Consider the following 55,219-nt stretch of genomic DNA (forward strand, 5'->3'; position numbering starts at 1 on the left):
GATGGTAGTGTGGGGCTTCCCCATGTGAGAGTAGGTCATCGTCAAGATTCATTTCGCAAAACCCCTATCTGCGCGAGCAGGTAGGGGTTTTGTCTTTTCCGCGTTCCAGGCGCGAACGCCGCGCTCCCGGTAGGAGCGGCCTTGCCGAGGCGTCGGACCGGTCAGAAAGGGGCCGCACAGGTCTTTACGCGAGTTGTGTCGCCAGTTCGTTGAAAGATGGACGGGCCAGTACATCGGGTTGCTGGCAGCGTTCAGCCAGTTCCCCTAACACTGTATCGGGCTTGTCGCAGCGCACCAACAGTTCCTCGACAAGAATGCCGAAAGCCCTTGTTTCCAGGCGTTCGAGCGCGCGTGCGGGGAGACTGTCGTCCTGTGGATGGAACGAGGCGGCGCCGAAGTCGCCCAGCCGGCACTGGCCATTCGCATCGAACAGGATGTTGTGGGCATACAGGTCGCCGTGATTCAAGCCTCGACTGTGCAGGTGGGCGCAGACCGAGGCAATACCGGCAACGAGGTGTCGCAATGCTGGCAAGGTCAGTTCTCGTGTGCCGGGGTAACGGTCACGGGTGCAGCTGTCTAGGCTGGGTGGGCCGGCCAGGTTCGACCAGTGCGAATCGATCAATTGCATCACCAGCGCCGGAAGCTGCTGCGGGTGGTCGTCGATGCGCCCGGCCAGGCGTACCAACTGGGGGTGGTCACCGGCGGCGATACAGGCGCTCATCTCCGCCAGCGGCGAACCATCGCTGGTAATCGCGCCTTTGTACAGCTTGACCGCCACCGGTGCCGCCTGGCCGTTCCAGTGCGCACGGTGGATCACTCCAGAGGCACCACGGCCAAGCTCTTCTTCCAGGCGGATATCCTTCCAGTGAAGGGAGGGGCAGTTCTCCTGCGTTACAGGGGCGACAAAACCTGGCGGCAGGGGATTGTCGGCGTAGGCCAACCAAGCCAGGCGCGGCATGCGCAGCAGCCAGTCGGGCAGGGTGTCCAGCCGGTTGCTGGCCACGCGCAGTAACTCCAGCCGTACGCAATTGGCCAGGCCCTCAGGCAGGGTGGTGAGCCGGTTGCCGGCGAGCATCAGCTTCTGCAGCTGTGGGCAATTGCCCAAGGCCTCGGGCAATTGCTCCAGTGCGTTTTCTGTCAGCACCAATGAGCGCAGCGAGCGCGGCAGCGCCTGGGCGTCGACCCGGGTGATGCGGTTGTTCCTGAAACCCACTGTCTGCAGGGCTTGGCAACGGCCAATGGCGTGAGGCAGGTGGGTGAATCGGTTGTTGGAGCAGAACAACACCTTGAGGCGAGTCAGGCGGTGCAGGTCTTCGGGCAGTTCGCTCAGCCTGTTGCCGGAGAGGTCCAGTACCTCGAGGCTGTCGGCCAGGTCAAAGATCTCCCGAGGGAAATCGATCAAGTCCTGGCAGAGATTGAGGCGGGTGATGCCGCGCAGGCGGCCGGCGCGTAGGTCGTCGAGGGTATGCATAGGCTGTTCTGTCTTGATGAGTGGCCATTGTAAGCAGACAGGTGCGGCAAATCTGCATATGGGTTGCGACTTAAGTCCGATGGCGGGCGGGCCGCGCCGGTCCATACTCAGGGTTCGCCCTTCAATAACAACAAGTACCGGGTTGCGAACAAATGACTTATCAGCACAGCTACGCCCATTCCATCACCGATCCCGCCACCTTCTGGCAGGCCCAGGCCGAACAGCTGGCCTGGCAGCGCAAGCCTACCCTGACCCTGCAGCAGAACGCCGACGGCACCCACAGCTGGTTCGCTGATGGGCGCCTCAACAGCTGTCACCTGGCCCTCGATCATCAGATCGAGCAGGGCCGCGGCGAACAGATGGCGTTGATCTACGATTCGCCCGTGACCGGCGTGCAGCAGACCTTCACCTACCACCAGCTGCGCGACGAGGTGGCGCGCCTGGCCGGGCTACTGCGCTCGCTGGGCGTGGGCAAGGGGGACGGGGTGATCATCTACATGCCAATGGTGCCCCAGGCGGCGATGGCCATGCTCGCCTGCGCCCGCATCGGCGCGGTGCACTCGGTGGTGTTCGGCGGTTTTGCCGCCAACGAGCTCGCCCTGCGCATCGACGATGCTCGACCGACGCTGCTGCTGACGGCATCCTGCGGCCTGGAATTCGACCGGGTGATTGAATACAAGCCCCTGGTCGATCGCGCCCTGCAGTTGGCCCGTCATCAGCCGCGGCATGTACTGGTGCTGCAGCGTCCGCAGGCGCGCGCCGAGCTGCAGGCCGGGCGCGACCTGGACTGGCAGCAAGCGCTGGTTGGCGTCGAGCCGGTAGCGCCGGTGGCGCTCGACGCGGGTGACCCGCTGTACATCATGTACACCTCCGGCACCACCGGCAAACCCAAGGGCATCGTGCGCGAGAATGGCGGCAACGCAGTCGCCCTGTGCTACGCCATGCGTCATGTCTACGGCATGCAGGCGGGTGATGTGTGGTGGGGTATTTCCGATGTGGGTTGGGTGGTGGGTCATTCACTGATTGTCTACGGGCCGCTGATGAGCGGCTGCACCACGGTGTTTTATGAGGGCAAGCCGATTCGTACTCCGGATGCCTCGGCCTACTGGCGGGTGGTCGAGCAGTACAAGGTCAACGGCTTGTTCTGTGCGCCCACCGCCATGCGCGCGATTCGCAAAGAAGACCCGGAAGGCGAGTTGATCCGTCGCCATGACCTGGGCTCGTTGCGCCAACTGTTCCTGGCCGGGGAAAAGCTTGATTCGAGTACCCATGAATGGCTCGAGCGGGTCAGCGGCAAGCCGGTGCACGACCATTGGTGGCAGACCGAGACCGGTTGGCCGGTGACCGCGCCTTGCGTTGGCCTTGAAGGCAGCGCGGCGCGGCCTGGGTCGAGCAACCGCGCGGTACCGGGATATCACGTGCAGGTGCTGGACGACGACGGCAAGCCGCTGGGGCCCAACCAGCAGGGCGCGATCGTCATCGCCCTGCCGCTGCCGCCGGGGTGCAGCCAGACGCTTTGGGGCGATCACGAGCGCTACCTGCAGGCGTACCTGCACAGCTACCCGGGCTATTACCACACTGGCGACGGCGGTTATCTGGACGAGGACGGCTTCGTTTACATCATGGGACGCACCGATGACGTGATCAACGTCTCCGGGCATCGGCTGTCGACTGGCGAAATGGAGGACCTGGTGGCGCGTCATCCGGCGGTGGCCGAGTGCGCGGTGATCGGTGTGCACGACGAGATCAAGGGCCAGGTGCCGTTGGCGCTGGTGGTGCTCAAGGACGGCCAGGGCATTGGCGAGACGCAGTTGCAGGGTGAGCTGGTGGCCAGCGTGCGCGAGCAGATCGGCGCGCTGGCTTGCTTCAACCGAGTGCGCTTGGTGAAACGCCTGCCCAAGACCCGCTCGGGCAAGATCCTGCGGGCGGTACTGCGCAAGATCGCCGATGGGCAGGACTACGTGCCGCCCTCGACCTTGGACGATCCGGCGGTGCTGGCGGAGATCGAGGGGGTGCTGTCTGATCTGCCCAGGGCGAGTTGAAGTCATCGCGGCGCAAGCCCGCTCTCACGCAATCCTCAGGGGCAGAACATGACGTGGGAGTGGGTTTGTCGGAGCGCAGGGTCAGGTCGGACCGGCCTGGTGCAACTGCCCCAGCCGGCTGCGGGTGCGCATGAGGTCGGCCAGCGCCCCACCCAGGCTTTGTTCCAGTGACCGCTTGGCGATCACCGTCACTTGGCGATCTTGGTCGTACAGCACGTCCACCAGGTTGACGAAGCGCTGCTGCGCCGCCAGCGAGCACTCGGCCAGATCGTCCAGGCCCTCGATGATCCAGTGGTCGTAGCGCTCGGCCAGGGCTAGGTAGTCGATCACCGCGGTAGGCTGTTCGCACAGGTCGTGGAAGCTGAACACGACCTGGCGTCCGTTGCTGGCCAGGACGCGCAATGGGCGCTGGTTGACCTCCAGTTGCAGCGGCTGCGGCATGGGTAGCCGCAAGCGCTCGCGCTGCTGCGAATTGCCCGGCCAGACATAATGCCCTTGGGTAAATCGCTGATGCGCGCGGTTGGCCGGCAGGCTGCGAAAATCCGTGTCCCCGTCCACCTCCAGCACCTGCATGCGGCTGTTGATCAGGCGGATCACCGGCAGGAAGCGCTGGTGGTACAGCGGGTTGGGCAGCAGTCCCTCAGGGGCGTAGTTGGAGGTGACCAGCAGGAGCACGCCACGGGCGAACAGGGCATCGAACAGCCGGGTGAGCAGCATGGCGTCGCCGATGTCGTGGACGTGGAACTCGTCGAAGCACAACACCTGGCAATCCCCCAGCAGCTCGTCGAGGGTTGCCCCTAGGGCGTTGTCCAGCGCTCGATAGCGATGCATTCCCTGGTGCAGGCGGGCGAAAAAGTCGTGAAAGTGCAGGCGACGCTTGGCTGCAGTCGGCACGGCCTGGAAGAAACCATCGAGCAGCCAGCTCTTGCCGCGCCCGACCGCGCCGTACAGGTACAGGCTGCGTGCCTGGCCTGTCGCGAATGCGGCCAGCTGCGCGGCCATCGCCGTGATCACCCGGCGTTGCCCGTCACTCAGGGTGTAGCCGCGTTCGGTCGCGCGGTCCTGGAAATTGTCCGCAAGGGTGGTATCCGCAGGCGGTTCGTGGCGCAAACGCTGGCCGAGCAGGCGCAAGGGTGCGGGAATCCAGGTGGGCAAGTGGCAGGCTCCTCGGAGCGGAACTGGGGCAGGGCATAGCTTGCGCGACGCCGTGCATTTTGACCAATCGAGAATCCACCGGGCAATGATCGTGAAATGCGATAGGTCATGCCTTGTGCTCCAGCTGGCGTTCGATCATGTACTTGATCGCCAGGCGACGCTCCTTGAGATGGCGCAAGTCGTCGTCCTGGAAGTTGCCCGCCGAGATCGACTCGGCGGCCAGGACCTGGTTGTCGATGTCCATGTACTCGTCGAGCAGGCGGTCGAGCTGCGGGTCGCGTTGGCGTCGCTGCTGGACGATCTCGCGAGGGTAGTGCAAGTCCTGGTAGAGGTCGTGGGAAACGGGCATGGCGTCCTCCTTGTGATGCGCCGACGGGGTCTATCTGATTGGAAGGGAGGAACGTCATTGTGTTGAAGCGAGGCGGGGGAATTACGACGAATGGTCGTCCTGGTCGCTCACGGGCAGAAACCCCGCGAAAAGGTTCGCTACAAGTAACCTGCTGTTTTTCTGCGATTTTTTTAAAAAAAAGCTTTCCACTTCGAAAAAAGGTTGTTAAAGTGCCGGCCATTCCCAAGCAGCAACTCACGGTGCTGCAAGGAGTTGTCAGTGAGGCGGTGATTGATTCACTTGCCAGATCCGATACAGGGGCGTCGCCAAGCGGTAAGGCAGCAGGTTTTGATCCTGCCATGCGTTGGTTCGAATCCAGCCGCCCCTGCCATTTTCAAGCTGTACACTCTCCCCAAATCGCCTTTCGGCGATTTTTTCGTTTCTGCCTATCTATTTTCCAGAAGCTCGGCCAGTGCCTGGGCAAGAGCCTGCTCGCTTACCGGTTTCTGAATCACCAGGCTGCCGGGCAGTTCCAGCCCCTGCAACTCGGCATACCCCGTCAGGAATACCACGGGCAGGTCAGGGAAGCGCTGACGCGCAGCCAGCGCCAGTTGCGCACCATTGAATTCCGGCATGGCAAAATCGGTGAGTAGCACCTCTATTTCATCGTTCAGCAGTGCCAATGCCTGCTCGCTGCTGTGCGCCTGACGCACCTGATAGCCATGGCGCAGCAGAACGTCGCTCATCATCTCGCGTACCAGATGGTCGTCATCCACCAGCAGCACACTGCGCCTGCCGGCAGGCCGCGCCGGCAAAGCCTGCGTACTTTGTTCCTGGGTTGCCGGCGCCTCCGGTTGATGCACCGCGGGCAGGTAGACACTGACCTGTGTGCCGCGCCCCAGCGCGGTATCGATGCGCACGCCACCGCCTGACTGCTTGGCGAAGCCGAACACCTGGGCCAGCCCCAGGCCTGAGCCCTTGCCGATGTCCTTGGTGGTGAAGAAGGGCTCGAACACCTTGGCCAGCACTTCTTCACTCATGCCGCAGCCGGTATCGCGAATCGACAGTACAACGTATTCGCCCGGATCCGGGTCTTCCGGGCGCAGAGGGCGGGCACTGATCCGGCCGTTGCGGGTGGCCAGCGTCAGTTGACCGCCGTCGGGCATCGCGTCACGGGCATTGATGGCAAGGTTGAGGATGATCATTTCGGTCTGGGTAATATCGGTCAACGCCTGCCAAAGGCGGGTATCCAGGTCCAGCCGCACCGAAATGTTGCCGCCCAGTGTGCGTCGCAACAGCTCCTCCAACCCGGACAGGGTGCGGTTGAGGTTCACTGGCACCGGTTCGAGTCGCTGTTTGCGGGAGAATGCCAGCAATTGCGCAGTCAGCTTGGCTCCGCGCTCACCGGCTTCGCGGATGTGCTGAAGGCGGGTGAGGGCCTTGTCCAGTGAGCCTTTGTCCAGATCGCGTTGGAGAAAGCTGGCGCCGGTGAGAATGACCGTCAGCAGATTGTTGAAGTCGTGCGCCACGCCTGCGGTGAGCTGGCCGACAGCTTCCAGGCGCTGCATCTGTTGCAGTGTTGCCTCTATGCGTTCGCGTTCGGCAATTTGTTCGCGCAGGTTCTCGTTGGCCTTGGCCAGTTCCAGTGTAGCTTCGCGTTCGCTGGTTATGTCCCGGGCGACCACGTACAGCAGGCTGTCATCAGGAACCACCACCCAGGACAGCCAGCGTGGTTGGCCATTGGCATGCAGGATACGCCCGACGAAGCGGGCGCTGGTGTTACCCGAGGACAACGCGGCCAGTTCTGCGAGTAGTGCCTGCTGGTCGCTTTCGAGCACCAGTTGCAGAAGCGAAGTCTGGCCCAGGCGTTCGCGGGTGAAGCCCAGGCTGGCTTCCCAGGCCGGGTTCAGGGTGACCGGCGTCAGGTCCTTGTTCAGTACTGCCAGCAGGTCCTGGGACAACTCCCATGCGCGGTCGCGTTCCCGGGTACGCTGCTCGACCCGCTCACCCAGCATTTCGTTGAGCTGTTCCAAGGCGCGCGTGGCCTGGCGTTGCTGGTGAATATCCTGCAATACCCCGGAGAAGCGAACGCATCGGTTGTCGACGAACTGGCTCTGGCCGCTGGAAAGCAGCCAGCGAGGCTCCAGGCCATTGGGCTGGGCGATACGGAACTCTGCGCGGTACAGGCCGTCACTGTCCGGGCGCATGGCCTGCTCAACGGCTGCGCGGACCCTTGCCAGGTCTTCGTGGAAGATACCGTCGTAGAACACCTCGAGGGTCATTTGCGTCTCGGTGGGAAGGCCGAACAGCGTCTTGCAGCGGTCATCCCACAGCAGCAGGTTCTCCTGCGGGCGGAAATCCCAGCTGCCCATGCCTGCCGCGTCGATGGCGATGCGCGCCCGGGCCTCGACGTCGGCCAGTGCCTCCTCGGCACGGCGCCGACGCTGGCGCTCGTGTACCTCTGTCAATGCCCGGTGCACTGCCTTGGGCAGCAGGGGCAGGTTCTTCTTCAGCACGTAGTCGGTGGCGCCCAGGCGGATCATCTCGACCGCATGCTCTTCGCCATAGATGCCGGAAAGGAAGATGAACGGTATGTCCGGTGCCAGGCGCTGGACAATGGCCAGTACATCAGTGCCCGATGAGCCCGGTAGCACACAGTCGCACAGGATCAGGTCGTAGCTGTCTTCGCGCAGGGCATGCTCGACGCCGACATGGTCGAACACCAGCCGTGACTGGACCTGCAGCCCGCTGCGTTCCAGGCACAAAAGAGTCAGCTCGGCGTCCATCGAGCTGTCTTCGACCAGCAGCAGGCTGAGTGGTGCGCCTTGCATTGCCAGCTGACTCAATTGCTGCCGCGCCTGTTCAGGCGCAGCGAGCCGGGCGGTGGTTCGTTGAGTACCGCCCAGAACACGCCCAGATCGGAGATCGCTGCCACGAACTCCTTGAACTCCACGGGCTTGACCACGTAGGCATTGACGCCCAGTTCGTAGGCGCGCAATAGGTCGGGTTCTTCTCGCGAGGAGGTCAGCATGACCGTCGGGATGCTGCGCAACTCGGCGGTATCGCGCACTTGCTTGAGTACCTCAAGGCCATCAACCTTGGGCAGCTTCAGATCAAGCAGCAGCACCGCCGGGTTGCCATCGTCACGCTCGGCGTAGGTGTTGCGTCGCAACAGGTAGTCCAGGGCTTCGGCGCCATCGCGCAGCACGATGACCTCATTGGCCAGTTGGCTGCGCTCCAGTGCCAGGAGGGTCAACTCCAGGTCCCTGGGGTTATCTTCGACCAGCAGAATGGGTTTGAGCATGATAGGTGCAGACGCCTCAGGAATGCGGTTGATGGCGAGGAAGGGTGAAATGGAAGCTGGCGCCCTGGCCGACCTGGCCTTCAGCCCAGACCCGGCCGTCGTGGCGCTCGATGATGCGACGCACGCTGGCCAGGCCGATGCCGGTCCCTTCGAATTCTTCCATGCGATGCAGGCGCTGGAACACACCGAAAAGCTTGTTGGCATAGGCCATGTCGAAGCCCACGCCGTTGTCGCGCACGTACACCTCGGTCTCCAGTTCGTGCTGCACGGCGCCGATTTCGATACGCGCGGGGCGGCGTCCACGGCTGTATTTGATGGCATTGGCGATGAGATTGTACAGGGCCATGTTGATGAACGCCGGATCCGCGATGACTTTGGGCATGGAGGCGACCATCCAGATGATTTCGCGCCCCTGGTAATCGGGCTCGAACTCCTGGCGGATGGTATCGACCAGGGTGTTGAGGTCGACGTCCGCCAAGCGCAGCGCCGAGCGTCCCATTTGCGAGAAGTTTAGAAGGTTGTCCACCAGTGAACCGGCAAAATGTGCGGCCTCATCGATGTGGGACAGGAAGCGTCGACCGCGTTCGCTCAAGTGTTCGCCCTCGATTTCGCTCAGCAGCTCGGTATAGCCGGCGATATGCCGCAACGGTGCGCGCAGGTCGTGGGAGACGCTATAGGAGAAGGCTTCGAGTTCCTTGTTGGAGCGTTTGAGCTCTCCGGCCAGTTGCGCCAGTTCCTCGGCCTTGCGCAGGACGATGCCCAATACGGCCATGCGCAGTTCGAGCACGCCATCGACGATGAGGGGACTCCAGGGGGCGCTGAAACCACGCACTTCCTCCTCCCAGCGTTCGAAGCTGTGGCGTGGATTGAGGTGTCCTTGGGGGCTGATCGCTTTGTCCGGCCGTCCGGCCCAGTTGACCAGGCGGGTTTGCTCAGGGCGAAACCACACCAGGTAATGCGAGTGCAACTGCGAGATCGCAACGGCCAGTACTCCGCCGACACAGCTGGCGAGCTCCGGCAGAGCTTCGATGTCACGGCTCACGTTATCGGTATGGAACACCTCCTCTTCGCCGCGCTCGCCCAGCCAGTGCACCAGGGCATTGACCTGCGCCGCAGAAGGTGTGTCTCCGATCAGGTCGCAGCGCTCGGCGCTGATGATGGCTGCGCCACTGGCTCCGGCGAAGGCCAGCAGCACTTCGGGCTGGTCGAGCAGGCCTTCGCTCACGCTGTCACGATCGGCCATCGCCGCCAGCATGCGTACGATGCGTTCACGCAGCTCGAGCAGGGTACGGGTGCGGTCGTGGGATTCGCGTGACTCGATCTGCAGCGACAGGACACTGGCAAGCAATTCGCACGCGGTGCGCGTCTGGAAGTCCACCGGTCGGGGGCGCTCGTGGTGGCAGGACACCAGCCCCCATAGTCGACCGTCGACCACGATGGACAGCGACATGGAGGCCAGGGTGCCCATGTTTCGCATGTATTGCAGATGCACGGGCGACACGCTGCGCAGGGCCGCAAAGCTCATGTCCAGCGGCTTGCCGGTCATCGGGTTCAACGGCGGCAGCAAGGGAGAGGGCTGATAGTTGGCATCTTCGATCAGGCGGATGCGATTGACCCGGTACAACTCCCGGGCCTGGCGAGGAATGTCAGACGCAGGGAAGCTCAGCCCCAGATAGCTTGGATAGCCAGGGTCGGCCTCTTCGGCCAATACCGTGCCGTTGCCCTCGGGATCGAAACTGTAGGCCTTGACCCGTCCGAAGGCGGTGAGGCGTTTGATCTGCCGCACCGAATGCTGCAGCAGTTCCTCGACGCTGGTGGCTTTGTGCAAGGTGCTGACGAAAGCGCGCACCAACGGATAGTAGTCCCCCTGATAAACGCCCTCGGACTTATGGCTCGATTCGAATTCGAGAATCAGCACCTGATCATGCCGATGGGCGAGCACGCGCAGCAATGACTGGCTGGGTGCGTCCTGGCGCAAGTGCACGTCGCCAATGTGAAAAGGGAAGACGTCTCCTTGCGGCAAATAGCCCAGCTGGCCGCTCAGGTCGAAGTCAGCGCTGACCAGATCCGGGAAGGCCTGGCCGAGCAGTTCGCCTGCGGGTATGCCGAACCATCGCTCGGCGTTCTCGCTCGCCTGCAGGACGCGCAACGTGCTCTCGTCAACAGCCAGCAGGAAACCCTGGGGCTGAATGCTGCCCGGAACCTGGATCGGCTCCTGGGCGCAGCGCTCGATCGCCTGGTCGAGCGGGGTCTGGTCGGTCGTCACGGGACTCTCCTGTAGGTTCCGTCCATGCATGAGTCATGCGCTAGCACAAAATATTGCGGATGAACGGTACCAGAATGGTGGCCGCCATGCCGGAGTCTGGTCATTGGAAAGTGGGCGGGCGCCGAGGTTTCGTTCCAGACCGGAAAATTTCCTTCTGAGCCCTGCCGGTGATGGGCTGCGCGGCAGCCCCGGTGACACAAACCGGCAAGCACAGGTCCAGCCCTGCCATTTTCATTAATGCCAAAGAGGGGTAGGCCTTCCCCGGCTCGGATCCAATCGCGCTGCTACGCTCAAGCTCAATCCATACGCACAAGGATCGACCGGTGACGGAGCGCTTTGTGGCCCTGCTGTTGGGCCTGTGGTTGAGTGGCAACGCCATGGCAGCGGATTTCCTCGTCGAAGTGCAGGTGCGCGTGCAGCGTGGTTGCATGCTGGTCAACCAGCAACGCGACGCCGGTTCGCAGGCGTTGGGGCGCATCGACCTGGGCAGCGCGGCGCGCCTGGATGGCCCGGCTGCGCCGGTCAGTGGCGTGCTGCTCGCACAGCGTCCGCCGCGGTTGGAGTGCAACCCGGACACCCCGTACCAAGTGCGTGTCGATGGCGGCCAGCACGGCGGCGTCGGCGAAGTGCGCTACCTCGTAAGCCCCGATGCCCTGGCCCGGCCGATACCTTACCGGCTGTACCGTGATGCCGCCTGGCATCAGCCGCTGGCGGTGGACGTGGCGCAATCGGCGCGGGTACCGGACAGCGGCTCGGTGGAGCTGCCCCTCTACGCACGGATCGACAAGCTGGCCTGGGCCCCCCGCGCCGGGCTGTACGCCGACCTGCTCAAAGTTACGGTCACCTGGTAGGGAGGCTGCATGCTCATGGACGTGTTGCACCGTGGTTCGATCCTGCTACTGACCCTCGGCCCGCTGCTGCTGCCCAGCGGCGCGGCCCACGGCACCACCACCGGCTTTATCCAGGCACGGCTGGTGATCAGCGCCGCCTGCCAGATCAGCAGCGACCCGCAACCGGCTACCCTGGGCAACCCGGGCCTGATGGACTTCGGTGCCCGCGGGCCGACCTGGGACCAGCCGCTGACCAGCCGGGTCGACGAGGCCGGCGGCGAGGGCAGCCTGCAGATCAGTTGCTCGCCGCAGGTGCGTGCCTTCAGCGTGCGCATCAACGGCGGGCAGAACGGTGGCGACGGCGTGCGCCGCCTGCGCAACGGCCGCGAGCTCATTCCCTACCAACTGGCCATCGATCCGGGCGGCAACAGCCGTTATGGCATCGGCCAGGCCCGTACCTTCACCATCAGCGGCACCCAGCAGGTGCCCGTGCCCATCTATGGCGTGGTGGTCGCGCAACCGCGCGCGCTGCCCGCCGGGCTGTATCGCGACACCCTCAGGGTGACTCTGGACTGGTAACACGCAAGGAGACTCCGATGCCCAAGCACCTCACCCGCTACATCTTCGCCGGTCTTGGTCTGGCCCTGGCCGCCCAGGCCCAGGCGGCCACCGTGACCGGCACCATCAGCTCGACCCTGACGCTGACCGCCGCCTGCCAGGTCAACGGCAGTGGCGGCAGCTCGGGGCTGAACTTCGGCAGCCTCAACTTCGGCACCCAGGATTCGCTGTTCACCACCGCCAATGGCCAGGTGCTCGGTGGCGGCGGCGGGGCCATGAGCATTCTCTGCTCGGCAGGCACGGTGCCGACGATCAAGGTGCGTGCCGGCGCCCATGACTCGCAGTCCGCCGGGGGCACCCGGGCACTGGCCGATGGCGCGGGCAATTTCGTGCCTTACGACTTCTACACCGACGCCGGGCACACTCAATTACTGGCGATCGACGGCACCATCACCCTGCCGACCAGCACGGGCGTGGCGCAGACTGTCAACCTCTACGGGCAGGCCCGTGGCAAGGCCGGCCTGCCGGCCGGGGTGTACACCGACACGGTGGCGGTCGAGCTGAGTTTCTGAGCCATGCCGGGCGCGGTGCGGCTGCTGGCCGTCGGGCTGTGCCTGGCGCTGACCCAGGGTGCCCACGCGGTGACCACCAGCACCTTCCAGGTGACGGCACAGATCGTCGCCGGCTGCCTGGTGGTCGGCGGCGTGACCGCCTATGGCGTGCTCGACTACGGCACCAGCTCGGCGCTGTCCACCGCCACCCTGAGCACTTCGCTCGGCGGCAGCACGGTGACCTTCCAGTGCACCCCCGGCGTGGCCCTGAGCATGAGCCTGGACGGCGGCCAGAACAGCGCCAGCGGCACGCGCAATCTCAAGCGTTCGGGGGGGGCGCAACTGTTGGCCTACCAGCTGTACCGCGACGCCGCGTTCAGCCAGAGCCTGGGCATCGGCAGCAGCGTGGCGGTGAGCTACAGCGACCCGACGGCGATCAAGCTGCCGGTCTATGGCCGTACCACCCTGACCGGCACCTTGCCGGCGGGGACCTACACCGATGTCGTACAAGTGACGGTGACCTGGTGAAAGGCCACTGCGGATAACAGAGAAGGAGAGGGGCATGGGGGCAGGCGCTAACTGGGCGCGTGGGGTCATCGGGCTGCTGCTGTTGGCCAGTGCACCGGCCTTCGCGGCCACTTCGGTGCTGATCTGGCCGATCGACCCGGTACTGGAGGCCGACCAGAAGGCCGGCGCGCTGTGGCTGGAAAACCGTGGTTCTGCGCCGACCAGCCTGCAGGTGCGGGTGTTCGCCTGGCGCCAGGGCGAGTACCAGGAGCAGTTCCAGGCCCAGCGGGAGATCATCGGCAGCCCGCCGGTGGCCAATATCCCGCCGGGGCAGAAGCAACTGATCCGCCTGACCCGCACCGGCAGCTCGCCCGCGGGCCAGGAGCAGGCCTACCGCATCATCATCGACGAGATCCCTTCGCCGCTGCCGACCGATGCCGCCAGCGAGGGGCCGAAAGCGGCAATCCGCCTGCAGATGCGCTACTCGGTGCCGCTGTTCGTCTACGGCGAGGGGCTGTGGGGCAAGCCCGACCCAGAGGGCAGGCGCAGCGCAGAGGGCGTGGGCAAGCCGCAGTTGAGCTGGCGCGCGGTGACGGTGCAGGGCAAGCCCTATGTCGAGCTGCGCAACACGGGGCCGGTGCATGCGCGGCTGACCGACGTGGTGTTGCAGCAGGCCGGCCAGGACCGGCCGCTGGTAGAGGGGCTGCTCGGCTACGTGCTGCCCGGCGCCAGCATGCGCTGGCCGGCACCGGCCACGCCGGGCGCGGCCAGCGTGCTCAAGGGACGGGTCAACGGCCAGGAGGTGGCCCAGGCCATCAAACAGGGGCAATAAGCCGCGCTTGAACGGATCACAGGGGCCAGGGAGGACCCGGTAATGGTTGGAAGTCGTGTGTGAGCTGGGTGTGGGTGGCAACGCACCGGTTGTGCCTGGGCCTGGCGGTACTGGGGCCCGGCCTGGGCGTGGCAGACGAGCTGCCGCCGCCACCCTCGGAACAGGCCGCCATCGCCGACGCCACGCTGTACCTCGACCTGCAGGTGAACCAGGTGGCCAAGGCTGAGCTGGTGCCGGTGCAGCAGCGCGCCGGGCGCCTGTACCTGGCCAGCGAGGTCTTGCGCGAGGCGGGCATCAGGCTGCCGGGCGAACCCCAGGGCGAAGTGGCCCTGGACGAGATCCCCGGCTTGCACGGCGACTACGACAGCCAGAACCAGCGCCTGCTGCTGCAGGTGCCGCCGGCTTGGCTACCCGACCAGCAGGTCGGCGAGCGCAACCGGTACCCGGCCAGCGACGCCCGCAGCAGCTTCGGCGCCTTGCTCAACTACGACGCCTACCTCAACGACACCGACGAGGGCGGCAGCTACCTGGCCGCCTGGAACGAGCTGCGCCTGTTCGACGACTGGGGCACCTTCTCCACCACCGGGCAGTGGCGCCAGTCGTTCAATGGCGCCCAGGCCCAGGGTCGGCAGGGTTTCCTGCGCTACGACACCACCTTCCGCTACACCGACGAGCAGCGCCTGCTCACCTATGAGGCCGGCGACCTGGTGACCGGTGCGCTGCCCTGGACTACCTCGGTGCGGGTGGGCGGCCTGCAACTGTCCCGCGACTTCGGCGCCCGTCCCGACCTGGTCACCTATCCGCTGCCGGCCTTTGCCGGCGAAGCTGCCGTGCCGACCTCGCTGGACCTGTTCATCAACGGCTACAAGAGCAGCAGCACTGAACTGCAGCCGGGTCCCTATACCCTGACCAACGTGCCGTTCATCAACGGCGCCGGCGAAGCGGTGGTGGTGACCACCGACGCCCTCGGCCGGCAGGTGTCGACCACCTTGCCGTTTTATGTCACCAGTAGCCTGCTGACCAAGGGGCTGTCGGACTTTTCGGTGGCCGCCGGCAGCCTGCGCCGCGACTACGCCGTGCGTGATTTCGCCTATGGCCCGGGGGTCGCCTCGGCGACCTTGCGTCACGGGGTGTCCGACTATTTCACCCTGGAAACCCATGCCGAGAGCGCCGAGTCGCTGATGCTCGGCGGCTTGGGTGGCAACCTGCGCCTGGGTACCTTCGGCGTGCTCAACGCGGCGCTGACCCAGAGCCGTTTCGAAGGCGATACGGGCCAGCAGGTGGCGCTGGGCTACCAGTACAACAGCCGGCGCATCGGCTTCAACTACCAGCGCGTGCAGCGCCACGGCGACTACGCCGACCTGTCGCTGGTCGACAGCCCCTTCACCCGCCTGAGCCAGCGCAGCGAGCAGGCCACCCTGAGCCTCAACCTGGACCGCTACGGCAGCCTTGGTGCCGGCTATTTCGACGTGCGCGCCGGCGACGGCACGCGCACGCGGCTGATCAACCTGAGCTGGAGCAAGCCGCTGTGGCGCAACAGCAGCCTGTACCTGTCGGCCAACCGCGAGGTCGGTGACAGCCAGTGGGCGGTGCAGGCGCAGCTGGTGATCCCCTTCGACCTGCGCGGCACCCTGGCCTTCAGCGCCGAGCGCAGCAAGGACGGCCAGGACCTGCAGCGAGTCAACTACAGCCAGGCGGTGCCGGTGGGCGGCGGGGTGGGCTACAACCTGGGCTATGCCACCGGCGGCAACCGCGACGACTACCGCCAGGCCGACCTGACCTGGCGTCTGCAGTCGGTGCAGTTGCAGGTGGGCGCCTACGGCAGCAGCGGCGAAATGACCCGTTGGGCCGACGCCAGTGGCTCGCTGGTGCTGATGGATGCAGGCCTGTTCGCCGCCAATCGTATTGACGACGCCTTCGTGGTGGTCAGCACCAGCGGTTACGCCGACGTGCCGGTGCGTTACGAGAACCAGCAGATCGGTCGCACCGACCGCAACGGCCACCTGTTGGTGCCGTACAGCAGCGGCTACTACCGCGGCAAGTACGAGATCGACCCGATGGACCTGCCTGCCGATGTGCTGGCGCCGCAGGTGGAGCAACGCGTGGCGGTGCGCCGTGGCAGCGGCTACCTGCTGGAGTTCCCGCTCAAGCGTGTGCTGGCGGCGAGCCTGGTGCTGGTCGATGCTGACCAGCAGGAACTCAAGCTGGGCAGCCGGGTACGCCATCAGGAAAGCGGCGGCGAGGCGGTGGTGGGGTGGGATGGGTTGGTCTACCTGGAGAACCTGGCACCGCACAATCGCTTGCAGGTGGACAAGGCCGATGGCGGGCAGTGCCAGGTAGCCTTCGACCTGCCTGAAGGGCAGGGGCCGATTCCGCTGATCGGCCCGTTGGAGTGCCGATGAACTGGCTGATCCGCGGATGCCTGGCGGGTCTGCTGTCGCTGCCGGGAGCGGCCTGGGCGTTGTGCGCGTCGGTGGCCACCGCGCCGGCGGCCTTCGGCTCGGTCAACTCGACGCTGGTGCGCACCACCGTGCAGAGTGCCTCGACCACCAATGCCGGCCTGCAGTGCACCGGTTCGCTGTTGTCGCTGTTGACCAGCAATGATCATTTCTATGCCACCTTCACCTCGTCCAGCAGTGGGCTGGTGGGCCCGACCGGCGATGTGATCCCCTATACGCTCTACGCCGACAATACCACCAGTTATCCGATCAGCCGTGGCGTGCAGTTCGACTTCGCCCGCAATGGCATCATCGATGCCCTGGGCCTGCTCAACGGCACCACGCCCAAAGCCGTGCCGCTGTACCTGAAGACCGTGGTCGGTGCCAATGTCGCCGCCGGCCTGTACCAGGAAACCCTGAACATCGCCTGGAGCTGGAACTACTGCTCGGGGATTGGTATCGGTGCCATCTGCCTGGGGCGCGACATCGGCAGCGGCAACCAGACCCTGCTGGTCAGCCTCACTGTGACCAACGACTGCCAGATCACCACGCCCAACATCAGCTTCGCCAGCGCGCCGGTGGTGGCCGGATTCGGCACGGTGAACCAGAGCGTGAGCGTGTCGTGCACCAAAGGCAGCAACTACACGGTGGGGCTGGATGACGGGCAGAATGTCTCGGGCGGGCGGCGGCGTATGAAGTCCAGCGCCAACAACTACCTGGCCTACGATATCTTCAAGAGCGCCGGCGCGGTGCGCTGGGGCTCGGTGGGCGCGGCGCGGCGCTCAAGCAGCGATGCCGAGGTGAACCCCGGGGCGGGGACCGGGACCGGGAGCCAGGTGTTCAACTACAACGCCAAGGTGTACACCGACCAGGCCACGCCGCCGGCGGCGACCTATACCGACAGTGTGATTCTGGATGTGCAGTTCTGAGTAACACCACACCTGTGGGAGCGGCCTTGTTTCGCGAAAGGGCCGCTCTCACAATGGGACCGGGTTGCTCAGCGCAGATCGCCGACCATCTTCAGCAACGTCTCCAGCACCGCCCCGGCCAGCGCCTTGGAGCGCTCGCCCGACCAGCCGGTGCGCGGGTTCGGCGCATCGTCGTGGTCCTTGAACGGCATCTCCAGGGTCAGCGACAGGCAGTCATGGGCCTGGCCCACGGCATTGCAGGCCAGGGTCATGTTGGCCTGGCCCGGCTCGTCGCGGGTGTAGCCGTATTTCGTCTGGAAGTCCGGGGTCAGGCTGCACAGGGTGCTGCGGAACTGCTCTTCCAGTTTGGCGAGGCGCGGCGTGTAGCCGGGGTTGCCTTCGCAGGCCGCGGTGAACACATGGGGGATCTCCTCGTCGCCATGGGCGTCGATGAACGCATCCACGCCATGCAGCTTCATCTGGCTCTGGGCGAAGAACACTTCGGGGCTCAGTTCGACGCTGGCGTCCTGCCAGGCGCGGTTGAGGTCCTTGCCCTTGAAGTTGGTGCGCAGGTGGCCGAGGAAGGCGCCGTCCGGGTTCATGTTGGGGATCAGGTACAGGTCGGCCTTGGCCAGCAGTTGCTGGATGACCGGGCCGTTGGCTTCGAGGGCGTCGATCACGCCTTCCATGAACCACTCGGCCATGTGCTCGCCCGGGTGCTGCTGGGCGATGATCCATAGCTTGCGCTTGCCGGTCGCACCACTGCCCGCACGCAGCAGGGGAATGTCGCGCCCTTGCACGCTGCGCCCGCTGGCCAGCAGCTCGACGCCGGGAATCTGCTTGGCGCGTTCGATCAGCTGGTTGTGCCGGGCGCGCGGGTAGGGCTCGAAGTAGGCGAACCAGGCCTGCGCCTGTTCAGCCTTGAAGTCGAAGCTCAGGGCCTTGCCGTCGAACTGGCTGGGCACGCGGAACCAGGTCTGCTGGTCGTACGAGGCCACGGCATGGTAGCCGGTCCAGGCGTTCTTGTAGGAGGACTGGTGGGCGTTGTCCAGGCTGAAGCGATGGACCTGGCCCGGGGTCAGGCCGCTGGCCTTGAAGTGGAACCACTGGAAGTGGTCGCTGTGGCTGTCTTTGCGGATGTTCAGGTGGACGTGCGCAGGATTGCTGGCGTCCAGGACCAGGATATTGCCGGAGTCGAAATCGCAGTCGATGTGCAGCGGGGAGAGCGTCACGGTCATTGCCAGCCTCCTGTTGGCGTTGTTGTGACCGTACTCTACACCGCTTGGCGGCGGGGGTGCGCAGGTAAATTGACTCGGAGCAGCGTGGCTGAGGCGTGGGTGCGGGCTACCGGGTTCAGGTCAACAGCCCCAGCGCCACGAGGGCGGCAACACCAAGCCCGACGGCAATCGAGCAGCCCCCCAGCGACAGCGCCGCACGCCCTTGCCGGTACCAGCCGTCGTGGCCCAATTGCCGGGCAGGGGCGAGCAGGCCGCGCCAGCGCAGTTCGGTTTCGTGGAAGGCACGCAGGTGGTCGGGGGCGGCATCCAGCCAGCGGCGGAAGTCGATGCGTTCGCTGGCGGTCACCTGCGGGCTCTGCAGGCGCACGTACCACTGGCCGGCGATGCTGGCCAGCGCGTCGCCTGGGGCGCGGGCGGTCTGCAGGGCCTGGTTCATATGGCGTTCGATGCTGATCAGCGGCAGGTCCAGGCGTTCGGCGATGGCGGCGAAGCCCAGCTGGTCTAGGCGGTTGAGCAGGAACACTTGCTGGACCCGGCGCGGCAGACGCTTGAGCGCATGCAGCAGCGCGTCATCGCCATGCTGTTCGGCGGTGTGCGGGTCGTGCTCGAGGGGCAGCAGCAGGCGGGTCATGGACAGCTCCTTGCTCATTAAGGAAAGGGGTGGGGGCGTCTTCCTTGACGCGAAATCAGCTTAGGCTTTGTACGAAAAGGGCCTGCGCGACGATCATGCTGCGTTGAAAACAGGCTCGGAATGCTCATTTACAACCCGTAAACTCCGCTTCCTCGCCTGTTTTCGCCTTGCCTGATCGCCGCTCGGCTCCTTTTCGTACAAAGCCTAGGCTAAACGAGATTGATTCTCAAGTGCTGATTCCGCAAAGATTTGTAATGAGCATTCACGTGCTGACACACTTTTGCTATCATCCCGGCCATTAAACGATCTTCATTAGCCTGAAGAGCCAAAAAAAATGACCCGGCAAAAAGCCGGGTCAAAAACCGTGATTAGCCTGATGAGGAGATAATCTGAGCGTCCGACCTGAGGACGTTGCAGGTTATCCAGCGGGTCTCGCGACCTGCTGAGTGCAATAATAATCGTTATCATTTGCCAGTCAAATGATTTTTCAGCGATTGACTAAAAAATTCTTCCTGACACACGCCTCATCGCCGGCAATCGGGGCTTTTGCCGTTCGTCGGCTATCACGTGCTCCCTTCAGATCGATGCCTTTTCCGTGGCGTGGCACTGCTCCAGCAGGGCGCGGGCCATGTTGACCATGTGCATCAGCGCAAATACCACTTCCCGCGTCGTGCCCTGCAGATGGTTGCCGGTTTCCTGTGCCGTGGCCGACGCGCAGCGCAGCAGTGCCATGGCATGGTCGCAGGCCTGGGCGTTGCTGACGCCTTCACGCAGGGTCCATAGCGAACGCTCCAGGTCGCGAGGCGTGGGGGTGGGGTTGAGGTAGAAATCGAGGGCGCGGCGGGCTGCTTCTTCGTCGAGATCTGTTTCCGTTTCTTTCGAGATGCTCATCCTGATTACCTGCGAATACCAATAGGGGAAAGGTGAAGCTCGATTCTAATACCTAAAGTATTGAAATGTGTTTGGACAAATACTACTTGATGTGTATTGAACGCAGGGAGGCAGTCCGTATCGTGCCTGCGATGAATATGGACAAATGGATAGCCCTGGTCCGGGAACGGATCGAGGAACTCGATATCTCCCAGGAGCAGCTTGCCGAACGCGTTGGGGTCTCCCAGGGCAGCATCGGCCATTGGCTGAAGAAACGCCGTCAGCCTCGGGTCGACTCGATGAACCGTACGTTCATCGAGTTGGGCATGCCGCATTACCAGGTCAGCATGCAACTGCGTGTGCTGGGACAGGTGGGTGAGGAGCGGGCGCGTTATGGCCTCGAGGACGAGGATGATGATGACGGGCTGGCAAAATACTTCGTGTGTTTCCGCTATCCGGTACGTGACTGGAGCACCTTGGGTCAGCAGGAGCAGGAAGCGCCGGAGGTCTTCGAGCAGACCGACTACCTGGCCCAGGGCAAGGCGTTCTGGCTGACGGTCGAGAACGACACCATGAGTGCTGCCAGCGGCAGGAGCGTGCCCGAGGGGGTTCGAATCCTGGTTGATGACGGCGTGGCCGCCGAGCCGGGGCGCCTGGTGATTGCCCGACTGCCTGGCAAGTCCGCGATCTTTCGGCAGTTGACCGAGGAGGGTGGGCAGCGGTATCTGAAGGCGCTCAACAATGCCTATCCGACCCTGGTCTGCGAGGAGGGCTGCGAGTTCCTTGGTGTTGTGGTGCGGATGCACGGGGTGCTCTAGGTTCCCACGCAGGTCGTGTTGGGGCTGCGAGGTGCCAGGCGGGGGGCCTTCAGCGCTCTTGAGATCGAGCGCTGCCCGCGCGGCGCATCGCGACGCAAGGCCGCTCCCACATCTGTTTCGGGCCAGTCAATCCTGTGCCATTACCAGGTCCGCCTCGTTGGTCCGACGCGGTCCCAGCATAGACACTGCTGCCGCCCCGCCTGTCTCAAGACATGCGCCAGGGCGGGCAACCATGGCCTGACAGGTTCGGCACGTTGCAACAAATGTGGGAGCGGCCTTGCGTCGCGATGCGCCGCGCGGGCGGCGCTCGATCTCATAGGCGAAACAACCCTTTCGGCGAACACATTGCCGCCGTTACTCCGCCTCCAGCTCGACCAGCACTGTCCCCTCGCTGACCATATCCCCCTCCTGGCAAAACAGCGCCTTCACCGTCCCGGAGTGGGGCGCCCGAATGCTGTGCTCCATTTTCATCGCCTCCAGCACCACCAGCGCGGTACCGGCCTCGACCACCTGCCCCGGCTCGACCAGCACCCGCACGATGCTGCCGTTCATGGGCGCGCCCAGCCCGCCCTGATGGCTGTGGCTGGCTTCTGCCGCCGCAATCGGGTCATGGGCGCTGATGGCGTGCAACTCGCCGGCCCATTGCAGGTACAAGGTGCCGCCCCGACGCACCGCCAGGTGACGACGGCGCAGGCCGTCCTGGTCATGACACAGCTGCTCCCCCTCCAGCCGATAAGTCGAAGGCGCGCTGCGCTCCAGTGCCACCGCCTGTTCATGCCCGTCGCACTGCAAATGCAGGCTGCTGCGCGCCGGCAAGCCCAGGCGCAGGCCATCGCGGGCCGCCCACGGTGAAGCGCGGTCGTCCTGGCGCTGCAGCGCTGGCTCGCCTTGCAGCCACGCCTCGGCGGCCGCCTCCCAGAACTGCGCCGGCAGCGCCTGGGGCGCAGGCAGCAGCACATCCTGGTGACGCGGGATGAACCCGGTATCCAGCTCCGCCTCGGCAAACGCCGGGTGTGCAAGGATGCGGCGCAGGAAGGCGATATTGGTCTTCAGCCCGCCAATGGCGAACTCATCGAGCATCGCCAGCAAGCGCAGGCGCGCCTGCTCGCGGTCCTGGCCCCAGGCAATCAGCTTGCCCAGCATCGGGTCGTAGAACGGCGACACCACGTCGCCCTCGCTGACGCCGCTGTCCACCCGGCGGCCTTCGCCCGGCGCCGACTCGCGGTACAGCGCCAGGGTGCCGGTGGCCGGCAGGAACTCGTTGGCCGGATCCTCCGCATACAGCCGCACCTCGATGGCATGGCCGATCAGCGGCACCTGCTCCTGGGTGAGCGGCAGCGGTTCGCCGCAGGCCACGCGGATCTGCCAGGCCACCAGGTCGAGCCCGGTGATGGCTTCGGTGACCGGATGCTCCACCTGCAGGCGGGTGTTCATCTCCATGAAGAAGAACTCGCCGCGGGCATCGAGCAGGAACTCGACGGTGCCGGCGCCCACGTAGCCGATGGCCTTGGCGGCGCGCACCGCGGCCTCGCCCATGGCCTTGCGCAGCTCGGGGGACAGGCCCGGCGCCGGGGCTTCCTCGACCACCTTCTGGTGGCGACGCTGGATCGAGCAGTCACGCTCGTTGAGGTACAGGCAGTTGCCGTGCTGGTCGGCGAACACCTGGATCTCCACATGACGCGGTTTGAGCACGTACTTCTCGACCAGCATCCGCGCATCGCCGAACGACGACTGCGCCTCGCGCTGCGCCGAGGCCAGGGCGTCGGCCAGCTGGCTCTCGTCCTCGACCACCTTCATGCCCTTGCCACCGCCCCCGGCACTGGCCTTGAGCAGTACCGGGTAGCCGATACGCTCGGCGGCGGCGCGGAAAGTCTCCAGGTCCTGGGCCTCGCCGTGGTAGCCCGGCACCAGCGGCACCCCGGCTTGCTCCATCAGTGCCTTGGCCGCCGACTTGCTGCCCATGGCATCGATGGCGCTGGCCGGTGGGCCGAGGAAGATCAGCCCGGCCTGCTCGATGGCGCGGGCAAAACCGGCGTTCTCCGACAGGAAGCCATAGCCCGGGTGGATCGCCTGGGCGCCGCTGGCCTTGGCCGCGGCGAGCAGCTTGTCGATCACCAGGTAGCTTTCGGCGGCCTTGGTGCCACCGAGGTCGACACGGATATCGGCCTCGCGACTGTGGCGCGCATCGCGGTCGGTGGCGCTGTGCACGGCCACGGTGGTCAGGCCCATGGCCTTGGCGGTGCGCATCACCCGGCAGGCGATCTCGCCGCGGTTGGCGACCAGCAGGGTGGTCAGCGTGGGTCGGCTCATGGGCGCGGCTCCTTGTTGTCTTGCCAGGCGGGGCGGCGTTTTTCCAGGAAAGCGCGCAGGCCTTCCTGGCCTTCGGCGCTGACGCGGATGCGGGCGATGGTGTTCTCGCAGTAGCGGCGCAGGGCCGGGCTCAGCTCGCCAGCGTCCACCTCGCGCAGCAGGTCCTTGGTGGCGCGCAGCGCCTGCGGGCTGTTGTGCAGCAGGTTGTCGACCCAGGCCTCGACCTGGGCGTCCAGCTCGCTGGCAGGGTACACCTCGGCCAGCAGGCCCAGCTCACGGGCGCGCACGCCGCTGAAGCGCTCGGCGGTTAGGGCGTAGCGGCGGGCGGCGCGCTCGCCGATGGCCTTGACCACGAACGGGCTGATCACCGCCGGGGCCAGGCCGATGCGCACTTCCGACAGGCACAGCTGCGCATCCTCGGCGCCGATGGCCATGTCGCAGCAGCTGATCAGCCCCAGCGCACCGCCGAAGGCCGCGCCTTGCACCACGGCCAGGGTCGGCGCCTTGAGCCGGTGCAGGGCATACATCAGCTCGCCCAGCTCGTGGGCGTCGTCCAGGTTGGTGTTGAAGTCCAGTTGCGCCGACTGCTGCATCCAGGCAAGGTCCGCGCCGGCACTGAAATGCCGGCCGCGGCCGCGCAGCACCACGAAACGCAGGCTGGCGTCCTCGGCCAGGCGGTCGAGGGCGACGATCAGTTCGCGGATCATCTGCGCGTTGAAGGCGTTGTTCTTGTCTTCCCGGCTCAGCCACAGGGTGGCGAAGCCGCGAGGGTCCTTGACCAGTTCAAGGGTGGCGAATTCGCTCATGGGTCACATCCGGAAAATGCCGAAGCGGCTCTGTTCGATCGGGGCGTTCAGCGCGGCGGACAACGCCAGGCCGAGCACATCGCGGGTCTGCGCCGGGTCGATGACGCCGTCGTCCCACAGCCGGGCGCTGGAGTAGTAGGGGTGGCCCTGGCGCTCGTACTGGTCGAGGATCGGCTGCTTGAGCTTCTTCTCGTCTTCGCTGCTGAACACTTCGCCACTGCGCTCGCTCTGTTCGCGCTTTACCTGGGCCAGCACGCCGGCCGCCTGCTCGGCGCCCATCACGCCGATGCGCGCGTTGGGCCACATCCACAGGAAGCGCGGGTCGTAGGCGCGGCCGCACATGCCGTAGTTGCCGGCGCCGAAGCTGCCGCCGATGATCACCGTGAACTTCGGCACCTGCGCACAGGCCACGGCAGTCACCAGCTTGGCGCCGTGCTTGGCGATGCCGCCTTCCTCGTACTTCTTGCCGACCATGAAACCTGTGATGTTCTGCAGGAACAGCAGCGGGATGCCGCGCTGGCAGGCCAGTTCGATGAAGTGCGCGCCTTTTTGCGCGGCCTCGGCGAAGAGGATGCCGTTGTTGGCCAGGATCGCCACCGGGTAGCCGTGCAGGTGGGCGAAGCCGCACACCAGGGTAGTGCCGAACAGTGCCTTGAACTCATCGAACACCGAACCGTCGACCAGGCGAGCGATCACCTCGCGCACGTCGAACGGCTGCTTGGCGTCGGCCGGGACCACGCCGTACAGCTCCTCGGCGTTGTACAACGGCGCGATCGGCGCCTGGCACTGCAGCTTGCCCTGCTTGTGCCAGTTGAGGTTGGCGACGCTGCGCCGGGCGATGGCCAGGGCGTGCTCGTCGTTGTCGGCATAATGGTCGGCCACGCCGCTGGTGCGGCAGTGCACGTCGGCGCCACCGAGGTCCTCGGCGCTGACCACTTCACCGGTCGCGGCCTTCACCAGCGGTGGGCCTGCCAGGAAGATGGTCGCCTGCTGGCGCACCATGATCGCCTCGTCGGCCATGGCCGGCACATAGGCGCCACCGGCGGTGCAGGAGCCCATCACCACGGCGATCTGCGGGATCCCCAGGGCACTCATGTTGGCCTGGTTGAAGAAGATCCGCCCGAAGTGCTCGCGGTCGGGGAACACTTCGTCCTGGCGCGGCAGGTTGGCGCCCCCGGAGTCCACCAGGTAGATGCACGGCAGGCGGTTCTGCAGGGCGATGGTCTGGGCGCGCAGGTGCTTTTTCACCGTCAGCGGGTAGTAGGAGCCGCCTTTGACCGTGGCGTCGTTGGCCACGATCATGCACTCCACGCCTTCGATCCGGCCGATGCCGGCGATCACGCCGGCGGCCGGCACGTCTTCGCCATAGACTTCATGGGCGGCCAGCTGGCCGATCTCGAGAAACGCCGAGCCTGGGTCGAGCAGGCGGTCGATACGCTCGCGGGGCAGCAGCTTGCCGCGCGAGGTGTGCCGCTCCTGGGCCTTCGGCCCGCCGCCCTGACTGACCTGGGCGAGCAGGCCGCGCAGGGCCTGGACCTGTTCGAGCATGGCCGCGCTGTTGGCGGCGAATTCCGCCGAGCGTGGGTTGATCTGGGTATGCAAGGTAGCCATGGACGCCGGTTCCTTGTGCTCAGCGGGTTTCGTTGAACAGTTCGCGGCCGATCAGCATCCGGCGGATCTCGCTGGTGCCGGCGCCGATCTCGTACAGTTTGGCGTCGCGCAACAGGCGCCCAGCCGGGAATTCATTGATGTAGCCGTTGCCGCCGAGGATCTGGATGGCCTCCAGGGCCATCTGCGTGGCGCGCTCGGCGGTGTAGAGGATCACCCCGGCGGCGTCCTTGCGGGTTGTTTCGGCGCGGTCGCAGGCCTGGGCCACGGCGTAAAGGTAGGCGCGGCTGGCGTTGAGCTGGGTGTACATGTCGGCGATCTTGCCCTGGATCAGCTGAAACTCGCCGATGCTCTGGCCGAACTGCTTGCGATCATGAATGTAGGGCACCACCAGGTCCATGCAGCTCTGCATGATGCCGGTGGGGCCGCCGGCGAGCACTACGCGCTCGTAGTCCAGGCCGCTCATCAGCACGCGCACGCCGCCGTTGAGCTGGCCGAGGATGTTTTCTTCCGGCACTTCGACGCCGTCGAAGAACAGCTCGCAGGTGTTGGAGCCGCGCATGCCGAGCTTGTCGAACTTGTTGCTGCGGCTGAAGCCTTTCCAGTCGCGCTCGACGATGAACGCGGTGATGCCGTGGGGGCCCTTGTCCAGGTCGGTCTTGGCGTAGATCACGTAGGTGTTGGCGTCGGGGCCGTTGGTGATCCAGGTCTTGCTGCCGTTGAGCACGTAGTGGTCGCCGCGTTTTTCGGCGCGCAGCTTCATCGATACCACATCAGAGCCGGCGTTGGGCTCGCTCATGGCCAGGGCGCCAATGTGTTCGCCGCTGATCAGCTTGGGCAGGTATTTGAGCTTCTGCTCGTGGGTGCCGTTGCGGTTGATCTGGTTGACGCACAGGTTGGAGTGGGCGCCGTACGACAGGGCCACCGAGGCCGAGGCGCGGCTGATCTCTTCCATCGACACCACGTGGGCCAGGTAGCCCAGGCCGGCGCCGCCGTATTCTTCCGGCACGGTGATACCCAGCAGGCCCATGTCGCCGAACTTGCGCCACATGTCGGCGGGGAACAGGTTGTCGTGGTCGATCTGCGCGGCACGCGGCGCCAGTTCGGCGGCGACGAAGGTGCGCACCTGGTCGCGGAGCATGTCGATGGTCTCGCCCAGGGCGAAGTTCAGGCTGGGGTAATGCATGTGCGGGCACCTTCTTGTTCTTGAAATGGGAGCGGTTGCTGCGGCGTTGTGGGAGCGGGCTTGCCCCGCGATGCCCGTCAGAACGGCCAGCGGTATTGCCTGGTCCGGCCTCATCGCGGGGCAAGCCCGCTCCCACAACGCCGTCATGTCTGCGGTTGACGTTAACGTAAACCTGCCTTCCGGGACTGTCAATCGCAACGTCACCTTTACGTAAACGTAAATCTGCGCCAGAGTAACGACCGCCTGCTTCAGTCATGCCCAGAACAACCACAAGAAGGGACAACCATGCCTCAACCAAGCTACACGCGCGGCCGTCAAGACAAACCCTTGCTCACCCTGACCATCGGCCAGGCCTTCGATGCCACCGTCGCCCTTCACGGCGAGCGCGAGGCGTTGGTGGTGCGCCACCAGGGAGTGCGCTACAGCTGGCGCGAGCTGGCCGCCGAGGTCGATGTGCACGCCCGGGCCTTGATGGCGCTGGGCGTGGAGGTGGGCGAGCGGGTCGGCATCTGGGCGCCCAACTGCGCCCAGTGGTGCATTCTGCAACTGGCCAGTGCCAAGGTCGGCGCCATCCTGGTCAACATCAATCCGGCCTATCGCGTGGGCGAGCTTGAATACGTGCTGCGCCAGTCCGGCTGCCGTTGGCTGGTGTGCGCCGATGCCTTCAAGTCCTCCAACTACCACGCGATGGTGCAGGCGTTGGTACCTGAGCTGGCGCTACATGCCGTGGGCGAGTTGGCCAGTGAGCGCCTGCCCGACCTGCGCGGGGTGATCAGCCTGGCCGCCGAGCCGCCCATGGGCTTCGTGCCCTGGACCGCGCTGGCTGGGCGGGCAGGGCAGGTGGAACCCGCCGTCTACGAAGCCCGGCAGCAGGGCCTGCAGTTCGACCAGCCGGTGAACATCCAGTACACCTCCGGCACCACTGGCGCGCCCAAGGGCGCGACCCTGAGCCACTATAACCTGCTCAACAACGGCTACATGGTCGGCGAGAGCCTGGGCCTGACCGAGCAGGACCGCATGGTGATCCCGGTGCCGCTGTACCACTGTTTCGGCATGGTCATGGGCAATCTCGGCTGCATCACCCACGGCAGCACCCTGATCTACCCCAACGACGCCTTCGACGCCGAACTCACCCTGCGCGCAGTGGCCGAGGAGCGCGCCAGCATCCTCTATGGCGTGCCGACCATGTTCATCGCCATGCTCGATCACCCCAGCCGCCCCGTGCTGGACCTGTCCACACTGCGCAGCGGCATCATGGCTGGCGCCACCTGCCCGATCGAGGTGATGCGCAAGGTCATCGAGCAGATGCACATGGCCGAGGTGCAGATCGCCTACGGCATGACCGAGACCAGCCCGGTGTCGCTGCAGACCGGCCCGGACGATGGCCTGGAGCTGCGCGTGACCACCGTGGGCCGCACCCAGCCGCAGCTGGAGACCAAGCTGGTGGACGCTGAAGGGCGCATCGTTGCCCGGGGCGAGATCGGCGAGCTGTGCACCCGGGGCTACAGCGTGATGCTCGGCTACTGGGACAACCTGCAGGCCACCCATGACGCCATCGACCCGGCCGGGTGGATGCACACCGGCGACCTGGCGGTGATGGACGACGAAGGCTACGTGCGCATCGTCGGGCGCAACAAGGACATGATCATTCGCGGTGGCGAGAACATCTATCCGCGCGAGCTTGAGGAGTTCTTCCACACCCACCCGGCGGTGGCCGAGGCGCAGGTGGTGGGGATTCCGTGCAGCAAGTATGGCGAGGAGGTGGTGGCGTGGATTCGCCTGCATCCTGGGCACAGTGCCACGGCGGACGAGTTGCAGCAGTGGTGCAAGGCGCGGCTGGCGCATTTCAAGACGCCACGGCATTTCCGTTTTGTCGATGAATTTCCGATGACGGTGACGGGGAAGGTGCAGAAGTTCCGGATGCGTGAGATCACCGTGGAGGAGCTGGGGGGCTAGGCATCGCCTTGTAGACCAGGTCGACCAGCTCGGCAAAGGTGGTGTAGGTCTGGACTTGATCGGGGATCAAGATGCCGAATGTTTCCTCCACGATGGCTTGCAGTTCCACCACGTCGAAACTGTCGGCGCCCAGTTCGTCCATGGCGATGTTCGGCCGGATCCGGTGCAGGCTCTGTTCGAGGAGGCCAGCGAGGATCCATTGCAGGTGGAAGGCGATGTAGAGGCGCGAGCGCATGCCGGAGGTGACCGTCAGAGGGTGGTGCTTCTCTGTACTTGGCTTCGTGATCGGGCGCCACTGGCAGAAATACCAGGTGTATCGGGCGCGGCTTTGTGCTTGTCAGGACCGGCCTCATCGCGGTGCACACCCGCTCCCACGCAGGCGACACGGCACTTGTGGGAGCGGGCTTGCCCGCGAGGGGCCGGTTCAGGCGGTCAACCTCTCACAACCTTGTCTATCCTCAAGCTTTCACTGGCGGCTCCTGGCTCGGCGGATCGCCCACGGTCGGCGGCACGGTTGGCTTGATCGGCAGCTCGTCCGGATCCTCCTCGGGCACCGGCGGCGGCAAGGTCGGGTCGTCGATGTTCGGGTCGGGTGTCTCCGGTGGAATGGGAATGTTCATGGGCCTGGCCTCGCGGGATGAATGAAGCGTTGTCGCAGGCTTTGACCCAGGCCTGCGCCCGACGCTCATTTTTTTTGAACCCCCGCGCGCCAACAGGGCTCTGAACCCTTACCGCCACCAGCCCAGGGGAGCAGGTCGATGTCTGGTAAAGAGCCGTTCGAAAGCGTGGCCATGGCTAACGATCACCCGGACCAGGCCATCAGCCTGGCCCAGGCGCTGCTGGCCCCGCGCATCGTGATCGAGGACGCAAGCCCGGTGCTCGACGGCGGCACCTTCGCCGCCAAGGCGGTGCGCGGGCACAAGGTCGAGGTGAGCGCCAAGGTCTACACCGACGGCCATGACCGCCTGGCGGTGAGCCTGAACTGGCGCCAGGCCCACAGCAGGCGCTGGCACTGCGTGGCAATGCACTCGCCGGGCAACGATCTGTGGCAGGCAGAGTTCACCCCCGCCGATCTGGGCTTGCACCTGTTCAGCATCGAGGCCTGGATCGACCCGTTCGCCACCTTCTGCCACGACCTGGAGAAGAAGTACGCCGCCGGTGTGGACGTGAGGCTCGAACTGGAGGAGGGCCGGCTGCTGCTGGGCCAGGGCATCGAGCGCAGCGACGGGCTGTTGCGCGAGCAGCTTGAACGGTTGCAACAGCGCCTGCCGGATTCGCCGGTGGATGACCAGGTGGCGTTGCTGTTGCATCCTGATGCCGCCCAGCTGATGGCCGAGGCCGAGCACCGCAGTTACCTCACCCGAAGCCGTGAGTTTCCCCTGGATGTGGACCGCGAGGCAGCACTGTTCGCCAGTTGGTACGAACTGTTTCCGCGATCGATCACCGACGATCCTGAACGTCATGGCACGTTCAATGACGTGCACCAGCGCCTGCCGATGATCCGCGACATGGGCTTCGACGTGCTGTACTTCCCGCCGATCCACCCCATCGGCATGAAGCACCGCAAGGGCCGCAACAATGCCTTGCAGGCCGAGCCCGGTGACCCCGGCAGCCCCTACGCCATCGGCAGCCCCGAGGGCGGGCACGATGCCATCCACCCGCAGCTGGGCAGCCGCGAGGACTTCCGCCGGCTGGTCGCCGCCGCCGCCGAGCATGGGCTGGAGATCGCCCTGGATTTCGCCATCCAGTGCTCCCAGGACCACCCCTGGCTCACGCAGCACCCCGGCTGGTTCAGCTGGCGGCCCGATGGCAGCATCCGCTACGCCGAGAACCCGCCGAAGAAGTACCAGGACATCGTCAACGTCGACTTCTATGCCCCTGAATCGGTGCCGAGCCTGTGGCTGGCCTTGCGCGACGTGGTGGTCGGCTGGGTGGAGGAGGGCGTGAAGACCTTCCGTGTCGACAACCCGCACACCAAGCCGCTGCCGTTCTGGCAATGGCTGATCGCCAATGTGCGTAGCCAGCACCCCGAGGTGATCTTCCTCGCCGAGGCCTTCACGCGCCCGGCGATGATGGCGCGCCTGGGCAAGGTGGGCTACGCGCAGAGCTACACCTACTTCACCTGGCGCAATACCAAGCAAGAGCTTCGTGAATACGTCGAGGAGCTCAACCAGCCGCCGTGGAGCCAGTGCTACCGGCCCAACTTCTTCGTCAACACGCCGGATATCAATCCGTTCTTCCTGCAGACCTCGGGCCGTGCCGGCTTTCTTATCCGCGCCGCGCTGGCGACCATGGGCTCGGGCCTCTGGGGCATGTACTCGGGTTTCGAGCTGTGTGAAGGCACGCCGCTGCCGGGCAAGGAGGAGTACCTGGATTCGGAGAAGTACGAGATCCGCCCGCGCGACTTCACCCAGCCCGGCAACATTGTCGCCGAGATCGCCCAGCTCAACCGAATCCGTCGGCAGAACCGCGCCCTGCAGACCCACCTGGGGGTGGTGTTCCTCAACTGCTGGAACGACAACATTCTCTACTTCGCCAAGCGCACGCCCGAGCGTGACAACTTCATCCTCGTGGCCATCAGCCTCGACCCGCACAATGCCCAGGAGGCCAGCTTCGAGTTGCCGCTATGGGAGCTGGGGCTGGACGATAACGCCGATACCCAGGGCGAGGATCTGATGAATGGCCACCGTTGGACCTGGCATGGCAAGACCCAGTGGATGCGCATCGAGCCGTGGCACCAGCCGTTTGGTATCTGGCGCATAGAAAAGCTGCGCTAATCCCCTGTAGGCGCGGCCTTGTGTCGCGAAAAGGCTGCAAAGCAGCCCCGGCAATATCTGCAGCGTCGCTGAAATCCTGGGGCCGCTTCGCGCCCCTTTCGCGACACAAGGCCGCTCATACAGGGTGCGTGTCGAACCGGAAATGAAAGGAGTCCCCAATGGCCAAGCGTTCCCGCCCGGCAGCCTTCATCGACGATCCGCTGTGGTACAAGGACGCAGTGATCTACCAACTGCACGTAAAATCGTTCTTCGACGCGAACAACGACGGCATCGGCGATTTCGCAGGCCTGATCGGCAAGCTCGACTACATCGCCGAACTGGGCGTCAACACCCTCTGGCTGCTGCCGTTCTATCCCTCGCCACGGCGCGACGACGGCTATGACATCGCCGAGTACAAGGCCGTGCACCCCGACTACGGCAGCATGGCCGACGCCAGGCGCTTCATCGCCGAGGCGCACAAGCGCGGCCTGCGGGTGATCACTGAGCTGGTCATCAACCACACCTCCGACCAGCACCCCTGGTTCCAGCGCGCCCGGCATGCCAAGCGTGGGAGCAAGGCCCGGGACTTCTACGTGTGGTCGGACGATGACCAGAAGTACGATGGCACGCGGATCATTTTCCTCGACACCGAGAAATCCAACTGGACCTGGGACCCGGTGGCCGGCCAGTACTTCTGGCACCGCTTCTACTCGCACCAGCCGGACCTCAATTTCGACAACCCGCAAGTGCTCAAGGCAGTAATCGGGGTGATGCGCTTCTGGCTCGACATCGGCGTCGATGGCCTGCGCCTGGACGCCATCCCCTACCTGATCGAGCGCGACGGCACCAATAACGAGAACCTCCCCGAAACCCACACCGTGCTCAAGGCCATCCGCGCCGAGATTGATGCCAACTACCCCGACCGCATGCTCCTGGCCGAGGCCAACCAGTGGCCCGAGGACACCCGCCCGTACTTCGGCGAGGGCGACGGCGACGAATGCCACATGGCCTTCCACTTCCCGTTGATGCCGCGCATGTACATGGCCCTGGCCATGGAAGACCGCTTCCCGATCACCGACATCCTGCGCCAGACCCCGGAGATCCCGGCCAACTGCCAGTGGGCGATCTTCCTGCGCAACCACGATGAGCTGACCCTGGAGATGGTCACCGACCGCGAGCGCGACTACCTGTGGAACTACTACGCCGAGGACCGCCGCGCACGCATCAACTTAGGAATTCGCCGGCGCTTGGCACCGCTGCTGCAACGCGACCGGCGGCGCATCGAGCTGCTCACCAGCCTGCTGCTGTCGATGCCCGGCACCCCGACCCTGTACTACGGCGACGAACTGGGCATGGGCGACAACATCTACCTGGGCGACCGCGATGGCGTGCGCACCCCCATGCAGTGGTCGCCGGACCGCAACGGCGGTTTCTCCCGGGCCGATCCGCAGCGCCTGGTGTTGCCGCCGATCATGGACCCGCTGTACGGTTACCAGACCATCAACGTCGAAGCCCAGGCCCACGACCCGCATTCGCTGCTCAATTGGAACCGCCGGCTGCTGGCGGTGCGCAAGCAGCAGAAGGCCTTTGGCCGTGGCAGTCTGAAGATGCTCACGCCGAGCAATCGCCGGGTGCTGGCGTACATCCGCGAATACACCGATGCCGACGGCAACAGCGAAATCGTGCTGTGCGTGGCCAACGTCTCGCGGGCGGCCCAGGCGGCGGAGTTGGAACTGTCGCAGTACGCCGACAAGGTGCCGGTGGAGATGCTTGGCGGCAGCGCCTTCCCGCCCATCGGCCAGCTGCCGTTCCTGTTGACCCTGCCGCCCTATGGCTTCTACTGGTTCGTGCTGGCCAGTCACGACCGCATGCCCAGCTGGCATGTCCAGCCTGCCGAGGGGCTGCCCGAGCTGACCACCCTGGTGCTGCGCAAGCGCATGGAGGAACTGCTCGAGTCGCCCTCCCGCGAAACCTTGCAGGCGTCGATCCTGCCGCAGTACCTGCCCAAGCGTCGCTGGTTCGCCGGCAAGGAAGGGCCGATCGACCAGGTGCGCCTGCGCTATGGCGTGCGCTTCGCCACCCCGGCGCTGCCGGTGCTGCTTGGCGAGCTGGAGGTGCACAGCGAAGGCGTGGTCACCCACTACCAACTGCCCTTCGGCCTGTTGCCAGAGGAGCAGATCAATGCCGCGCTGCCTCAGCAGCTGGCGCTGTCGCGGGTACGCCGCGGCCGGCAGGTGGGGCTGATCACCGATGCGTTCGTGCTTGAACCCTTCATCCGCGCCGTGCTCCAGGGCTGCCAGGACGGCCTGCGGCTGGGCTGTGGCGATGGCCTGGGCGAGTTGCGCTTCCACAGCACCGAGCAGTTGGCCGCGCTGCAGCTCGATGCGCAGAGCGAGGTGCGCTACCTGGGCGCCGAGCAATCCAACAGTTCGGTGGTGGTCGGTGGCAGTCTGGTGCTCAAGTTGATCCGTCGGGTCAATCCGGGCACTCACCCGGAGCTGGAGATGAGCGCCTACCTGACCGCCGCCGGCTTTGCCAATATCTCCCCGTTGCTGGCCTGGGTCAGTCGCGTGGATGAGAGCGAGCAGCCGCACCTGCTGATGATCGCCCAGGGCTACCTGAGCAATCAGGGTGATGCCTGGGACTGGACGCAGAACACCCTGGAGCGGGCGATCCGCGACCAGATGGAGCCCGGCAACGTCGAGCCGGAGGCGCATACCGATGCCCTGGCCGAGCTGACGGGGTTTGCCGCCTTGCTCGGCCAACGTCTGGGCGAGATGCACCTGCTGCTGGCCGCGCCGAGCGACGACACAGCGTTCCAGTCCCGCCCGAGCGATGCCAGGGACAGCGAGCGCTGGAGCCGGCAGATCAGCGCCGAACTGACCCGCGCCCTCGACCTGCTGGCCCAGCACCGTGACACCCTTGACCGCGACAGCCAGGCGCTGGTCGACGATCTGCAGCAACAGCGCGACGGCCTGCGTCAGCACGTCGACAACCTCGCCCGTCAAGCCCAGGGCGGCTTGCTGATGCGCGTGCACGGCGACCTGCACCTGGGCCAGGTACTGGTGGTGCAGGGCGATGCCTACCTGATCGATTTCGAGGGCGAGCCGGCGCGCCCGCTCGACGAGCGTCGGGCGAAGCACAGCCCGTACAAGGATGTCAGCGGCGTGCTGCGCTCCTTCGACTATGCTGCTGCGATGATCCTGCGCAGCGCCTCGGCGGTAGACCTCTCCGAGGCGGCGCGCCAGGCCCGCCAGCGGGTCGCCCGGCAGTACCTGCACCAGTCGCGTCACGCTTTCGTCGAGGCCTACGGGCTGGCCACCGCCGCCATGCCCCACGCCTGGCAGCAGGCCGAGGGCGAGCGCGCCGCGCTGGAACTGTTCTGCCTGGAGAAAGCCGCCTACGAAATCACCTATGAAGCCGAAAACCGGCCCAACTGGCTGGCCGTGCCTTTGCATGGCCTGCATGGACTGATCAGTACCTGGGGAGAGTCTTAAATGAATGCAACCACGCGTGACAACGGCGGCCTTCGGCAACGGGACCTCGATGCCCTGGCCCGCGCCGAGCACGCCGATCCATTCGCCGTGCTGGGTCCCCATGACGATGGGGCGGGCGGCCTGTTCGTCCGCGCTTTCCTGCCCAATGCCCTGAATGCACGCCTGCTGGCGCGCCATGACGGGCAGGTGCTTGCCGAAATGGTGCAGGGCAGCGTGCCGGGGCTGTTCACCGCGCACCTCGATGAGGCACGGGCCTACCTGCTGCAGATCGGCTGGGCCGGTGGCGAGCAGGTTACCGAGGATCCTTACAGCTTTGGTCCGCAACTGGGCGACATGGACCTCTACCTGTTCGCCGAAGGCAATCACCGCGACCTGTCCGGGCGTTTCGGCGCCCAGCCGACCGTGGTCGACGGTGTCGCGGGCGTGTGCTTTTCGGTGTGGGCGCCCAATGCCCGGCGGGTCTCGGTGGTCGGCGACTTCAACAACTGGGATGGCCGCCGTCACCCCATGCGCCTGCGCCACAGTGCCGGGGTGTGGGAACTGTTCGTGCCCAGGCTCGGCGTGGGCGAGACCTACAAGTTCGAGGTGCTGGGCGCGGACGGCGTGCTGCCGCTCAAGGCCGACCCCCTGGCCCGCGCCACTGAGCTGCCGCCGAGCACCGCCTCGAAGGTGGCCGGCGCCCTGGCCCACGACTGGCGCGACGGCCAGTGGATGGAGCAGCGTGCCCAGCGCCACGCCTACAGCGCGCCGCTGTCGATCTACGAATTGCACGCCGGCTCCTGGCGTTGCGAACTGGACGATGCCGGCGAAGTCGCGCGCTTCTACAACTGGCGCGAGCTGGCCGAGCGCCTGGTGCCCTACGTGCAGGAGCTGGGCTTCACCCATATCGAACTGATGCCGATCATGGAACACCCTTTCGGCGGCTCCTGGGGTTACCAGCCGCTGTCGCTGTTCGCGCCGACTTCGCGCTATGGCAGCGCCGAGGACTTCGCCTTCTTCGTCGATGCCTGCCACCAGGGTGGCATCGGCGTGATCCTCGATTGGGTGCCGGCGCATTTTCCCACCGACGAGCATGGCCTGGCGCGTTTCGACGGCACCGCCCTGTACGAGTACGACAACCCGCTGGAAGGCTTCCACCAGGACTGGAACACGTTGATCTACAACCTCGGGCGCAACGAGGTGCGCGGCTTCATGCTGGCCTCGGCGCTGCACTGGCTCAAGCACTTCCACATCGACGGCCTGCGCGTGGACGCAGTGGCCTCGATGCTCTACCGCGACTATTCGCGCAAGGCCGGCGAGTGGGTGCCCAACCGCCACGGCGGGCGCGAGAACCTCGAAGCCATCGACTTCATCCGCCACCTCAATGGTGTCGCCGCCCACGAAGCGCCGGGCGCGCTGATCATCGCCGAGGAATCCACCGCCTGGCCCGGGGTCAGCCAGCCGGTGCAGCAGGGCGGACTGGGTTTTGCCTACAAGTGGAACATGGGCTGGATGCACGACACCTTGCACTACATCCAGAACGACCCGGTGCACCGCACCTATCATCACAACGAGATGAGCTTCGGGCTGATCTACGCCTATTCCGAGCATTTCATCCTGCCGATTTCCCACGACGAAGTGGTTCACGGCAAGCACTCGCTGATCGACAAGATGCCCGGCGATCGCTGGCAGAAGTTCGCCAACCTGCGGGCGTACCTGGCGTTCATGTGGACCCACCCGGGCAAGAAGCTGCTGTTCATGGGCTGCGAGTTCGGCCAGTGGCGCGAGTGGAACCACGACCAGCAACTGGACTGGTACCTGCTGCAGTACTCCGAGCACCAGGGCGTGCAGAAGCTGGTGGCCGACCTCAACCGGCTGTACCGTGAACGGCCGGCGCTGCACGAACAGGACTGCCGGGCCCAGGGCTTCCAGTGGCTGATCGGCGACGATGCGCACAACAGTGTGTACGCCTGGTTGCGCTGGAGCAGCCAGGGCGAGCCGCTGTTGGTGGTGGCCAACTTCACCCCGGTGCCGCGGGAGGGCTACCGGATCGGCGTGCCGTTCGGTGAACGCTGGCAGGAGCTGCTCAACAGCGATGCCGGGCTGTATGCCGGATCGAATGTGGGGAATCTCGGCGGGGTGGCCAGCGAGGCGATCGCCAGCCATGGCCAGCCGTTATCGCTGGCGCTGAACCTGCCGCCATTGGGGGTATTGGTGATGAGCCCCGCCTGATGGCGGCGTCGCCAGTAGAGAGAGGGGCCATACTGAAACATCAGGACCCAAATTCATCCTTTTGCCATCAGGCCGGCGCGTCCTAGGCTAACCCACCTAGGCGCGCGACCTTTCCTACCAGAGGTGAAGCATGAATCCCACCTTGCCAATGCTGGGCCTTGGCTGGTTGCTGGCCCTGCCGCTGCAGGCGGCGCCCCTGCCAGGGCCGTTGCTGGCCGCCAATGACAGCAACAATCCATACAACAGCCCGATCATGCGCGCCAACCCCAACAGCCGCCAGGGCAGCGTGCCCGCCACGCCACCGGTGCGCGGCCCCTCCACGCAACCCAATCCGCGCCCGCCGACCCTGGACAACCGCGGTATCGGCAATGGCGACAACCTGCGGCGCGAGCAGCAAACCCCGAATCTGGAACCCACCCGGCCACCACGTGACACCCAGCGCGTGCCGTGAGCCCCTTCGAAGGAGTCGAGCATGACGCCACGCACCTTGATGATCTCCCTGGCGGCCGCCAGTCTGTTTCCCGTATTGGCCCAGGCGGCCGCCGAGCAGCAGTTTCCCAGCGAGGAGGGGCAACTGACCGTCAGTACCGTCGCCGACGGCCTGCGCAATCCATGGGCCCTGGCCTTCCTGCCGGGTGGCAAGGACATGCTGGTCAGCGAGCGCCCCGGCAACCTGCGTATTGTCAGCGCCGAGGGCAAGGTGGGCCCACCGCTCTCTGGCGTGCCCAAGGTGTGGGCCGAAGGGCAGGGCGGCCTGCTCGATGTGGTGTTGTCGCCGGACTTCGCCAAGGATCGAACGGTCTATCTGTCGTTCGCCGAGGAAGGCCCCGACGGCAAGGCCGGGACTGCGGTCGGCCGTGGCCAGCTGTCGCAGGACCGGGCGCGTCTGGAAAACTTCACGGTGATTTTCCGCCAGCAGCCCAAGCTCTCAGAAGGCAATCACTTCGGTTCGCGGCTGGTGTTCGACCGTGACGGCTACCTGTTCATCGCCCTGGGCGAGAACAACCAGCGGCCCACCGCCCAGGACCTGGACAAGCTGCAGGGCAAGGTCGTGCGTATCCTGCCCGATGGCGAAGTGCCCAAGGACAATCCCTTCGTCGGCCGCGACAACGTGCGCCCGCAGATCTGGTCGTTCGGCCACCGCAACCAGCAGGGCGCGGCCCTGAATCCCTGGACCGGGCAACTGTGGACCCACGAGCACGGCCCCCGTGGCGGCGACGAGATCAACATCCCGCGGCCAGGCAAGAACTACGGTTGGCCGATCGCCACCCACGGCATCAACTACTCGCTGTTGCCGATCCCGGAGGCCAAGGGCAAGCATGTCGAGGGCATGGTAGACCCGCACCATGTGTGGGAGAAATCGCCGGGCATCAGCGGCATGGCGTTCTATGACAGCCCGACCTTCAAGGCGTGGGACCACAACCTGTTCATCGGCGCGCTGGCGACCCGGGAGTTGATCCGCCTGCAGCTTGATGGCGACAAGATCGTGCATGAAGAGCGCCTGTTGGGCGACCTCAAGGCGCGGATCCGTGACGTGCGGGTTGGGCCGGATGGCTATGTGTATGTGCTGACCGATGCCAAGGATGGGGCATTGTTGAAGCTGGGGTTGAAAGACGATTGATGCCGGTGAGGACGTGTCGCGTGGCAGCAGGCGCGCCCGCGACAAGGCCGAAAGTGTCGTACCATGGCGGGCATGATGCCCGAATCCTTCTACCAGCAAGCACTCATCGAACGCGGTTTCTTTCCTGATCCGGCTCAGGCGGTGGCCGTCACTGCATTGCAGGGCTGCTTCGATGCCCTGGTCCAGGGCAAGCCGACCCAGGGCCTTTACCTCTGGGGCCCGGTCGGCCGCGGCAAGACCTGGTTGATGGACCTGTTCCACCGGTGCCTGCCGCTACCCGCCCGGCGCCAGCATTTCCACCACTTCATGGCCTGGGTCCACCAGCGCCTGTTCCAGCTCAACGGCACCGCCGACCCGCTCAAGGCCTTGGCTCGAGCGTTGGCCGGCGAGATCCGCGTCTTGTGTTTCGACGAGCTGTTCGTCAGCGATATCGGTGACGCGATCATCCTCGGACGGCTGTTCCAGGAGCTGTTCGACGAGGGCGTGGTGATCGTCGCCACGTCCAACCAGCCCCCCGATCAGTTGTATCGCGACGGTTTCAACCGTGAACGCTTCCTGCCGGCCATCGCCGCCATCGAGCGGCACATGCGGGTGCTGTCGGTGACTGGCGAGCAGGACCATCGCCTGCATCCAGGAGCGTGGCGGCAGCGCTACTGGGTGGCGCCGGCGGGAGCTGGCGGGGCGCTGGCTGCGGTGTTCGAACAGTTGAGCCCGGATGATCCCGGCAGCGAGCAGACCGTGCAGATCGGTTCGCGCCATGTGCGGGTCGTGCGCCACAGCCCCCGGGCGCTCTGGTGCCGATTCGCCGATCTGTGCGAGCAGCCCCTGGCCGCCATGGACTTCATGGCGTTGTGCGACCGTTTTCCGGCCATTCTGGTAAGTGACGTGCCGGCCCTGGGCGGCGTGCAACAGGCCGGGCGTATCGCCCGTGGCACCGAGGATGGCGCGGCCCGGGTCGAGGCCGGCGATCGCCAGCTGCCGACCCTGGCGCCCAAGGATGACAGCGTGCGCCGTTTCATCGCGCTGGTCGACGAGTGCTACGACCGTCGGGTGGCGTTGTACCTGGAGGCCGAGGTCCCGCTGGAAGCGCTCTACACTCAAGGATATCTGGCGTTCCCGTACCAACGGACCCTGAGCCGGCTACGGGAGATGCAACTGCAACGCTTCGCCTGAAGGAGCCGACCATGGAGCCGCTGTCGCATCATCTGCTGACCCAGGCCTACAACAATGGCTGGGCCAACCACCGCCTGTACAAGGCTTGCCTGCAACTGACCCAGGACGAGTTCGTCGCCCCCCGTTGCAGCTTCTTTCCCTCGATCAAGGCTACCCTCAACCACCTGTTGACGGTGGACTGGTTCTACCTGGATGCCCTGGAGTGCGAGCAGCGCGGTGAAGCTCCCGATCCGGATGGCGAGCGTTTCTTTGTGCCTGAGCAACCCTTTGCCACCTGCACCGACCTGCAAGCTCAGCAGGTTCAGGCCGATCAGCGACTGATCACCTATTGTCGGCAATTGCGTGACGACCAGCTCGGACGTTATGTCAGCATCGTGCGGCCAGAACGGATGCAGCATGAGTCGCGTCTGCGCTTGCTGTCGCACCTGTTCGAGCACCAGATCCACCACCGTGGCCAGGTCCACGCGATGCTCAGCGACACGGCGGTAAGGCCTCCGCAACTCGACGAGTTCTTCTGCGAGGAGGAGGCGTCGCTGCGCGCCGAGGACTTTGCCGCTCTGGGATGGAGCGAGGCGCAGATCTGGGCGCAGCGCTGAACGCTGCTCAGGGCGTTTCGCTGTCGGCCAGGTCGTGGGCGCCCTGAACCAATTGTTCCAATTGGTGATGCACCATGGCGCGGTCCATTTTTACCAGGGGCTGGCGGTTCCATAGCACATGCATGCCCGTGAGCGGATCGACTCCGAGCATGGGCTTGCAGAGTTCCTGGCAGAACAGGTTCTGCTGACCCCAGCATACGCCATCGATGGCGGGAAGTTCGATGAACATCAGTAACTGGTCGGCAGGGTGCTCGGTCACGTTGCACACATGGGGGCCTACCCGCAGGCTGATCACGGGCTCGAAGGCCACAGGGGGCTCCAGCTTCAAGGCCGCGTACAGCTGGGTCAGTGCATAGTCATAGTTCTTGCCTGGCATGGCGAGTTCTCGTTGGAGGGGGCCGCCACGGTAACGATCATGCCGCATGCTCGACTATCGGAGGCTGTCGTCGTTTTTTAGCTGTTGGCTTGCGTCCGCCTTCTGCCGTGCGCCAGGTTCCGTGAACTTCCTACAAGCAATGGCGAAATACCTCCACCCATACGAGGACAATCCCTGCGTTCAAGCATGGGAGGGCATCGTAGCCTATGGCCATGTCTACACCCGTTGAGCTTCGACGTGGTGTGTAAAGGGCTCTACGGGAAGTAAGGCCTGGTGCGAGAGGGATTTCTCCAGTTGAGGACTGGTGAGTGCAAGGGCGGCAGTTGGATGTTGTCGGGGCGGGTTTTGCATCCCAAGGGCAGGAAGGCTTCTACGCGATCATGACCGGTGAGCTGGCCGTACGCGAAAAAGACAATGTCATCGATCTACAGGCCGGCGAACTGCTATTCGTCAAGCGCGGCACCTACCTGGTGGCGATCCGATGGCAGGCGTGCCAAGTCCTGTGGCTGCCGCTGGATGTGAATTTCGTGCAGGCGTTCATGCAGCGTCACGGTAAGGAATTGAGCCATCTCGAGCGCTACGATAAACCCTGTGTGAATGCCCTGCGCCTTCAGCCCTGCAGCATGGCGCGGGAGTGCGTGACCCGTCTGGCGGCGCTCGGTGGCGAAGGGCCTGCGTCGATGCTGGCAATGCTGCGTCTTGAGGAGCTGCTGCTGTTGCTGGTGTTCGGGGCGCAAGGTCGGACGCTGCTGGCGGCTCTGCGCCAACAGGGCAATCGCCATGTTGATCGGCTGCACGCCTTCATGGAGCAGAACTACCTGCGCGAGTGGCGCCTGGACCAGTACGCCGAGGCCTTCGGGCTGGGCCTGACGGCGTTCAAGAGCCTGTTCTGCTCCTTCTACAACTGCTCGCCACGCGCCTGGATCACCGAACGTAGGATCGTCCATGCGCATCACCTGTTGCTTAACACGCGCATGAGCATTGTCGACATCGCCATGGAAAGCGGCTTTTCCAGCCAGTCGTATTTCAGCCAGAGCTACCGTCGGCGCTTCGGTTGCACGCCCAGCGACGCCCGTCGCTAGACGCCCCCCGACCTCGCATGGACAAGACCCGCATGAACAGACTTCCAATGCAGTTGGCCCGCCGCCTGGGCATGGCGCCCTGGCTGGCCGATGACGCTGGCAGCTACCACCTGTGCATCGATGGCCATGGCCTGTGGCTTGAACCGCGGGGCGTACAGCTGATGGTCCGCAGCTCGCTATCGTCGGTGGTCGGGCATGGCGCCAGTCTCGATCATCAGGCGCTGAGCCGCCTGATGGGCATGGTCACTGCCTGGGCTGCGCATTGCCCACAGCGGTTGGCGCTGACGCCTGACTCAGAGCTCATGCTCGAGGCTTGGATCGACGTGTCACAGGGCGATGTCGACACCCTCGAGCAGGTGCTTGGGGTTCAGGTCGCCCTGCTGAATGTCCTGTGCGTGCAACGCTGCAGCCAAACACCTGTGATTGTCCGAGGGCCCAGCGTATGGCTGCCATGAGATCGCTTGCCACCGGTTTGGCAGTCCTGCTGGTCAGTTTATTCGCCGAGGGCGAGCCGCTGGATTGGGCTGACGAGCCGTTCCACTATATCGCTCAGGGCGAGAGTCTGCGTGACGTGCTGACCAATTTTGCCGCCAACTACCAGGGTTTGGTGGTGGTCAGTGACAAGGTCAGGGACCAGGTGAGCGCCACGTTCGAGCAGCCGGATCCGCAGGCGTTTCTCGAGCAGGTCGCGGTGCTCTACAACCTGGCCTGGTACTACGACGGCGCGGTGCTGCATGTCGACAAATCGAGCGAAGTCCAGACACGGCTGATCCACCTGGACAAGGTGCGCGAGCCGCAACTGCGCGTCGCGCTCCAAGAAGGTGGTGGCTGGACCTCGCGCTTTGCCTGGCGCGCCGCAGCAAGTGGACGGCTGGTGTACGCGTCAGGACCGCCCCGCTATCTGGACCGGGTCGAGCAGACGGTCAAGGCCCTGGAGCAGCAGGCGAGTCTGCAGGACGAACTGGGCGGCAACCTCAGCGTCGAGGTGATCCCGCTCAGGCATGCGATGGCCGAGGATCGTGAGATCGACTATCGCGATCAGAAGGTGGCGGTGCCTGGCGTGGCCACGATCCTCTCCCGGGTGCTGGCCGATGCCAATGTGGTGTCGGTGGAAGGCCAATCCATGGGGGAGGGGGCACAGGTTCGCGCAGGTCGGGCCGTGGTCCAGGCCGAGCCGTCGCTCAATGCCATCATCGTGCGTGATCACGCCGAGCGCCTGCCCATGTATCGACGGCTGGTGATGGCGTTGGACCGGCCTGCTGCTCGGATCGAGGTAGGCCTGACAATCCTCGATATCAACGCTGAACACCTGGATGAGCTGGGCGTGGAGTGGCAGTTCGGTATCGGCAAGCATCAGCTGGTGGACCTTCGTACCCGAGCGGGCGTATCGGAAACCACGTTGACCGGCAGCCTGGTAGATAGTCGGGGCTTGAACCGGCTGTTGGCCAAGGTGACCCTGATGCAGGGCGAGGGCCATGCCCAGGTGGTGTCGCGACCGACCTTGCTGACCCAGGAAAATACCCTGGCGGTGATTGATCACAGTGAAACCTACTATGTACGGGTGATGGGTGAACGCGTTGCCGAGCTCAAGGCGATCACCTACGGCACCTTGCTGAAGATGACGCCACGTCTGATCCGCAGTGCGGACCGGCCGGAAATCAGCCTTAGCCTGCATATCGAGGACGGCAGCCAGAAGCCCAACAGCACCGGGCCCGACGGCATCCCCACCATCAGCCGCACGGTCATCGACACGCTGGCCCGGGTCGATCTCGGACAGAGCCTGATGATCGGCGGCATCCATCGCGACGAGACCAGCGAAAGCATCCGCAAGGTCCCGCTGCTGGGTGACATTCCCTTCCTGGGCGCCTTGTTCCGTTATCAGTCGAGCAACACCCGTCGTTCGGTCCGGCTGTTCCTGATCGAGCCGAGGCTGATTGATTCCGGGCTTGGCGAGCGTGCCTGAAATGACCTGGAAATTGCGGATCTACAGTGGTCTGAATGCCGGCGCCGAGGTGTCCTTGATGTCGGGGCGGGTGGTCATCGGTGCCGATCCTGCCCTGGCCGACCTGGTCCTGGTGGATACAGGCATCGCTGCCGTGCACCTGGTGCTGATGGTCGAGCCCCATGGCGTGCGCCTGCTGGAGTGGGGGTCGGCTGAACCACCTACCCAGGACGGGCGGGAGGTGGCTGCGGATGTCGAGCTGCAGGCCTTGGCGATTCAAGGTTGTGGTCCGTTGCGCTGGGCATTTGGCAACCAGGACGAAGTGTTCAGCGAGCGGCTTGTGGTGCAGGCCCCTGCGCCCTGGATAGGGCGCGGCTGGTTCATGGTGCCCGGCGCCGGTCTGATCTTGCTGCTCGTTTTGCTTACCCGATTGTTGGTGCCCGAGGCAGAGGCACAGGACACGCCGGCAGCAGTGATTGCCCCAGTCGAGCAACCCGCTCAACCCCAGGAGCAAGCCCGGACGCGGCTGGCGCAGCTGCTGCGCGACTGGCGACTGGAGGATGCCTTGAGCGTGTCGGACCAGGGGCACGCCCTGGTGTTGCGCGGGGCGCTGCGCGAGCGCCAGCTTCAGGACTACCAGAACCTTCAGCGACAGTACCGCGAGGCATTTGGCGACTACCCGTCGTTGCGGTTGGTCGACGAGGGCAGGGCACCTTCCGCGAAACTCGATTTCCCTGTTCGAGGCGTTTCACTGGGGCGGTTGCCTTACGTGACGCTGACCGACAACCGCCGTTATCCAGTGGGGGCACTGATGCCCTCCGGCATTCGCATCCTGGCCATCGATGGGCAGGCGATCACGCTGAGCAAGGGCGGTCGGGACTATGTGATCAACCTGAAGGAGAGACCGGCGGATGATGGATGAACTCATGCGGGAGGTGCGTGACCGACGCAAGCAGGCACGCATGTTCTCCGTGCTGGAGCACGCACGGCAGGCCTGCGCCAGGCAGCTGTCTGAGCCGCTGCCACCCCCTGCGTTCCAGCGCTTGCACCACCAACTGGCAGCCCTTGACGCAGCCTTGAAGATACTCGAAAAACTGGAGGAATACTGAAATGACAACGATCAGCAGCGGGTTCCACGACGGTACCAGCAACACCATGGACATGGTCCACGAGGGCATGGTCAAGCAGGCAAGGCAGGCCAACAAGGCGGTTCTCGACTCCCTGCAGAAGCTCAACGAGAAAAGTGACGATCCCGCTTTGCTGGCTGATATGCGTCATCGCTCGAACATCTGGTCGAACGTGTTCCAGGTCGACGCGACCCTGGGCCAGACCTTCAAGAACACCATCAGCAGCATTCTGCAGAAGTTCTGAGCATGAACCATTCCGTGAACAATCTGCTGGCCCGCCTGGGCCTGCTGGGTGTCGAGCATCGTCACCATGAAGAGGCGCTTTGCATCGCGCAGTGGCTGGCCCGGGAGCCTGAGACAATGGAAGCTGCCTGTGCGATACGTACTGCCTGCCTGATGGGGCTGGGGCGTTGCGAAGAAGCCTTGGCGCAGGGCAACCAGGCGCCTTGGCCATCGCTGGGGCCTTGGTTGGCGCTGTGTGAGCGTCAGTTGGGCTATATGGCAGCCCTCGAGCGGCGGCTTGAGGGCATGGCGCAGAGCGGTAATCCTGATCTGGTTCACTTTGCCCAGGGCATGCGCGCCCAGGTGGTGGCATGAGTCCGCTGGCCTCGACGCTTGTGTTTGCTGGACAAGGTGCACAGATCGCGATGCACGTGCACAGCGATCAGGATGCTGCCGAGTTCCAGGCAAGCCTTGTTGAACATCAACCTCGCGAGCAGGTGTATTCGGAACTGACACAGCAAACGAGGCTGCAAGTGTTCGCCATGGCGATGGACCTGCTGAATGATTCCTTCACGGTGGAGGGCGGCTCATGAGTGGTATCACCGAGGTGACCCAGATGGTCACCGATCTGCAGTCGCTGGCGGCACCGGCTGCCGACTCCCGGCAGGTGGCCGAGTTCGAGCAAGCGCTATCCGGCGCCTCCGGCAGCCCCGGGGATGGACTGCTGCACCAGATAGGTCAGCTCCACCAGCAGCATGCAGAAGCCCGGCTGAGCGCGCAGGCCAGTCTGGTCTCGCGCACGGGGGATCCCGTGGCACTGATGGATGCTCACTGGGCACTGATTCGCACAAACCTGCAGGTGGAGTTGATCGCCAAGGGCGTGGGGCGCACCACGCAGAACATCGAAACTCTCATGAAAGCCCAGTAGGTGCCCTGTGAAAAGATCATGGCAGTGCGTGCTGCTTCTGGCGGTGCTGGCGCTGGGGGGATGCAGGGTCGAGCTTTACCTCGGCCTCGGCCAGCGCGAGGCCAACGAGATGCTCGCGGTGTTGGACAGCGAGGGCATCGACGCGGTGAAGGCCCAGGACAAGGACGGCAAGGTGAAGATCCTAATCGACGAAGCCGACATCGGCCACGCGGTGGCGGCGCTCAAGCGTCAAGGCTATCCGCGGGAAATGTTTTCCACGGTCAATGATGTGTTTCCCCGCGACAGTTTGATCTCCTCGCCATTGGAGGAGCAGGCGCGGCTGACCTATGTGAAGTCCCAGGAGCTGTCGCGGACCCTGTCGGAGATCGATGGCGTGTTGGTGGCCCGGGTGCATGTGGTGCTTCCGGAGCCCCGTGATGGACTGCGCACGCAGAACGGTGCGGCGTCGGCGTCCATCTTTATCAAGCACGCGGCGGATGCGGCGCTGGGGATGTACATCGGGCAGATGAAGCAGCTGTTGAGCAACAGTATCGAAGGCCTGGACTACGAGCGCATCAGCGTGGTGCTGGTACCGTCTACCCAGGCGCGTCAACCACTGGCGGGCCCGCGCCATGTCACGCTGTTATCGATTCAGGTTCTGGAAGGCTCGCGCTGGCGCTTGCTCACGCTGCTGGGTGTGCTGCTGGGGATGCTGGTGCTGAGCAACCTGGCGCAGTACCTGTGGTGGCATCAGCGGGCACGCACATGACCGAATTCCAGCTTCGCTATTGCCCGGCGAATTACTTGCACTTGAACCATTGTCCTGGAGCCCTGAGCCAGGTAGCCCCGGCATTGCCGCTTTGGCGGGAGAGTTGCACGCTCAACGGTTGGCTGATGTCTGTGCTGGGACTGTCCGAGCCTTTCGACGTGCCAGAACGGCTCGGTAAGCTGGCTTATTATCCGCAGCCGGTGTTTGAGCGGGTGCTGTCAAGTTTGGGGGGACTGCTGCATGGTCGGGCCATCAAGCAGCTGCTCGACCCTGAAGGTCAGACGCGGTTGCGCCAGGCGCTCGACCTGCAAGACCTTCGCTATTGCCTGGAAAAGTGGCCTCTGGTCATCGGCCCTTGGCCTGCCGGCTGGCAACAGGTATTGCCAGCCGGCGACCTGGATGCGTACCTGCCCGGTTGTGGATTGGCATTCTGGCTGCAGGCATGCGGCGAGGTCGATCCAGGGTTCGCTCGGCGCATGGCCCTGCGCCTGCCAGGCATGACTGCTGTGCCAACTTGGCCGATGGACGCTGAGCAACGCGACTTGGCCCGCACCCTTTGCCTGAAAGTGGCCCGAGACAGGAGCCCGGAATGTTGCCATTTATTGAATTGAATGAGGCCCGGCCGATGATCGACCCGAGCCTGAACGTATTGCGCAGCGCTGACTATCAGCAGTACCTCGATGCCCGCGGACTGACCGACAACGCATGTCAGCGTGCCCGTGATATCGATGCCCGGGCCGATGCGGTGCTTGAGGAGCATCAGCGGCTCGGACGGGAGGTCGGGCTGGAAATGGCCGCCATCGAGCAGGCGGCGTTGCTGCACGGGACACGTTTGCACTGCGACGCGTTCTATCGCCAGGTCGACCGGCAGATGAGCGAGGTGGTGCGCCAGGCCGTGTGCAAGGTGCTGGGGCAATACCCTGATATCGAGCTTACATTGGCTGCGACCCGTCAGGCGCTGGCGCAGGTTCAGCCACGGGAAGCACTGTTGCTGCACGTAAGGCCCGATCAGTTGTCCGAGGTTAGCCAGCGTTTGGATGAAGTGCTCGCGCTATATCCCGAGGTCGGGTCTGTCGAGGTATGCGCCGATGCCAGGCTTGCGCGAGGCGGATGTCGTCTGGAGACCGCAGGCTGCGTGATCAATGCCAGTATCGAAGGGCAGTTGGCCGCGTTGCAGCGGGCGCTGACGCAACGGTACCTTGATGATGAGGCTGGAGCGCCATGAACGAAGCCGTGCTGGCCGCAGCCGCGCGGGCGCTCCATGATGATCAGGAGCGTGATGCGTTACTCCAGGTGTTTTGGAAACAGCTTCGCCAGCCTGCTCGGAATCTGGCGAGGGAGAGAGCAGAAGCCATGCCTGTTCGCCGGCCACTGCCTCAGCGAGGGATCCTGGTCTAGTGTGGTGTATCACAAATAGTGACCATAACTCGCGGCGCTTTTTGCGCTCATGCGGGGTTGAAAACAGGCTCGGAATGTTCATTTACAACCCGTAAAATCGAGCACGACTTCTGCCGTTTCTCGCCTGTTTTCGCCTTGTCTGATCGCCATTCGGCTACTGTTCGTACAAACCCCGGGCTTCCAACTCCGATTGTCCTGGACCTGTGGGATAGGGGTTGCCAGTGGTTTGCGGTTATCTATGCAATCTTCTCTTGCGCCTGCAACCAGCGAATCACCTCAGCGACCGGCTGGATCAAGTCACCTGGAATGTACTGCTCCACCAGGCTATCCGCGAACAGCGCCCGGGCCAGGGGAATACGTTCGAGCACCGGTATCCCTTCCTCTTCGGCGATCCGCCGGACCAGCAGGGCCTGTTCGTCGGTGTACTTGAGGGTGACCAACGGCAGGGGCGTTTCCCCGGGCCTGTAGCGCAGGCCCACGGCGATATGGGTCGGGTTGGCGACGATGACCGACGAGCGCCTGACGTCCGCGCGCAGTGTGCCGTTGTGTATCTCGCGATGGCGCTTGCGACGCTCGCGCTTGAGCTCCGGGGCACCCTCCATCTCCTTGTGCTCGCGCTTGACCTCTTCCTTGCTCATGCGCAGCTGTTTCAGATGTTGCCAGCGTTCAAGACCATAGTCGGCCGCCGAGATCGCCAGGAAACCCACGGCACAGACCCCGATAAGGTTGCCCATCAGGCTGCCCAGCAACGGCAGGATGCACTCGATGCCGCACGACGGCACCCGCAGCAGCGTGCGCAGCTGATCGCTGAGCAGGCCAATCACCAGCGCGCCGAGCAGCAGGACCTTGAGCGCCGACTTGAGAAAATCGAGCAGGTTCCTGATCGAGAAGATCCGCGTCACCCCCTCCAGCGGGCTGACTTTTTTCAGGTCAGGTGTGAGCGATTGGCCGCTGAAGACGAAACCGGTCTGCAGCAGGTTGCCGGCGATGGCGGCCAGCACCGCGGTCAAAAGGAACGGCAAGGTGAGCCATAGCAACTCATGCAGCAGTTGCTTCAGCATCAGCTCCAGCGCTTGGCGAAAGGGCAGATGGAGCAGGGGGGCGGGCAGCATCATCAGCTCACCAAGATGCCCGAGAAAGTAGTCGGGAAAGCCCATGGGCAACGCGACCAGGCTCAGGATGAGTACAGTGGAGACCAGCTCCTTGCTCTTGGCCACCTGGCCGTTGCGGCGCGCATCGCGCAATTTCGCTTGTGTGGGTTGTTCGGTCTTTTCGGTGCTCATGGCTGCTCCAGCAAAGGGCCGAGCAGGCGTACCTTGGAGAGTGCGATGAAAACCTGGCTTTCGGCCTGCGTCATCAGCAGGAACAGGTACGGCACCAGCAGCGCGCTGCAGACCAGGCTTTTGATCGGCATGGACAGGATGAACACGTTCAGTGACGGTGCGAAGCGGCTGACCAGGGCGAGGCCGAATTCGGCGAGGAACATGGCAATCAGCAATGGCGCGGCGAACAGCACGCAGAGGCTCAGCAGGTAGTCGAACTGGGCCAGGAAGAACGTATTCCACTGGTCGCCGATGTACGGGTAGAAGCTTGCCACCGGCCAGCTGGCATAGCTGCCCAGCAGCGCCCCTAGCAGCCCCAGGAAGGCGCCGCCGGTGAAGAACAAGGTAACGAGCGTCTGCGCCAGGAAGGCGCCGGTGGGGCTGGTCTGGCTGCCCAGAAGCGGGTTGAGGGTGGAGGCCAGGGTGGCGCCGCGCTGGTTGTCGATGAGAAAGCCGCAGGCCTCCAGGGCCCAGAACGGGATGGCCACCACGAAGCCCAGCAGCAGGCCGAGCAGCACTTCCTTGCCGATCAGCAGCCCCAGCTGTAATCCGTCCAGCGCAACGGGTAGGGTACCGGCCACGCTGGGGTAGATGAACAGGGCCAGCGAACAGGCCACGCCATTGCCCACCAGCGCGCCGCCCAGTACCTGCTTGCCGAGGATCGGCAGCAGCAGAAAACAGCCGAACAACCGGGGCAGGATCAGGCTGAAGCCCAGCAGCATCTGTTCAAGCGTCTGGACCGTCATCGTGCCGAGGAAATTCGGTTGAGCACCAGATCGGTGTAGCGGTACAACTCGCTGCCCATCCAGTCGGCAGTGACGAACAGGGTGACGACCACCGCCACCAGCTTGGCGACAAAACCTAGGGTCTGCTCCTGTACCTGGGTCAACGCCTGTACCAGGGAAACCAGGGTACCGACCAGCGCGGCCATCAGCACCGTCGGCAGCGACAGGACCAGCACCAGCCACAGCGACTGGGTGGCGAAGTGCAGAACTTCGGTATTGCCCATGTCAGCCTCCGTAGCTCAGCACCAGGCCATGGGAAAGTCGCCCCCAGCCGTCGAGCAGGACGAACAGCAGCAGCTTGAAGGGCAGTGAAATGGTCACGGGCGACACCATCATCATGCCCATGGCCAGGAGGATGTTGGAGATGATCAGGTCGATGGCGATGAAGGGCAGGTAGATCAGGAAACCTACCTCGAAGGCCCGGCTCAGCTCGCTGATGGTGAACGCCGGCAGCAGCACCAGCAGGCTGTTGCCGTCGACCCGCTCGGCATAGTGCTGGGGCCAGAGTTGGCGGGTGCTGTCGAGGAAGAAAGCGCGTTCGCGCTCGTTGACCTGGCTGTCGAGAAAAGCGCGAAACGGCGCCATGCCTTCGTCGAGAAAGCGCTCGACCGAACGGGCATCGCCGAGGGTGGTCTCATGGGCGTTCAGGTAGTCGTAGGTGGCCATGCCCACCGGGGCCATGACATAGAGGCTGAGGATGATCGCCAGGCCATACAAGGCCATGTTTGGCGGGATCTGCTGGACACCCAGGGCATTGCGCAGCAACGAGAAGACCACGGCCATCTTCAGGAACGAGGTGGCCATGACCGCGATGAACGGCACCAGCGACAGCAGCGCCAGACCGAGGATCAGGCTCAGTTCGTCCGGCAGCTGGATCATGTCGGTTGCTGCTCCAGCAGGCGGTCGACTCGCACCCCGAGGCGGCCGTCGATCTGCACCAACAGACCGGTGCCGATGCAGCGCTGGTTGGCGAGGATGCGCACCTTGGCATCCACAGGGCTATGCAGTTCAATCAGCGCTCCAGGTTGCAGGGTCGACAGTGTGTGCAGGTCGAGGGTCTGGCGACCGACTTCGAAGCTGACCGGGATGGGCAGTTGCTCCAGCGCTTGCAGCGTAGTGTCGGCCACAGGGGGGGTATCGTGCATGCGGACTAGCTCCAGATGTGTGTCTTCGAGTTGCAGCTCGGCCCAGGGGTGGCCATCGAGCACGCCCAGCAGTCGCGGGGAACTTGGCGTACCGGCAGGCAGTAGCAGGATGTCGCCCGAGCCCAGGTCGCGCAGGTCGTGCAACGTTAATTCGAGGGCGCGCCACTGCAGCGAGAGGTTGAGCTGGATGTTCAGGCGTTCGCGTAGTGGACGCCGTGGCAAGGCCGCCAGCATGTGCTCGCTGTCGCCTTGTACCCAGCAGGGCAGCAGGCCCTGCGCGCTTCTCAGCGTCACCTGCAGACCGGGTGTGCGGTCGATGGTGTCTGCCGGCTCGATGCCCAGGCATTGCAGGCCGGGTAGGCGAGGGGTGTCCCGTTGCAGCACCGCCAGCTGCAGTGCGCTGGGGAGGCTGGCGAAGTCGGCTGCCTGCAACTGTGGTGCGAGCCATTGCGCCAGCTGCTGCCGACGACACAGCAGGCGAGCCGGCACGCCGTGCCAATCGATTAGCACGGTCAGGTCCAGGTCATCGCCTGGAGTGCTGACGCTCAGCGAGACCTGCCCTTGATCGTCGGCATAATGGGGTTGGCGATGGCTCAGTGACTGCTGCAAGCGCAGTTCCTGAGTGTGGGCGACAGGCAAGTTCGATGTACTCATGGTTCAGGCCAGCCTTCGTCCTCTACATGGCGCTTGTTGCGCGAGCCTTGATGGTTGTCGCCCTTTGCGCCAAAGCCGAGGCTGACCGGCTGTGCGGGATCGAGTCGTTGCAGGCGCTCAAGCAGGTCCGTACCGGCCACCTGCAATTGCCGCAGGGCGGCCGGCGCAGCCTGGATCTCCACCTGCAGGCCAGCGCTCGCAGGGTTCATGCGTACTTCGACCTGGCCCAGCTGAGGTAACTGCACCTGCAACAGGGCCTGTTCGCGTTTGCCAGTCCTGCTGACGAACAGTTGCAGTTGCAGGCGCTCAACAAGCGTCTGCAGATCCTGGACGGGGGCAGCGACAGTTGATGACAGGCCCTTGTCGATCAGGGGGCGCTCGCTCGATGGGATGGGGGGGGCAAGGATTGGGTCGATATCGCGGAGTAGCAGACGATCCGGCACGTTGTTGGTATTGTCGTGGACATTTTGAGGGCCCGCCTCGGCTCGACGTGCTTCGGTCAATGAGGTTGGCTCGACTGCATCAGGTATCGCTGGCATGGGCTCCGGAAGGGGACGTTCGATGACGTCCTCGAGCAGCGCAGGTCGTTCTGCTGCGCAGGCGCGCGGGCACTTTGCGATCAAGTCAGCCATGTTCAGGACCACTTGGGTGACAGGGCGTTCAGGGCAGGCTTCGTCCTGGGTGGGTCGATGGCCAGTCTCCTGCGGCGTCCTGCGCTTTATCCGTGGATCTTCCAGCAGGTGTTCGAACAACCGTCGCTGCTCGTTGCATGGCCTAAGTCCAGGCGTTTCAGACAATGGGTTGTCCGGCAGCGCAGGGACAGGCTCGGTGTTCAGCATGGAGAACCTCCCTTGCCATGGCGCTCCTCCACTTCGAGCTCCTGGCTGTGCTCTGTACGCCGAGCGGTTTGCCGGGAAGCTTGCTCGTGCAGCTGCTTGAAACTGTCCAGCTGTTGTCTGGCCTTGGCGAGCTTCGTTTGCGCCTGCTGGCGTGCCGAGTGCTGGCGCATCAGCGCGTCCTCGCAGGCCACGACCTGTCCACGCAGGCTCGCTTCGCGCTCACCGAGCAGTCCGACCTGTCGACGCCAGTGCTCCAGGCCATGGAGGTTGGTCAGGCGGCCCATCTGCGCATCGAACAGACGCTGTTCCTCCTCGAGGGCCCAGCGCCGATAAGTCAGATGCACTTCGAGCGATTGCGCCTGGTCCGCCTGGGCTGCCTGCAAGCGGACCTGTTGAGTGTGCGCTTCGCGCTCGGCCCGTTGCAGCCGGCGTTGCATGATGGATAACAGGGCGGTCAAGGACACCGAGCGATCTCCAGCAGTTGTTCGAGGCTCTGTTGCAGCGAACTGCGCTCATGCGGCGCCTGGCACAGCCAGGCGCGAATGGCATCGCGCTTGTCGATGGCCTGATCCACGGCAGGGTCCTGGCCTCGGGTGTATTCGCCGACTCGCAGCAGCAGCTCGACTTCTTCATAGCACGCCATCCACTGGCGCAACTGGCTGGCGGCGGCGCGGTGGGCAGGGCTGACCACCTGGTGCATCACCCGGCTGACCGAGCGCAGCACGTCGATGGCCGGGTAGTGGTTGGCCGCCCCCAGTGCCTGGGACAGCACGATATGGCCATCGAGGATCGAGCGGGTTTCCTCGGCGATCGGTTCGTTCAGGTCATCGCCTTCCACCAGCACGGTGTAGAGCGCGGTGATCGAGCCCTTGTCCGCGTGCCCGGCACGTTCGAGCAGGCGTGGCAACTGGGCAAACACCGACGGCGGAAAGCCGCGTCGAGTCGGCGGTTCGCCCGCGGCCAGGCCGATCTCCCGCTGGGCCCGGGCGAAGCGGGTCAGCGAGTCCATCAGCAACAGGACCTTGCGGCCCTGATCACGGAAATACTCGGCCACGGTGGTGGCGACGAAGCCCGCACGGGCCCGCTCCATCGCCGGACGGTCGGAGGTCGCGACCACCAGCACCGCACGGCGCAGGCCCTGTTCGCCGAGCTCATGGTGAATGAACTCGCGCACTTCCCGGCCGCGTTCGCCGATCAAGGCGAGGACGATCACGTCTGCCTGTGCGTTGCGCAGCAGTGAGGCCAGCAGCGTGCTCTTGCCGCCGCCGGCGGGTGCGAAGATGCCGACGCGCTGCCCTTCAGCGCAGGTGAGCAGGCCATCGATGCAACGGATGCCCAGGCTCAAGGGTGTGTCGACCAGCTTGCGGCTCAAGGGAGCCGGCGCATCCCGATGTACCGGGTACCAGGCTTGCGGCGCGGTCTGTACGTTGCCGTCGAGCGTGTTGCCCAGGCCGTCGAGTACCATTCCCAGCAGATGATCACCCACACCGACGCGATGCTGGCTACCGGTGGGGCAGACCTCGGTGCGCGTGCAGAGCCCCTGTATGTCGCCCAACGGGGCGAGCAATGCCTGGTCCTGTTGCAGGCCGATGACCTCGGCCAGCAGTTCCTGCTCATGGTCCGGCCTACGCAGCCGGCACAGTTCGCCGACCCGCACCCCAGGCGCCAGTGCACGGATCAGGGTGCCGGTGACCTGGGTGACCTTGCCGTTGACCTGGACCAGGGTGACGTCGTTCACGGCGGCTTTCAGGGCCTGGGGAATCTGGAGCAGCGATGGCGACATGGGAAGGGTGCTGGTGCGCAAAGGAAGGACGCCATTCTAGGAGGCTTGCCATGGGGCGGATTTCACTGTGAGTCGCATGTTTTTAGATTTCGGCCGCCCTCTTTGACGCTTGCCGAAAGGCTAAAAAGAAGCGCCCGGCAATGACAGTAAGGCTCATGGCAGGCCTCTAGCATGCCGCTCATTCATGTAGTTCGATAATGAGGTGGGCATGAGCGTAGGCATCGGCTTAGCGCAGGTTGAATCGGCGGTGGCCGTGGGGGGCGGATGGGAAGGGCAGGCAACCATCCAAGTGCGGCAGGTAACCCCGATGGGGCAGCAGGTCGAGATGGCGGAAGAGGTGTCGATGGCGTTCTCGTCGTTGGCCAATGCCCGGCTCGGTGCCCGTAGCCGCATCACCGATG

The 55,219-nt window shown here is 64.7% G+C and carries 54 protein-coding genes and 1 tRNA gene (1 of these 55 cut by a window edge); 31 read left to right on the plus strand and 24 right to left on the minus strand.

The genetic code is table 11. From position 1 onward, the window contains the following. Positions 1-184: 184 nt before the first annotated feature. Entirely contained in the window at positions 185-1,471 is a 1,287-nt protein-coding gene (locus AC25M7_RS21655) for a protein kinase (protein ID WP_486971456.1), read from the minus strand. A 152-nt stretch (positions 1,472-1,623) separates the two neighbouring features. Here AC25M7_RS21655 and AC25M7_RS21660 point away from each other — a divergent pair, with 152 nt between their 5' ends. Further along, positions 1,624-3,513, plus strand: a complete 1,890-nt coding sequence (locus AC25M7_RS21660; protein WP_028692216.1) for a propionyl-CoA synthetase — start codon at positions 1,624-1,626, stop codon at positions 3,511-3,513. 81 nt (positions 3,514-3,594) lie between these two features. On the opposite strand, the gene zapE (AC25M7_RS21665) is transcribed toward AC25M7_RS21660, so the two are convergent. After that, positions 3,595-4,668 (minus strand): cell division protein ZapE, encoded by a 1,074-nt coding sequence (gene zapE, locus AC25M7_RS21665; RefSeq protein ID WP_280063254.1) that lies wholly within the window; start codon positions 4,666-4,668, stop codon positions 3,595-3,597. 106 nt (positions 4,669-4,774) lie between these two features. Further along, positions 4,775-5,017: a hypothetical protein gene (locus AC25M7_RS21670; RefSeq protein ID WP_028692214.1), complete on the minus strand. Its 243-nt coding sequence runs from the start codon at positions 5,015-5,017 to the stop codon at positions 4,775-4,777. A 295-nt stretch (positions 5,018-5,312) separates the two neighbouring features. Here AC25M7_RS21670 and AC25M7_RS21675 point away from each other — a divergent pair. Further along, positions 5,313-5,387: transfer RNA gene (locus AC25M7_RS21675), tRNA-Gln, on the plus strand. A 55-nt stretch (positions 5,388-5,442) separates the two neighbouring features. Here the strand turns inward: AC25M7_RS21675 and AC25M7_RS21680 are convergent. From AC25M7_RS21680 to AC25M7_RS21690, 3 genes are read right to left on the minus strand one after another with little or no spacing between them, the layout of a single operon-like run. Beyond that, a complete protein-coding gene (locus AC25M7_RS21680; RefSeq protein WP_062361075.1) occupies positions 5,443-7,827 on the minus strand; it encodes a hybrid sensor histidine kinase/response regulator in 2,385 nt (794 codons plus the stop codon). A gap of 11 nt (positions 7,828-7,838) precedes the next feature. Next, positions 7,839-8,300, minus strand: a complete 462-nt coding sequence (locus tag AC25M7_RS21685; RefSeq protein WP_028692212.1) for a response regulator — start codon at positions 8,298-8,300, stop codon at positions 7,839-7,841. A gap of 16 nt (positions 8,301-8,316) precedes the next feature. After that, positions 8,317-10,566: an ATP-binding protein gene (locus AC25M7_RS21690; protein ID WP_062361077.1), complete on the minus strand. Its 2,250-nt coding sequence runs from the start codon at positions 10,564-10,566 to the stop codon at positions 8,317-8,319. A 323-nt stretch (positions 10,567-10,889) separates the two neighbouring features. Here AC25M7_RS21690 and AC25M7_RS21695 point away from each other — a divergent pair, with 323 nt between their 5' ends. The 7 genes from AC25M7_RS21695 (at position 10,890) to AC25M7_RS21725 (ending at position 17,211) form a co-directional block, all read left to right on the plus strand. Continuing rightward, positions 10,890-11,417, plus strand: a complete 528-nt coding sequence (locus AC25M7_RS21695; RefSeq protein ID WP_028692210.1) for a Csu type fimbrial protein — start codon at positions 10,890-10,892, stop codon at positions 11,415-11,417. Between the two features lie 24 nt (positions 11,418-11,441). Then, positions 11,442-11,975, plus strand: coding sequence for a Csu type fimbrial protein (locus tag AC25M7_RS21700; protein ID WP_028692209.1), 534 nt, complete (start codon positions 11,442-11,444; stop codon positions 11,973-11,975). Between the two features lie 17 nt (positions 11,976-11,992). Beyond that, on the plus strand, positions 11,993-12,526 hold the full coding sequence (locus AC25M7_RS21705; protein ID WP_028692208.1) for a Csu type fimbrial protein: 534 nt from the start codon (positions 11,993-11,995) through the stop codon (positions 12,524-12,526). A gap of 3 nt (positions 12,527-12,529) precedes the next feature. Next, positions 12,530-13,033 carry a Csu type fimbrial protein gene (locus AC25M7_RS21710; RefSeq protein ID WP_028692207.1) on the plus strand — a complete coding sequence of 168 codons (504 nt, stop codon included), beginning with the start codon at positions 12,530-12,532 and terminating at the stop codon, positions 13,031-13,033. 34 nt (positions 13,034-13,067) lie between these two features. After that, positions 13,068-13,844: a fimbrial biogenesis chaperone gene (locus AC25M7_RS21715; RefSeq protein ID WP_069017070.1), complete on the plus strand. Its 777-nt coding sequence runs from the start codon at positions 13,068-13,070 to the stop codon at positions 13,842-13,844. A 68-nt stretch (positions 13,845-13,912) separates the two neighbouring features. Further along, on the plus strand, positions 13,913-16,246 hold the full coding sequence (locus AC25M7_RS21720) for a fimbria/pilus outer membrane usher protein (protein WP_486971477.1): 2,334 nt from the start codon (positions 13,913-13,915) through the stop codon (positions 16,244-16,246). Further along, positions 16,243-17,211 (plus strand): Csu type fimbrial protein, encoded by a 969-nt coding sequence (locus AC25M7_RS21725; RefSeq protein WP_028692204.1) that lies wholly within the window; start codon positions 16,243-16,245, stop codon positions 17,209-17,211. The genes AC25M7_RS21720 and AC25M7_RS21725 overlap by 4 nt, the downstream gene beginning before the upstream one ends. Positions 17,212-17,279: 68 nt before the next feature. Here the strand turns inward: AC25M7_RS21725 and AC25M7_RS21730 are convergent, their stop codons facing one another. The 3 genes from AC25M7_RS21730 to AC25M7_RS21740 form a co-directional block, all read right to left on the minus strand. Further along, complete coding sequence (locus AC25M7_RS21730) at positions 17,280-18,428, minus strand: M14 family metallopeptidase (protein WP_186595471.1); 1,149 nt, start codon at positions 18,426-18,428, stop codon at positions 17,280-17,282. A gap of 115 nt (positions 18,429-18,543) precedes the next feature. Further along, positions 18,544-19,059, minus strand: a complete 516-nt coding sequence (locus AC25M7_RS21735; RefSeq protein ID WP_062361193.1) for a DUF4880 domain-containing protein — start codon at positions 19,057-19,059, stop codon at positions 18,544-18,546. Between the two features lie 576 nt (positions 19,060-19,635). Then, positions 19,636-19,950 (minus strand): DUF6124 family protein, encoded by a 315-nt coding sequence (locus AC25M7_RS21740; RefSeq protein WP_028692517.1) that lies wholly within the window; start codon positions 19,948-19,950, stop codon positions 19,636-19,638. A gap of 89 nt (positions 19,951-20,039) precedes the next feature. On the opposite strand from AC25M7_RS21740, the gene AC25M7_RS21745 reads away from it, so the two are divergent. Further along, complete coding sequence (locus AC25M7_RS21745) at positions 20,040-20,747, plus strand: XRE family transcriptional regulator (RefSeq protein ID WP_062575698.1); 708 nt, start codon at positions 20,040-20,042, stop codon at positions 20,745-20,747. A 354-nt stretch (positions 20,748-21,101) separates the two neighbouring features. Here the strand turns inward: AC25M7_RS21745 and AC25M7_RS21750 are convergent, their stop codons facing one another. From AC25M7_RS21750 to AC25M7_RS21765, 4 genes are read right to left on the minus strand one after another with little or no spacing between them, the layout of a single operon-like run. Further along, positions 21,102-23,057: an acetyl/propionyl/methylcrotonyl-CoA carboxylase subunit alpha gene (locus AC25M7_RS21750; RefSeq protein ID WP_486971457.1), complete on the minus strand. Its 1,956-nt coding sequence runs from the start codon at positions 23,055-23,057 to the stop codon at positions 21,102-21,104. Continuing rightward, positions 23,054-23,863 (minus strand): gamma-carboxygeranoyl-CoA hydratase, encoded by an 810-nt coding sequence (locus AC25M7_RS21755; protein WP_028692514.1) that lies wholly within the window; start codon positions 23,861-23,863, stop codon positions 23,054-23,056. Before AC25M7_RS21755 ends, AC25M7_RS21750 begins: the two co-directional genes overlap by 4 nt. Positions 23,864-23,866: 3 nt before the next feature. Beyond that, entirely contained in the window at positions 23,867-25,474 is a 1,608-nt protein-coding gene (locus tag AC25M7_RS21760; RefSeq protein WP_069016852.1) for a carboxyl transferase domain-containing protein, read from the minus strand. Positions 25,475-25,493: 19 nt separating this feature from the next. Further along, on the minus strand, positions 25,494-26,657 hold the full coding sequence (locus AC25M7_RS21765) for an isovaleryl-CoA dehydrogenase (protein WP_028692512.1): 1,164 nt from the start codon (positions 26,655-26,657) through the stop codon (positions 25,494-25,496). Between the two features lie 285 nt (positions 26,658-26,942). Between AC25M7_RS21765 and AC25M7_RS21770 the strand changes: the two genes are divergently transcribed. Further along, entirely contained in the window at positions 26,943-28,613 is a 1,671-nt protein-coding gene (locus AC25M7_RS21770; RefSeq protein ID WP_307944885.1) for an AMP-binding protein, read from the plus strand. Here AC25M7_RS21770 and AC25M7_RS21775 read toward each other — a convergent pair. Both AC25M7_RS21775 and AC25M7_RS21780 read right to left on the minus strand, forming a co-directional pair. Beyond that, positions 28,588-28,848 (minus strand): acyl carrier protein, encoded by a 261-nt coding sequence (locus tag AC25M7_RS21775; RefSeq protein WP_062361090.1) that lies wholly within the window; start codon positions 28,846-28,848, stop codon positions 28,588-28,590. The two genes, AC25M7_RS21770 and AC25M7_RS21775, sit on opposite strands and share 26 nt — an antisense overlap. Positions 28,849-29,071: 223 nt before the next feature. Then, a complete protein-coding gene (locus AC25M7_RS21780; RefSeq protein ID WP_167388392.1) occupies positions 29,072-29,233 on the minus strand; it encodes a hypothetical protein in 162 nt (53 codons plus the stop codon). 138 nt (positions 29,234-29,371) lie between these two features. Between AC25M7_RS21780 and AC25M7_RS21785 the strand changes: the two genes are divergently transcribed. The 7 genes from AC25M7_RS21785 to AC25M7_RS21815 all read left to right on the plus strand — a co-directional run bounded on the left by AC25M7_RS21785 (position 29,372) and on the right by AC25M7_RS21815 (position 40,467). After that, positions 29,372-31,390 (plus strand): alpha-1,4-glucan--maltose-1-phosphate maltosyltransferase, encoded by a 2,019-nt coding sequence (locus tag AC25M7_RS21785; protein WP_486971458.1) that lies wholly within the window; start codon positions 29,372-29,374, stop codon positions 31,388-31,390. Positions 31,391-31,548: 158 nt separating this feature from the next. After that, the gene (gene treS, locus AC25M7_RS21790; protein ID WP_069016849.1) at positions 31,549-34,866 is read left to right on the plus strand and encodes a maltose alpha-D-glucosyltransferase; all 3,318 of its coding nucleotides are present in this window, start codon (positions 31,549-31,551) and stop codon (positions 34,864-34,866) included. Next, complete coding sequence (gene glgB, locus AC25M7_RS21795) at positions 34,867-37,077, plus strand: 1,4-alpha-glucan branching protein GlgB (RefSeq protein ID WP_028692507.1); 2,211 nt, start codon at positions 34,867-34,869, stop codon at positions 37,075-37,077. Between the two features lie 130 nt (positions 37,078-37,207). After that, positions 37,208-37,528, plus strand: a complete 321-nt coding sequence (locus AC25M7_RS21800; protein WP_028692506.1) for a hypothetical protein — start codon at positions 37,208-37,210, stop codon at positions 37,526-37,528. 21 nt (positions 37,529-37,549) lie between these two features. Further along, on the plus strand, positions 37,550-38,698 hold the full coding sequence (locus tag AC25M7_RS21805) for a PQQ-dependent sugar dehydrogenase (protein WP_486971459.1): 1,149 nt from the start codon (positions 37,550-37,552) through the stop codon (positions 38,696-38,698). A gap of 72 nt (positions 38,699-38,770) precedes the next feature. After that, positions 38,771-39,871 (plus strand): cell division protein ZapE, encoded by a 1,101-nt coding sequence (zapE, locus tag AC25M7_RS21810; protein WP_486971478.1) that lies wholly within the window; start codon positions 38,771-38,773, stop codon positions 39,869-39,871. A gap of 11 nt (positions 39,872-39,882) precedes the next feature. Then, a complete protein-coding gene (locus tag AC25M7_RS21815) occupies positions 39,883-40,467 on the plus strand; it encodes a DinB family protein (protein WP_028692503.1) in 585 nt (194 codons plus the stop codon). Between the two features lie 7 nt (positions 40,468-40,474). Here AC25M7_RS21815 and AC25M7_RS21820 read toward each other — a convergent pair whose 3' ends face one another. Beyond that, positions 40,475-40,843 carry a CesT family type III secretion system chaperone gene (locus AC25M7_RS21820; RefSeq protein ID WP_028692502.1) on the minus strand — a complete coding sequence of 123 codons (369 nt, stop codon included), beginning with the start codon at positions 40,841-40,843 and terminating at the stop codon, positions 40,475-40,477. A 308-nt stretch (positions 40,844-41,151) separates the two neighbouring features. Between AC25M7_RS21820 and AC25M7_RS21825 the strand changes: the two genes are divergently transcribed. From AC25M7_RS21825 to AC25M7_RS21880, 12 genes are read left to right on the plus strand one after another with little or no spacing between them, the layout of a single operon-like run. Further along, positions 41,152-41,925, plus strand: a complete 774-nt coding sequence (locus AC25M7_RS21825; protein ID WP_028692501.1) for a helix-turn-helix transcriptional regulator — start codon at positions 41,152-41,154, stop codon at positions 41,923-41,925. A gap of 32 nt (positions 41,926-41,957) precedes the next feature. Next, positions 41,958-42,380 (plus strand): CesT family type III secretion system chaperone, encoded by a 423-nt coding sequence (locus AC25M7_RS21830; protein WP_036986666.1) that lies wholly within the window; start codon positions 41,958-41,960, stop codon positions 42,378-42,380. Further along, complete coding sequence (sctC, locus tag AC25M7_RS21835) at positions 42,377-43,888, plus strand: type III secretion system outer membrane ring subunit SctC (RefSeq protein WP_486971460.1); 1,512 nt, start codon at positions 42,377-42,379, stop codon at positions 43,886-43,888. The genes AC25M7_RS21830 and sctC overlap by 4 nt, the downstream gene beginning before the upstream one ends. Position 43,889: 1 nt before the next feature. After that, positions 43,890-44,789, plus strand: a complete 900-nt coding sequence (gene sctD, locus AC25M7_RS21840) for a type III secretion system inner membrane ring subunit SctD (RefSeq protein ID WP_062361107.1) — start codon at positions 43,890-43,892, stop codon at positions 44,787-44,789. Further along, the gene (locus AC25M7_RS21845) at positions 44,779-44,976 is read left to right on the plus strand and encodes an EscE/YscE/SsaE family type III secretion system needle protein co-chaperone (protein WP_028692500.1); all 198 of its coding nucleotides are present in this window, start codon (positions 44,779-44,781) and stop codon (positions 44,974-44,976) included. The genes sctD and AC25M7_RS21845 overlap by 11 nt, the downstream gene beginning before the upstream one ends. Before the next feature lies 1 nt (position 44,977). Further along, positions 44,978-45,238 (plus strand): EscF/YscF/HrpA family type III secretion system needle major subunit, encoded by a 261-nt coding sequence (locus AC25M7_RS21850; protein ID WP_028692499.1) that lies wholly within the window; start codon positions 44,978-44,980, stop codon positions 45,236-45,238. 2 nt (positions 45,239-45,240) lie between these two features. Continuing rightward, on the plus strand, positions 45,241-45,591 hold the full coding sequence (locus tag AC25M7_RS21855) for a YscG family type III secretion system chaperone (protein ID WP_028692498.1): 351 nt from the start codon (positions 45,241-45,243) through the stop codon (positions 45,589-45,591). Next, positions 45,588-45,809, plus strand: coding sequence for a hypothetical protein (locus tag AC25M7_RS21860; RefSeq protein WP_062361109.1), 222 nt, complete (start codon positions 45,588-45,590; stop codon positions 45,807-45,809). Before AC25M7_RS21855 ends, AC25M7_RS21860 begins: the two co-directional genes overlap by 4 nt. Beyond that, positions 45,806-46,144 carry a type III secretion system inner rod subunit SctI gene (gene sctI / locus AC25M7_RS21865; RefSeq protein WP_028692496.1) on the plus strand — a complete coding sequence of 113 codons (339 nt, stop codon included), beginning with the start codon at positions 45,806-45,808 and terminating at the stop codon, positions 46,142-46,144. Before AC25M7_RS21860 ends, sctI begins: the two co-directional genes overlap by 4 nt. A 7-nt stretch (positions 46,145-46,151) precedes the next feature. Next, positions 46,152-46,892: a type III secretion system inner membrane ring lipoprotein SctJ gene (gene sctJ, locus AC25M7_RS21870; RefSeq protein ID WP_088851406.1), complete on the plus strand. Its 741-nt coding sequence runs from the start codon at positions 46,152-46,154 to the stop codon at positions 46,890-46,892. Further along, on the plus strand, positions 46,889-47,503 hold the full coding sequence (locus AC25M7_RS21875; protein ID WP_088851407.1) for a SctK family type III secretion system sorting platform protein: 615 nt from the start codon (positions 46,889-46,891) through the stop codon (positions 47,501-47,503). The genes sctJ and AC25M7_RS21875 overlap by 4 nt, the downstream gene beginning before the upstream one ends. Then, positions 47,482-48,117: an HrpE/YscL family type III secretion apparatus protein gene (locus AC25M7_RS21880; protein WP_486971461.1), complete on the plus strand. Its 636-nt coding sequence runs from the start codon at positions 47,482-47,484 to the stop codon at positions 48,115-48,117. Before AC25M7_RS21875 ends, AC25M7_RS21880 begins: the two co-directional genes overlap by 22 nt. Positions 48,118-48,526: 409 nt before the next feature. Here the strand turns inward: AC25M7_RS21880 and sctU are convergent, their stop codons facing one another. Genes sctU through sctN form a run of 8 tightly spaced genes read right to left on the minus strand, consistent with a single transcriptional unit; the run spans position 48,527 to position 54,818 of the window. After that, the gene (sctU, locus tag AC25M7_RS21885) at positions 48,527-49,573 is read right to left on the minus strand and encodes a type III secretion system export apparatus subunit SctU (protein ID WP_062361113.1); all 1,047 of its coding nucleotides are present in this window, start codon (positions 49,571-49,573) and stop codon (positions 48,527-48,529) included. Further along, complete coding sequence (gene sctT, locus AC25M7_RS21890) at positions 49,570-50,358, minus strand: type III secretion system export apparatus subunit SctT (protein ID WP_486971462.1); 789 nt, start codon at positions 50,356-50,358, stop codon at positions 49,570-49,572. The genes sctU and sctT overlap by 4 nt, the downstream gene beginning before the upstream one ends. Continuing rightward, positions 50,355-50,621, minus strand: a complete 267-nt coding sequence (gene sctS, locus AC25M7_RS21895; RefSeq protein ID WP_028692490.1) for a type III secretion system export apparatus subunit SctS — start codon at positions 50,619-50,621, stop codon at positions 50,355-50,357. Before sctS ends, sctT begins: the two co-directional genes overlap by 4 nt. A 1-nt stretch (position 50,622) precedes the next feature. Further along, on the minus strand, positions 50,623-51,276 hold the full coding sequence (gene sctR, locus AC25M7_RS21900; protein ID WP_028692489.1) for a type III secretion system export apparatus subunit SctR: 654 nt from the start codon (positions 51,274-51,276) through the stop codon (positions 50,623-50,625). Then, positions 51,273-52,196 carry a type III secretion system cytoplasmic ring protein SctQ gene (gene sctQ, locus AC25M7_RS21905; RefSeq protein ID WP_062361115.1) on the minus strand — a complete coding sequence of 308 codons (924 nt, stop codon included), beginning with the start codon at positions 52,194-52,196 and terminating at the stop codon, positions 51,273-51,275. Before sctQ ends, sctR begins: the two co-directional genes overlap by 4 nt. After that, positions 52,193-53,035, minus strand: a complete 843-nt coding sequence (locus tag AC25M7_RS21910; protein ID WP_486971463.1) for a type III secretion system needle length determinant — start codon at positions 53,033-53,035, stop codon at positions 52,193-52,195. Before AC25M7_RS21910 ends, sctQ begins: the two co-directional genes overlap by 4 nt. After that, complete coding sequence (gene sctO, locus AC25M7_RS21915; RefSeq protein ID WP_486971464.1) at positions 53,029-53,499, minus strand: type III secretion system stalk subunit SctO; 471 nt, start codon at positions 53,497-53,499, stop codon at positions 53,029-53,031. The genes AC25M7_RS21910 and sctO overlap by 7 nt, the downstream gene beginning before the upstream one ends. Next, the gene (sctN, locus tag AC25M7_RS21920; protein ID WP_062361198.1) at positions 53,490-54,818 is read right to left on the minus strand and encodes a type III secretion system ATPase SctN; all 1,329 of its coding nucleotides are present in this window, start codon (positions 54,816-54,818) and stop codon (positions 53,490-53,492) included. The genes sctO and sctN overlap by 10 nt, the downstream gene beginning before the upstream one ends. A 208-nt stretch (positions 54,819-55,026) precedes the next feature. On the opposite strand from sctN, the gene AC25M7_RS21925 reads away from it, so the two are divergent. Next, on the plus strand, positions 55,027-55,219 hold the beginning of the coding sequence (locus AC25M7_RS21925; RefSeq protein ID WP_028692485.1) for an HrpJ domain-containing protein. The gene runs 650 nt beyond the window's last position; 193 of the gene's 843 nt are visible here — the first part of the coding sequence; the start codon lies at positions 55,027-55,029; the stop codon falls past the right edge of the window.

The sequence above is a fragment of the Pseudomonas sp. P106(2024) genome, assembly GCF_057480815.1.

What these genes read in the sequence shown, in the direction of transcription:
- AC25M7_RS21655 (WP_486971456.1), bottom strand. Translation starts at nt 1,471, where the DNA reads ATGCATACCCTCGACGACCTACGCGCCGGCCGCCTGCGCGGCATCACC.
- AC25M7_RS21660 (WP_028692216.1), top strand. Translation starts at nt 1,624, where the DNA reads ATGACTTATCAGCACAGCTACGCCCATTCCATCACCGATCCCGCCACC.
- AC25M7_RS21670 (WP_028692214.1), bottom strand. Translation starts at nt 5,017, where the DNA reads ATGCCCGTTTCCCACGACCTCTACCAGGACTTGCACTACCCTCGCGAG.
- AC25M7_RS21680 (WP_062361075.1), bottom strand. Translation starts at nt 7,827, where the DNA reads ATGCAAGGCGCACCACTCAGCCTGCTGCTGGTCGAAGACAGCTCGATG.
- AC25M7_RS21685 (WP_028692212.1), bottom strand. Translation starts at nt 8,300, where the DNA reads ATGCTCAAACCCATTCTGCTGGTCGAAGATAACCCCAGGGACCTGGAG.
- AC25M7_RS21705 (WP_028692208.1), top strand. Translation starts at nt 11,993, where the DNA reads ATGCCCAAGCACCTCACCCGCTACATCTTCGCCGGTCTTGGTCTGGCC.
- AC25M7_RS21710 (WP_028692207.1), top strand. Translation starts at nt 12,530, where the DNA reads ATGCCGGGCGCGGTGCGGCTGCTGGCCGTCGGGCTGTGCCTGGCGCTG.
- AC25M7_RS21715 (WP_069017070.1), top strand. Translation starts at nt 13,068, where the DNA reads ATGGGGGCAGGCGCTAACTGGGCGCGTGGGGTCATCGGGCTGCTGCTG.
- AC25M7_RS21725 (WP_028692204.1), top strand. Translation starts at nt 16,243, where the DNA reads ATGAACTGGCTGATCCGCGGATGCCTGGCGGGTCTGCTGTCGCTGCCG.
- AC25M7_RS21730 (WP_186595471.1), bottom strand. Translation starts at nt 18,428, where the DNA reads ATGACCGTGACGCTCTCCCCGCTGCACATCGACTGCGATTTCGACTCC.
- AC25M7_RS21735 (WP_062361193.1), bottom strand. Translation starts at nt 19,059, where the DNA reads ATGACCCGCCTGCTGCTGCCCCTCGAGCACGACCCGCACACCGCCGAA.
- AC25M7_RS21740 (WP_028692517.1), bottom strand. Translation starts at nt 19,950, where the DNA reads ATGAGCATCTCGAAAGAAACGGAAACAGATCTCGACGAAGAAGCAGCC.
- AC25M7_RS21745 (WP_062575698.1), top strand. Translation starts at nt 20,040, where the DNA reads ATGTGTATTGAACGCAGGGAGGCAGTCCGTATCGTGCCTGCGATGAAT.
- AC25M7_RS21750 (WP_486971457.1), bottom strand. Translation starts at nt 23,057, where the DNA reads ATGAGCCGACCCACGCTGACCACCCTGCTGGTCGCCAACCGCGGCGAG.
- AC25M7_RS21755 (WP_028692514.1), bottom strand. Translation starts at nt 23,863, where the DNA reads ATGAGCGAATTCGCCACCCTTGAACTGGTCAAGGACCCTCGCGGCTTC.
- AC25M7_RS21760 (WP_069016852.1), bottom strand. Translation starts at nt 25,474, where the DNA reads ATGGCTACCTTGCATACCCAGATCAACCCACGCTCGGCGGAATTCGCC.
- AC25M7_RS21765 (WP_028692512.1), bottom strand. Translation starts at nt 26,657, where the DNA reads ATGCATTACCCCAGCCTGAACTTCGCCCTGGGCGAGACCATCGACATG.
- AC25M7_RS21770 (WP_307944885.1), top strand. Translation starts at nt 26,943, where the DNA reads ATGCCTCAACCAAGCTACACGCGCGGCCGTCAAGACAAACCCTTGCTC.
- AC25M7_RS21775 (WP_062361090.1), bottom strand. Translation starts at nt 28,848, where the DNA reads ATGCGCTCGCGCCTCTACATCGCCTTCCACCTGCAATGGATCCTCGCT.
- AC25M7_RS21780 (WP_167388392.1), bottom strand. Translation starts at nt 29,233, where the DNA reads ATGAACATTCCCATTCCACCGGAGACACCCGACCCGAACATCGACGAC.
- AC25M7_RS21785 (WP_486971458.1), top strand. Translation starts at nt 29,372, where the DNA reads ATGTCTGGTAAAGAGCCGTTCGAAAGCGTGGCCATGGCTAACGATCAC.
- treS (WP_069016849.1), top strand. Translation starts at nt 31,549, where the DNA reads ATGGCCAAGCGTTCCCGCCCGGCAGCCTTCATCGACGATCCGCTGTGG.
- glgB (WP_028692507.1), top strand. Translation starts at nt 34,867, where the DNA reads ATGAATGCAACCACGCGTGACAACGGCGGCCTTCGGCAACGGGACCTC.
- AC25M7_RS21800 (WP_028692506.1), top strand. Translation starts at nt 37,208, where the DNA reads ATGAATCCCACCTTGCCAATGCTGGGCCTTGGCTGGTTGCTGGCCCTG.
- AC25M7_RS21805 (WP_486971459.1), top strand. Translation starts at nt 37,550, where the DNA reads ATGACGCCACGCACCTTGATGATCTCCCTGGCGGCCGCCAGTCTGTTT.
- zapE (WP_486971478.1), top strand. Translation starts at nt 38,771, where the DNA reads ATGATGCCCGAATCCTTCTACCAGCAAGCACTCATCGAACGCGGTTTC.
- AC25M7_RS21815 (WP_028692503.1), top strand. Translation starts at nt 39,883, where the DNA reads ATGGAGCCGCTGTCGCATCATCTGCTGACCCAGGCCTACAACAATGGC.
- AC25M7_RS21820 (WP_028692502.1), bottom strand. Translation starts at nt 40,843, where the DNA reads ATGCCAGGCAAGAACTATGACTATGCACTGACCCAGCTGTACGCGGCC.
- AC25M7_RS21830 (WP_036986666.1), top strand. Translation starts at nt 41,958, where the DNA reads ATGAACAGACTTCCAATGCAGTTGGCCCGCCGCCTGGGCATGGCGCCC.
- sctC (WP_486971460.1), top strand. Translation starts at nt 42,377, where the DNA reads ATGAGATCGCTTGCCACCGGTTTGGCAGTCCTGCTGGTCAGTTTATTC.
- sctD (WP_062361107.1), top strand. Translation starts at nt 43,890, where the DNA reads ATGACCTGGAAATTGCGGATCTACAGTGGTCTGAATGCCGGCGCCGAG.
- AC25M7_RS21845 (WP_028692500.1), top strand. Translation starts at nt 44,779, where the DNA reads ATGATGGATGAACTCATGCGGGAGGTGCGTGACCGACGCAAGCAGGCA.
- AC25M7_RS21850 (WP_028692499.1), top strand. Translation starts at nt 44,978, where the DNA reads ATGACAACGATCAGCAGCGGGTTCCACGACGGTACCAGCAACACCATG.
- AC25M7_RS21855 (WP_028692498.1), top strand. Translation starts at nt 45,241, where the DNA reads ATGAACCATTCCGTGAACAATCTGCTGGCCCGCCTGGGCCTGCTGGGT.
- AC25M7_RS21860 (WP_062361109.1), top strand. Translation starts at nt 45,588, where the DNA reads ATGAGTCCGCTGGCCTCGACGCTTGTGTTTGCTGGACAAGGTGCACAG.
- sctI (WP_028692496.1), top strand. Translation starts at nt 45,806, where the DNA reads ATGAGTGGTATCACCGAGGTGACCCAGATGGTCACCGATCTGCAGTCG.
- AC25M7_RS21875 (WP_088851407.1), top strand. Translation starts at nt 46,889, where the DNA reads ATGACCGAATTCCAGCTTCGCTATTGCCCGGCGAATTACTTGCACTTG.
- AC25M7_RS21880 (WP_486971461.1), top strand. Translation starts at nt 47,482, where the DNA reads ATGTTGCCATTTATTGAATTGAATGAGGCCCGGCCGATGATCGACCCG.
- sctU (WP_062361113.1), bottom strand. Translation starts at nt 49,573, where the DNA reads ATGAGCACCGAAAAGACCGAACAACCCACACAAGCGAAATTGCGCGAT.
- sctT (WP_486971462.1), bottom strand. Translation starts at nt 50,358, where the DNA reads ATGACGGTCCAGACGCTTGAACAGATGCTGCTGGGCTTCAGCCTGATC.
- sctS (WP_028692490.1), bottom strand. Translation starts at nt 50,621, where the DNA reads ATGGGCAATACCGAAGTTCTGCACTTCGCCACCCAGTCGCTGTGGCTG.
- sctR (WP_028692489.1), bottom strand. Translation starts at nt 51,276, where the DNA reads ATGATCCAGCTGCCGGACGAACTGAGCCTGATCCTCGGTCTGGCGCTG.
- sctQ (WP_062361115.1), bottom strand. Translation starts at nt 52,196, where the DNA reads ATGAGTACATCGAACTTGCCTGTCGCCCACACTCAGGAACTGCGCTTG.
- AC25M7_RS21910 (WP_486971463.1), bottom strand. Translation starts at nt 53,035, where the DNA reads ATGCTGAACACCGAGCCTGTCCCTGCGCTGCCGGACAACCCATTGTCT.
- sctN (WP_062361198.1), bottom strand. Translation starts at nt 54,818, where the DNA reads ATGTCGCCATCGCTGCTCCAGATTCCCCAGGCCCTGAAAGCCGCCGTG.